A 57,671-nucleotide genomic window follows, 5' to 3' on the forward strand; every position below is an offset into this window, starting at 1 on the left:
GCGAGCCGCAGTTCGAGCTGCACGCGAGCCAGCACGACGGCCGCGGTCTCGACGTCCTCCGGGGCCCGCCCGTCGACGCGGACGGTCTCCACGAACGTGCCGGCGGCCTTGGCGAGCTTGGAGCGGATCCCGAGGGGCCCGCGCAGTTTCTCCCCCCGACCGAGCCCGTCGTGCAGGGTGGTGGCCTGGGCGAGCGCCGTGGCCGGATCGTACTGTTCCAGGCCGCTGACCAGCGCGGTTCCCAGGGTGGCGAGTGAGGCGTCGACCGCCGCGAGAGCGTCGGTGACGGCCGCCTGTCGGCTGCGGGTCTGCCAGTCCTGCCCCGTGTTCACCTCCTTCAGGAGCGCGGGCGCCCACGCGCCGGCCGCGGCGGCGAGCGCCCCGGCACGAGCACGGGTGGCGGTGAAGGCGTCGAGGGCCGTCGAGAGCCGCTGCTGTTCGGCCTCCGAGAGGCCGCGTACGGCCGTGTCGTACTCCTCGCTCAGCGGATCCTGCCGCACCGCCGCGTGCGCCTCCTCGGCGGAACGCACGACGGAGACGGCTTCCTCGAAGTCGCCGGGGCTCGGCAGTTCGGAGGGGCCGGGCACCTCGGCCGCCAGGGCCTGGTGGTGCGGGGTGAACGCGCGTGTGGTGTGCAGGAGGTTCAGCACCTCGTCGGCGCTCAGCGTGGGCCGCTCCTGCGGGACCTGGCCGAGCCAGTCGTACCTCCCGGCCTCGGCGGTGAGGCGCCCGGCGATCTCCTGGAGGCTGCCGCTGTAGTCGCCGATCTCCGCATCGAAGCGGTGCGTCTCCTGCTCACGCAGCACGGCGAGATCGCGCAGCATCGCCTGCTGGGCGGACCGGGCCGCGGCGAGCCGGGTCTGGAGGGTACGGATCTCACGCTGCGAGGCCTTCTGGTCGTAGCCGGCGTACTCGCTGAGGATCCGCTGCACGGACGCCTCCAGCTCACGCTGGGCGGCCGCGCCGTCCTCGGTACGGCTCACGCACATGTCCCGGATGGACTCCGGCAGCTTGTCCCGCAGCACGCGTAGAGCGCGCGGGGTGTGGCTGGTGATGAGGACACGCTTGCCCTGCGCGAGCAGGTCCGTCACCAGGTTGGCGATGGTGTGCGTCTTGCCGGTGCCGGGCGGGCCCTGGACGACCACGAGCCGGTTGGCGCGCAGGCGTTCGGCGATCGTGCGCTGCTCCTCGTTGGCGGGCAGCGCGAAGTACATCTCGCCGGTGTCGGTCTCCGTCCCGTCGTCCTCGGCCGCCGCGAGGTCGGCGGCGGTCAGCGCTCCGTCGCGGCCCGCGATGTAGCCGAGCAGTTCGGTGGGAGGGGTGCCGCCGTCGATCTGGCGGGCGATGGCCTTGAGGGCGTCCATCGTGGAACGGCGGTTGCGTTCACGCAGGACGAGTGCGGGCGTGAGCCCGACCTGTGGCACATCGAGGGTGCGCGGCTTGGCGCGTTCCACGGTCGGCAGGTAGTTTCCGGCGCTGTGCGCCGCGTTGACCCAACTACGCAGGGCCGTGTGCAGGGCGTCGAGGTGTTCGGGATCGGTGATGTCGGAGGCGCCTTCCAGCACCCCGACGATTTCCTCACGCACGGGACCCGGAACATGCTGGGCGCCTTCGAGCATGCCCTCTTCGAGCTCCAGGCCTACGCCGGTCGGGTCCGGGGCGGCGGTGAGCGTACCGGTGGAGGGGTCGAGCTGGATGGTGGCCCGATGGGTGACCAGGTGTCGTTCCACTCGCTGGCCGCCGGCCGTCTGCCAGGTCAGCCGACCGAACCCGAGGACGAGTTCGTAAGCTTCACCGAGGTTGGCGGCGTCCTCATGCATCTTGTGCAGCCGGTCGTACAGCTTGACGTTCGGATCGATCGCGCGCCGCCGCTCCGCCCAGGCGAGCCACTCCTGTTCCCAGGCGGCGTACAGCTTCTCGATCTTCTCCCGCTTGGGGTGTTCGTCCAGCTCGTGGTAGGCCTTCTCGAGCGGGATTCCCTGGGACCAGTCCGGAAACTCGGGCTCGATCCGCCGACGCAGGTGCGGGGCGCGGGTCTGCTTGAAGTCCCGGATGCGCGTCTCGTCCACCCAGGGCGCCAGCAGCGGCTTGGGGTGCGGGGCATCCTCGCGCTCGGGGCGGGCGACGGTCAGCCAGGCCGGATCGTCGGTGGTGAGAACCCCGTCGAGCATCACCTCGACGCCGGGGCCGTCCGGCAGCTCCTCGAACCACACGGTGCCGGCCGCGCCGTCGAGCGTGCGCACGGGCCGGGCCTTCGACTCCTCGGCCTCGGCGAGGAACCTGAAGATCTGCCGTACACGCGTGGCGTCGGTCTCGTCGGCGGACAGCTCCTGGGTCCGGGCGGGCACGGTACGTCGTTCAGGAGCAGTCGGCTGCGACGGCACCCCTCCGAGCGCTGCCCGACTCGTAACCCGGGGGCCGCCTCCATCGGCAAAGCCGTATTCGCTCACGGGATCCGGCTCCGCGTCCGCGAACAGGGACTGCTGCTGTTCACCGAACAGCGCCGTCTGGTCGGGGAGCGGCGTGGGCATGGCTCGCGCGGCAGCCACGCGTGTGACGACAGGAGCCGGCGGAGCGGCCGAGGCCGTGGTGAAGGTGACGCTCTCGCGCTCGTGGCGGCTCGCGAACCGCACCTCGATGTCCAGCTCAGCGGCGGTGCCGGCGGGGATGCTGTAGGCCCAGGTCGCCGAGATCCGGCGGCCCTTGCGCAACGTGCCTTCGAGCTCGTCGTCGAGCACGTCGGTCTGGTGGTCCTGCACCTGACGGCCCGTCTTTCCGTACGGTCCGCTGCGTACGAGCAGGCTGATTCCGTCGACGTCGATGGGCTGACCGGTGCCGTTGCTCAGGTACAACGTGCACCGAACGAGGTCGTCACCCTGGCGGTACCCGTAGGAGTCCTCGGGGTCGACAAGCTCGTACGGCTCGACGTTGTCGACGCGGACATGCAGCCCGTCTTCGTACTGATAGTTGGAGCCGACCGGCTGCACACCGTCGCTCAGGCCACTCTCACCCTGGCTCACACGCCACCCCACCACTTCCGAGGGCCACACAGTGGCCACCTTGTGAAATCCCGCCCCGGCCACCCCAAGCATGAACCCGACGCGCCCCCCGGCACGTCAACTCGAGTGTGAACTGAGCACACGGATCAAGGGTATCAGGAGGACCATCCGCGTAAACGCGTTACGAAGCCTCACGACCTCGCGAGATTCCCGAAACCCCCAGAGCCCGGCAGGTCTCGTCACCGGCGCCACCCGGGCCGCTCCGACGGAGTGTCACGCACAGAGCGCGCCAACAACATCCCAACGTGCGCATATAGCGATTGACTGAGTTCACATGCTCGATGCAGGATATCCCTGGCGCCGCCCGTCCGGGCTGTCGACCACCCCCAGGGAAAGGCACACGCGCCATGCGTATGGAAGTGCTGCACGTCTCGCCGGAGTTGGCCGCCGACTGGCTCACGCACAACACCAGCAACCGGCCGCTCAGCAAGGGCACCGTTCAGCAGCTTGCTGCCCAGATCCAGCGCGGCGAATGGCAGCTCACGCATCAGGGCATCGCTTTCGACGAGGACGATGTACTGATCGACGGCCAGCACCGCCTGGCAGCGATCGTCAAGGCAGGCATCGCGGTGCCGCTGACCGTCACACACGGCGTGCCCCGCACCGCTTTCACAGTCATGGACACAGGCCGCAAGCGCACCGGCCGTGACACGCTCGCACTCGTCGGAGAGGCCAACGCCACACACCTGGCGGCAGCCCTGCGCGGCCTCCACCTCTACCTGCATGTCCCCAACTCCGCTTGGAGCGGCGGATCGTCGACCACCAGCAACGACCAGCTGCTGGTGATGCTGGAGAAGCACCCCGGCATCCGCGACGCGCTGCAGCACGGCATCGCGCTCAACCGCGCCTGCCGCATCACCGTCACGGCAGCGACGATCGGCTGGTACGTCACCACGGAGACGCGCCCCGACATCGACCAGACCTCGTGGCGGGACGGCATCATCACGGGCGCGCTGCTTGAGTCCGGCGACCCGCGCCTGACCCTGCGCAACACGATGCTCAGCCTGGCCAGCGGCAAGGCCCACCGCCGCCGCGACGACTCCCGCGAGCACCTCCTGTACTACCTCAAGTCCTGGAACGCGTGGGTGGAGGGTCGCGGCATGAAGCTGCTGCGGCGCTCCCCCAACGAGACGATGCCCAAGATCTCGAACCACGCGGTCGTAGTGGGCACGAGCACGGAGGTGTGAGTGCGCGACCGGCTTCGCGGCAACCCTGCGCACATGAACAGTCACCCGCCACCCGCTGATCTACTACCGTGTCAGCTGTAGTCCTGGGGAGGGCACTTGAAGAGGAACACGCTGGAGTACGAGCATGCCCTGGACGCCATGGTGCGCATCCTGCAGGCGCGCGCCGCCGCCGGCGCGGAGCCCCTCACGTACGGCGAACTCAGCGCCGAGCTGGCTCAGCAGGGACACCACGTACCGGCCTACCGGGGACCGATGACATACCTCCTGGAGGACGCCTCCTTGCGGGAGAGCCCCGACGGATCTCTGCCTATGCTGTCCGCCCTCGTCGTACTGAAAGCCACGAAGTGGCCGTCCGGCGGCTTCTTCCAGCTCGCCCGCCGCGACCATTTCTCACGCCCCGGTGACGACGCCGGGCTGTGGGCCCGCGAGCTCGCGCACCTGGCGAAGCACTACCCATCGCGCTGAAGCGCTCCACACAATCGCCGGTCGCGGCATGAAAGGAAGCGCATGCGCGCCCAGGAAATCACCTTCCTCAATCTCATCCAGGGAGAGAAGCAGTTCCAGGTCCCGCTCTACCAGCGGACGTACAGCTGGGGCAGGGATCAGCTGCTGCGGCTCTGGGAGGACGTGGGCGAGCTCGTCGACCAGCACCGGGCGGGTGAGGCAGTGGCGCCGCACTTCCTCGGCTCCGTCGTTCTCGCGCCGGGACAGATCCAGGCCGGCGGAGTACAGAAGTGGCTGGTCGTGGACGGTCAGCAGCGTCTCACCACGCTGATGCTGGCGTTCACCGCACTGCGCGACCAGCTCAAGGACTCGGGCGACCCCCGGGGCGCCGAGCGGGTGCACCGACAGATCCTCGTCAACGAGTACCAGGATGCCCTGGACCACTACCGCCTGCTGCCCACCCAGGCGGACCGGCAGGCGTTCACAGCGTGCGTCGCGTCAGCCCCGCAGGCAGGTGGCGGCGGCAACATCGGCGGCGCTTACCGGTTCTTCCTCGGAGCGCTCGCCGAGGGGCAGGAGGCTGCGGCCTCGAAAGACTGGCTGGAGGCCGTGGAAAACGTCCTCAAGGGCCTGCTGTCGATCGTGGAGATCACCGCCGAACCGGGCGACAACGTCTACCGGATCTTCGAGTCGATCAACAACACCGGCGTCGGTCTCAGCCAGAGCGACCTGCTGCGCAACTACGTCTTCATGCTGCTGCCCCAGCACGGCGAGCGGGTGTACCAGGAGCTGTGGCTGCCCATGCAGCAGAGCCTCGGTCCCAAGAATCTGGAACTGCTGGTCTGGCTGGACCTGGTCGTACGCGGCCACAACAAGACCAAGCAGAGCGAGATCTACCGCGAGCAGCAGAAGCGGTTGCAGCCGCTCGCCGGTGATGAGAAGGCGCTGCAGCGCGAGATCGCCCAGTTGTCGGAGCGCGCACAGCGGTTCCTCCGCATCGTCGAACCCGCCCGCGAGCGGTCGGCGCCCCTGCGCGCGGCTCTGGAACGCCTGGCCACGTGGGGCGGACAGACGCACTACCCCCTGGCCCTGCATCTGCTGGACCTCGTCGACGCGGGCAGCACGAGCCCGGAGGAGGCGGCCGAGGCCCTGCAGTACGTCGAGTCGTATCTGGCCAGGCGCCTCATCTGCCAGACACCGACCGCCGGTATCAACCGGATCTTCATGGAGGCTCCGAAGGACCTGGAGACCGACCGTCCGGCGGCCGAGGCGGTCCGGCGCTTCCTGTCGGGGAAGCGGCGCCGGTGGCCGAGCGACGAGGAGCTGCGGACTGCGATCCGCAGCAAGCCGTTCTACTGGGGCGGACGCCCACCGCAGCGCAGTTACATCCTGCGCCGCCTGGAGGAGAGCTACTCGCCCACCGAGCCCGTCGACTTCGCCAAGGCGTCCCTCAGCGTCGAGCACATCCTCCCCCAGCGGCCGGCGCAGGCGTGGTTCGACCTCCTCGCCGACGAGGCGGAGGAGGGCCAGTCGCCCCAGGAGCTGCACGACCTGCTGGTGCACACCCTCGGCAACCTGACCCTGACCGGCGACAACTCCAAGCTCTCCAACCACCCGTTCCAGCGCAAGCAGCAGATCCTCGACTCCAGCGCGCTGCGGATGAACCTGGAGATCGCCTCGTCGAAACGCTGGGGCAAGGCGGAGATCATGGCCCGCGCGGACCGCCTCTGGGAGCGTGCCGTGGAGCTGTGGCCAGGCCCGATCGGCGGGTTCCGCCCGGCCGGTGAGGAGCTGTCGAGCTGGACGGAGCTGCGGGCAGCGCTGGTCGCGATGCCCAGCGGCACATGGACGGCGTACGGCGATGTCGCCGAGCTCATCGGCAGCCACCCGGTGCCTGTCGGCGCCTACTTGGCGGCCAACCCGACGGTGATCGGTGCCTATCGCGTACTGAACTCCGAGGGCAAGATCTCGCCCTCGTTCCGCTGGGCCGACGGCAGCGACCGGATGCCTCCCCAGGAGTTGCTGGAGAGCGAAGGCGTGCGGTTCGACCGGTACGGCCGGGCCAACCGGTCCCAGCGTCTGACGGCCGCGGAACTGGCCACCCTGCTGGGCAAGGACGTCGCCCAGCAGACCTCGAACGATCCCCTGCCGGACGGCGAGAACACCGAGGCGGCCGAGCGCTTCCGCAGCCAGTTGCAGGAACACTGGCCGGAGGCGGTGGCCGGGGTGACCACGACCCTCGACTTCTGGCGTCACCAGGGCGGCTACCTCACCTACGGTCGCCACGAGGAGACGAGCTGCTTCCCCATGCTCGACGCCGGTACCAGCCACCGCCCCCACCTGATGTGGCCACTTGCCCTCTACCCGGTCACCGGAACCGCCGAGGTCGTCTTCCAGTACCTCAAGGACCGCAGCCCGTTCGACGACACGGAGCAGCGCCGCGAGCTGCTGCAGCGACTCAACAAGATCGACGGCATCGACCTCCCCGAGGCCAAGCTGGAACTGCGCCCCTCGTTCCCGCTCCTCGTCTTCGCCGAGCACAGCGAGGCGATCTGCGAGGCACTGGACTGGTTCGTCCACACGGCGGCGTTGGACCTGGCCCGGAGGGCCTGAGACCTACGACGGCCCACGTGCATCTCACGCGGGGGCGGAGAGCTGCGCCGCCCCCGTCGCCCGGCGCACGCGGGCCGCGGGTCGGCACCGTGCTGAGGCCACCGCTGCGGCGGTGCTGGTCATGCCTGGCCGATACCCAAGGCGGTGTCCGCGTCCTCGCCGGCCCAGCCCTGCGGGGTGCGCCACAGGACGTGGACGCCGAAGACGTCGTGGACGGTGGCGGCCGACCAGTCCTCGGCCGGGGGCCCGGCCAGGACGAGGAAAAGCCGGTCGGCAGGCGTGGGCAGGGTGTGGTTGATCTCGAGGAGGCGGGCCGCTCCTGAGCGGAGGTCGGCGTACGTGGAGCGGCCGGCGCCGAGTACTTCGTAGAGCGAGTGACCGTCCTCGGTCTCGCAGTCGACGTCGGCGACCGGGGAGTCGGGCTTCGGCTGTCGGTCCGCTCGCAGCAGGGCCGCCATCAGTTCGAAGCGCACCGCCTGATGGGTCTTGCAGGTGCGGTCCGCTGCGGCCGAGGCCTCCAGGACGTGGACGAGGCTCGCGTTCGGATCTGCCTTTTCCGGTGCGGTGGGGGCGGCTGCGGTGGTGGTCATGGGTTCGGCTTCCTTCGGTTCGGACGGCGAGGGTGTCTCGGACCGGTTCGCGGGAACTGCGCGGTCCGGCTCGGCCTCCGCCATCGGGTCGGCTGCGGCGCCGATGCGACGCTCGATGGTCCGCCGCGCCTGGGCCAGGTCGTCGGCCCAGCCGCTGAGCTCCAGCTCGGCCCGGAACCGGTCCAGGTCCGGTGTGCCGGAGGCCGACGCGCGGTTGGCGTTGGCCGCCAGGTCCCGCAGCAGGTTCAGGCGGGTCCTGTCCGGGGAGCCGAGTACGCGCCAGACATCCAGCCAGTCGTGCTGGTCCAGACGCAGGCAGCGGTTGGCCATGCCCTTGAGCTCCGAGAGCCGGGCGCGGACGTCGTCCGGGACGTTCCCGTCGGCCAGTTCCTCGACGACGCCGAGCGCGTCCGCGTACCGCGGGGCCATGGTGGGCGAGATAGGCCGGCGACCACGTTCGTCGACCGTGACGAAGCTGACGCTGGAAGCGTGGCGGAGCACCCAGGCGTCCAGCTCCGCCCCTGCGGCGGGGGGTGTGGAGCCGTGGCGCACCGCCATGAGCAGCGGGCGGTCCGTGGCGGGTGAGACGGCCTCGACCTTGTAGTTGCCGCCGGTGGTGTGGCCGATCACCCGGACCCGGATGTCGGTGCCGATCTCCGGGATGTCTCCCTCCGCCACCGGTGCGGCGCCGGTGGCGATGCCAGGGTCGGCGTTGATGCCGCGGAGCGGCTGTTCCGGGGTGCCGGCGGTGTCCGTCAGTGCCTCCGGGAGCGGCGCGGTGTGAAGGACGGTCAGGCTCTGGGTGCTGCGGGTCAGCGCGATGTAGAGCTGGCGCAGGCCGGACGGACCGCGGTCGGCGATGGTGGCGGGCTCGACGACGAGGACGTGGTCGTACTCCATGCCCTTGGCCTGGCCGGCGGCCAGGACGGACACCGCCTCGCGTTCCTGTTCCGTGATGCCGTCGGCCTCGTCCAGGTGACGGCCGATCTCGTCGAGCCAGCCGGAGTCGTCGGGAACGATGACGGCCACGGACCGCAGCGTGTGCCCGTCGCTGGTGCCGACGAGACGGACGGCCTGGGCCACGGTGTCACCGAGCAGCTTCCACGGCTCGGTCGCGATCGTTCGTACGGCGTCCGCGCCGGCCTCGCGCACGGCCCGCGGGTAGGGCAGCGAGGGGGCGACCGTACGGGCCAGGGGCGCGACGAACTCCATGATCTCGGCGGGTACGCGGTAACTGGTGGTCAGCTCTTCGACGCGCCAGTCACCGTGGTCGGACAGGAGCGCGCCCAGGCGGTCCCACTCGGTGTACGGATACGGGCCGGTGGCCTGGGCGAGGTCGCCGAGGACGGTCATCGAGCCGCCCCTCGCGACGCGGCGGCGCAGGGCGCGGGCCTGCATGGGGGTCAGGTCCTGTGCCTCGTCGACGACGATGTGACCGTAACGCCGCGGCGTCTCGCCCGTGATGAGGTACCGGAGTTCTTCCAGGCAGACGCGGTCGTCGAGGGTCCAGAGCTCGTCCTCGGCCTTGTCGGCCCGAGGGCGGTGCAGAGCGGCCTGCTCCTCCTCGTCGAGGATGCTGTCGGCGCAGGTGCGCAGGAGGTCGGGCGAGTCGTAGAGGCTGCGCAGGGCCTCCCGGGCGCCCGGCGACGGCCAGGCACGGTCGAGGAGGCGCTCCACCTGGCGGTTGCGTTCCAGGCTGCGGCGGATCGTGCCGTCCGCGCCGCGACGCGGGGCCAGGGCGGCGAGTTCCCGCAGGAGCCGATCGACGAGCAGGCTGCGGAAGCGGTCGCGGCGCTCGCGGTGGGCGCCGTCACCGCCGCGCGCCTCATCAAACAGGGCGCGGACCTCCGAGCGCGGGACGCGCAGGGTCGTGCTGCCGGCGGTGACGGTGAACGCCGGTTCGTCGCCCTCGAAGGAGGGTGCGGTGAGAAGGCCGTCGAGGGCCTCGGGGCGGCACTCGTGCTCGACGCGGCGCCGCAGGACAGCCGCCATACGCTCGTCGGACTTCACCAGCCGAGCCGACGGACTGTCGGTGCCGAGGATTTCGCCGTCCCAAAGTCGGGACAGCTGGACGGCGTTGACATCGCGGGTGCCGAGGGTGGGCAGGACCTGGCCGACGTAGTCGAGGAACCGCTGGTGCGGGCCGATGACGAGGATGTCCTGGGCCTTGAAGTGGTTGTTGTTGACGAGCCAGGTCACGCGGTGCAGACCGACGGCGGACTTGCCCGTGCCCGGTCCGCCCTGCACGACGAGGATGTCGGAGGGGGAACCCGTGACCAGGTCCATCTGGTCACGGCGGATGGTCTCGACGATGTCCCGCATGCGGCCGCTGCGCGAACGCTGGAGCTCGCGGAGCAGGAAGTCGTCCGGCTGGAGGGGCTTGCGGCGCTGGACCCGGGCGACATCGGCGGGGGTATGGGCCGGTGGGCGCCCCTCGCGCCCGGCGATGCCCGGCCGCCCTGCCCCAGCCTTTCCGGGCAGGGCCCGCGTCCCTGCGTCGGCGGCGGTGGGCTCGGCGGTGGTCGCTTCGTCCGCGGCCGGCCGCGGCTTCGGGACAGCCGTGAGTACGGGAACGGCGGGGACAGGGCCGGGAACGGGGACCGCCGGGGCGATGTCGTCGAAGTAGTCCTCGACGACGCGCTGTACGCAGCGCAGCTGCCGCCGCAGAACGACGTCGCCCGGCGCGTGCGGTTGCGCCTCGAACCACTTCGTCGCCAGCGGGCTGGTCCACAGCACGACGACGGCGTCGCGGGTCCGGACATCGGAGACGGCACGCCGACCGACGTACCAGGGTCGGGGCTCACCACCTGGCTCTTCCGGCGCGTCGACACGGGCGGTGACCAGCGATTCGCCGCCGAGTCCGTCGTACGCCACGGCCTTTTCCTCGACGTCCAGCCGGTTGGCGATGCCGTCCTTGTTGCTGGCGGCGGCCGAAGCGGCCGCCAGCCCGGTCATCTCGGCGAGCCGCTCGGCGTAGCAGTCGTACGCGCGGTCCACGGCTTTCTGCTCATCGGCGATGACCTGGTCGCGTGTGGTGGTGTTCATCTGCTGTCCCTCCCTGGCGGCGCCCAGTGGAACGCCGCTACGGGCATACGCCCGCACCCCGCCGACATAACTATCAGAGCTCGTCCCGTGACCATCAGTCAGGGGGCTGGGTTCCCGGACAAGTTCCCCGACCTCCGCCTGCCAGGCACAGACCAGGTCGCGCGTGGGGCCGATCCCGTACCGGGCGGTGGCCAGCATTGCATGCATTGACTCTGTTCACAAGACTCCGGCTGCGGTTGGGAAGAGGTGCACACTCAACGCTTCGCGCCGCCGACGGCCGCGGTGAGCGAGCACCCTCGACCACGATCGCCGCCGGTCGCGTCCGCTCCGTCGGTCGAACGATCGCTCCCGGCCCCGGAGCTCGGGGCTCGGGACCCGAGCTTTGCCGCAGCTGGCATCCTGAGGTCGAAGTTGACCCTCGACCTTGTGGAGGGCTCAGAGTGCTGGGCGTGGAGAGCGAGATGCGCAGCATTGGTGAAATGGCCCGGAACAGCGGACTGGGCGTGAGCGCCCTGCGGTTCTATGACCGTGCCGGTGTGCTGGTCCCTGCTTGGGTGGATCCGGTGAGTGGCTACCGCTGGTACGGCCCCGAGCAGCTTGAAGAGGCCCGGTTGCTGGCCCGGTTGCGCCGGGCCGGTATGCCGTTGGCGGACATCCGGCTGGTGCTTGCGGGCTGGTCCAGTGCGGACACCGACCTGGTGCGGAAGCTGCTTCAGGCGCATCTGCGCCGTCTCGAACTGGGGCTGTCCGACGCCCGAACCGAGTTCTCCACGCTCCGAGCACTACTCGAACACAGGGAGAACCCCATGACATCGCTCCGCACCGCCGCTGTCCGGCTGACCGTCTCCGCGCCTGAGCTGGCCGCCGCGCTGGACGCGGTCCGATTCGCCGCCAGTACCGACCCGGAGCTACCGATGCTCGGCGGTGTCCTGTTCGACATCGAGGGCGGAGCACTCCACGTCGTGGCCACCGATCGGTACCGGATGGCGGTCGCGCAAACCGGCGCCACGGGAGACGGGGGAGACGGCGGACCACGTGTGCAGGTCATCGTGCCCGTCCCGCTCGCCGACGCAATGCGGGCGTTGCTGAGTGGCGAGGCACCTGTCCAGCTCGCTGTGGACGGTGACCGCGTGACGTTGGAGACCGGGGACCGACAGGCGGCCGGTCAGTGCCTCGATCACGACTTCCCTGATTACCGTCGCCTCGTCCGCTTGTCGGTCGGGCGACGCGTCCTCGTCGACGTGCCGGCCTTCCGGAGGGCGGTGCAGACCGGTCCCGTCCGCACGAGCGAGGCGCGCAAGCAGGACGGCGTGACCTGCGACCTCAGCGTGCTCAAGGTGGCGGACGACAGCACGGTGACCATCTGCGAGGACGGTGACGACGACCAGAACCAGATCGCCGTCAACCGCGAGTTCCTGCTGCACGCGCTCACCGCCGGAGCCCGAGACCAACTGATTATCGAGTTCGGCGTCCCCACTGCACCCATCGCGATCCGCCGACCCGACGACGAGGACACGTTCTCGATACTGATGCCGGTCCGCCTGGAGAACTAACGTGATCTTTGACCTTCGGCGTCGAACCGTACGTCGAACTTGATCACTCGGTTCGGCAGCCGACGTACGCGGAGACGGCTTGCGTCCGGCGTACCGGGTGCGCCGGACCCTCCAGCAGCACCGTACGTACGACCTCCAGAGTTTGTCGGTGAAGGCACAACTGCTGGACACGCGGGAGCGGCGCCGCCAGGGGTGGCGCATCGGTTGTGAAGGGGGGCGCTCGGGCGCCTGCGCCATCCGGGGATGGTGGCTCCCTGTGCCGGTCCGGTTGAAGAATCAGCCTCCGCGCGCTCGGGTCGGTCCTCGTCCGCGGCTGCTCGACTCAACTGCGCGGTGGGGATGAGGGCACGTCGTACCGTACGAGTGACCTCGCGAAGGGCTCGCCGCTGCGCCGGGCGTACGTCATCCGTTCGCGGACCTCCCTCAGGGTGCGGGGGCGGTAGCCGGGACCGCCGCAGCAGCTCTTGTGGAAGCGGACGCCGGCGTGCAGCAGCACGGACAGCGTCCGCCAGGCCGCGGTGTCCCGGCGGCGGGGCGCGGCGAAGGCGGAGCCCACGTGGATCAGTGGCTTCGTGCAGCGGGGGCAGATCCGCTCCCTGTCCCTGTCGTAGGGCTGCTTGTACGAGGCACGGCAGGGCAGGCAGACGTACGAGGTCTTCGCGTGGGCCATGTCGGCAGGGTAGGCGCCGCCCGGGCGGAACTCGACGGGATTTCGGCATCGCGGGTGTCAGCAGGTCAGCTCGCCCGACGAGCCGGGCTCATCGGCGCCCGTGGAGAGCGAGATCTGCTTGACCTTTCCGGTGTAGTCGCCCACGGCTCCGTCCTCGGTCGCTCCGTCGGAGTAGTACAGGGCGGACGCCCAGGGCTCGGCATCCTTGCCCAGCCCGTCCATCAGTCCTTCCATCGTCGCCGTACGAAAGTTGATGTTCAGGCAGCCGCCGCCCATGTAGGACCAGTCGGGGTTGGTGCCCTCCGTCGGCTCCGTCGCCGACGCGTCGGACGGAAGCAGGGCGAGCGCGGCCTCCTGCGCCCGGTCTTCGCCGACCGGGGACGAGAAGACAACGTCCACGCTGATGAGATGCTCCTTCAGGGATGCGTCGGGTGGGACGGTGGCGCAGACGACCTCGTCCTTCGCCAGGCGATAGGCCACGGGGTCGCCGATGGGCATTCCCGTCTGTGCCGCGCACGCCTTGGACCACGAGATGCATGGATAGCGTCCGTCCCACCAGGTCAGCGGCGAGGCGAGTCCCCGGCCGCCGAGGTCGTCCTCGGACGGTCCGCCGAGGGTCTGCTCGGGAAGAGGGGCTTCCTTCAACGGGGCGACGTGGGGACAGAACTCCGTCCGCAGGAAGTCGGCCATCGCGGCGGCCTGGTCCTCGGTCGCGCCGTCCGCCTCGTCCGAGTACCGGATGCCTTCCCATGTCCGGTATCCGACGGCCACGTTGCGGCAGGTGGTGACCTGGACGGTCGCGAGTCCACGGCGGTCCTCGATGCCGGTTTCGACTCCTTCGCCGAGACCGTAGTTGTTGGCGTCGCCGATCTCGCCGAGCTGGTTGACCAGCGCGTCGTCGACACCGGCGGCGGCGAGGTAGTCCTCGAGAGAGGTGTCGTCCCCGGTCGTCGTCTCCGCGTGCTCGGCGGCCGAGTCCGACTCGGCCGCCGCCGGTGCCGACTGAACCCCGGTCACGTCCTCCGAAGCGGCCGATGTGTGCGCGGCGGAGGGTCGGGGGTCACTCCCGCAGCCGCCCACGGCGAGCGCGGCGGCGACGATGCATGCGGTGCCGGCGGCGCGGCGGTGTCGGGACATAGGGCAACTCCGTTGGCGAAGGCTTGGTCGGTGCGTCGGTCGGCGGGCAGGCCGCAGTCAGCGGTCCCGCCGGGCTCGCCATTCCAGCAGCGCGTCCCTGGCCGTCTCGAAGTCCATCGGGCCCTTCTCGATGTGGAGTTCCGTCATATACGCGTAGGCTCTTCCGAGCTCGGCTCCGGGACGGATGCCGAGAATCTCCATGATCTGGTGGCCGTTGAGGTCCGGGCGGGCGGCCTGCCGTTCGTCCTCGATCGCCAGGCGCTCGATGCGCTCTTCCAGGGAGTCGTAAGCACGCGCGAGCGCATGTGCCTTCCGCTGGTTCTGCGTGGTGCAGTCGGCACGGGTGAGTTTGTGCAGCCGGTCGAGCAGTGGGCCGGCGTCGCGGACGTAGCGGCGCACAGCGGGGTCGGTCCACCTCTCGTCGACATAGCCGTGGAACCGGAGATGCAACTCCACCAATCGGACGACGTCCGCGATCAGTTGCTCCGGATACGCCAGGAAACGTAGTCGCTTGCGGGCCATCTTGCCGCCCACCACTTCGTGGTGGTGAAAGGAGACGTGACCGTTCCGTCCGGTCCGGCGCGTGCGTGGGGTACCGATGTCGTGGAGCAATGCGGCCCACCGCAGTGTCAGGTCGGGCCCTTCCGTTTCGAGGGCGATGGCCTGGTCGAGGACCTTCAGGGTGTGCTCGTAGATGTCCTTGTGACGGTGGTGCTCGGCGCTTTCGAACCGCAGGGCCGGCAGTTCCGGCAGAATGTGTTCGGCGAGTCGCGTGTCGACCAGCAGGCGCAGACCGGCACTGGGCCGGGCCGCGAGCATGGTGGCGGTGAGCTCTTCTCGCACGTGTTCGGCGGGGATCTCGGTGACCCGTCGCGCCATCGTGCACATCGCGTCCCTCAGCTCCGATACCGGTTCGAAGCCGAGTCGGGCGGCGGAGCGAATCACTCGCAGCACCAGCGGCGGGTCATTGGCGACCGACGCCATAGGTGCGCGCGGCGTGCGCAGTACGCGCCGCTCCAGGTCCTGAAAGCCACCGAACGGATCCGTCAGGGTCACGTGCGACAGTCCGAGGGCCATGGCGTCGATGGTGAAATCACTGCGCCGTAGGTATGCCTCCAACGCCTTTTCGTGTTCCTCGCGTCGCGGTGGTCTTCTGGAGGCACGATCGCGCGACGGTGTCGGACATGAACTGATCCGTATGGTGTAGCTGTCGGCGCCCACCACCTTGCGCAGGCGCACGACACCGGGCGGGCCGACTCGGTGGACCCGAACCTCGTCCCCCCAGCCATGAATGACCTGCCGCACCTGCTGCGTGTCGGAGTGCGTGACGAAGTCGAGTTCGCGCCCGACACTCCCCGCCAACGCCTGGCGCACTGAGGCGCCGACCAGCATGAGGCCGAACCCTGCGGCGGTGAAGCGGTGGAGGAGATCGTCGACGACCGGCGGGAGCCCTGCGCGCGCCGCCTTCGCCCGGGGATCGACAGGTGCATCGAGTGCGGCCTCGGCCGTCTCGCGCGATGGGGAGACAGTGGCCGGCGGCTGCTCCTCCCGCCCTCCCACTTTGCCCCGTTCGGTTGCCGGTCGCCGCGGCTGAGGCGCCGACGTCCCAGTCCCCTCCGCTCTCTTGAGACGCAGAAGGTCGCCCCCGGGAGCCGCTTCGAGGGACGGCGTCACGATTCCCAGGTCACTGAGGCGGCACCGTTCGAGAATCGTCCACTGAACCTTGTGATCAGGCGACTGCGTACCGATCGACACCTCACGCGTGCCATCACGCGTCTCGCACCGGAAGCGCAGTGCGTGTCCGGTAGCCCGTACCTCGTACGCGGAGAGTTCGCTCTCGGGGCCGTACGCGCGAATCGTAGGGCTCTTGCCAGGCGCGGCTTCGAGCCTCCTGCTGTCGTCCTTCCACTCGGAGAAGGAGCGGCGGACCATCTGTACGTGCAGAAGGCGACGCCGCCCTTTCGGGCCGAACCGGATCTCGATCGAGTCGCTGCGGGCATGGGCCTGCCGGACGTACGCGACCGTGACCTTCCCCTGTCCCCGCCCGCGCAGCCAGCGGACTAGGGCCTCTCCGATGTACAGGTGGTCCGCGCTGTTCTCCCCCACGGCGGTGCGGCGGCACCGTACGGGCGGGCGGTGGGCGAAGTGGGATTTCCTGTCACCGCAGGCGCGCAGGGTCAGCACCTGGCCGCAGCCTCCTAGGAGGACACCGCAAGTGAACGCGTCGGCGCCGCGAAGCTGCCGGAGACGCTGGGCATCCTCTTTCTCGAAGGGGAGAAAGACGGGCTGATGCCCCTGGGATCCGCCCAGGACGGCGGTCTGTACCTTGCGGTTGTCCTCTTCGGTCACGGCCGAGGCCATCTCCACGCACCCTCATGTCTCACGCGAACGTCACTGGTGGCCACCCGCCGTCCGGTCTGCCCCCCAGTGGACGCCGACGAGCTCCCTGTGGCCGTCGGAACCGCGCACGGGGGGGACCCTCCGGCATCCATTGCCTCCCCGGAGCGAGGACGCCTCCTGGCGGGGGAACACCGCAGGCAAATCAGTATCACCTCCATGCACTTAGTTCACAAGAGACGAATCCATGGATCTATGCCATCGACCTGGCGGGTCCGTTCATGGAGCGAGTCAACCGAAGAGCGCGCGCGGTAGGGCAGGAGGGCCCCGCACACTCTCAGGCGATCGTGTCGCGCCCTGTTCTGGAAGTGCCTGGATGACCGCGACGGGCGACACACGACCACGATGCGGCGGAACTCATCGACGCGCCCCTACGAGCTATTCGATACGCCGCAGAGGCCGGATTCGGTACTGCTGCTTTCAGCCGCTGGCACTGACCTCAGTCTGGCACTCACGGACTGCTGAGGACGTGCCGCCAACTCGACACGTTCGGCGCTCACTCAGCCTTGTTCGTCCCCTTCCGCCTCGCCCCCGCGCCGACGGCGCGCTCGCTCGGCGATCCCGCCGGCGAGTTTGCCCTTGACCGAACCGGCCCGGTCGAGGGTCACCTTGCCGCGGCTTCTGGCGGCATCGACGCCCTTCGCTCCTGTCTCGAGCGCCTTGTCCCTCACCTCGGCGGCCGCCTCCACCCATCGTCTCGCCTCCGACGACCGGCGACCGGACTCGATCCCGAGCCGCTCGTGGAAGTCATGGACACCGATCGCCATATGGTTGCTCGACTGCACCACAGCCGGGGACTTGGCCGGGTGCAGCAGCACCTTCGCGTTGGCCGTGCCGGCGACCGCATTCATCCGGGCCACCAGCCGCTCGGTGCTCCGCGATATGAGTTCCTGCCGGTCCTGCCGGGCGGCCTTCAGTCCGAGGCGGTGACCGTCCAGCTCCTCCGGGGAGGCGTCCAGCACCCGGTCGAGTTCGAGCACCGCGATCGCGTCCTGCAGTTGGAAGCAGCGAGCCAGAACGGCGAGCCACTCCCGAACCGGGGACTCGGCTTCCCTGACCGTCGCGGCGAGATCACCGATCTTGGACTGCCGCTCCATCTTTTCCGCGATCGCGTCGAGTTGACGCAAGGCGTACACCTGGGTCTCCGCGATCGCCGTCGGCGCGTCCTGCACCTTCGACCACATGGTCTCGTCGACCCTGGCCCTCTTCTCGCGGATGGTCATGGTCTCGTCGATGACGATGCCCACTCCGATCATGCGGGACAGCACGGTGTCCTTCTGGGCGCGCAACACGTCCTCGACCTTCGCGTCGATCGCGGCGAGATAGTCGGTGATCTCGTCCATGCTCTGTTGCATCGCAACCTGCGACATGAGCTTCGCGGCATTGGCGAGAGCCGCCGGGTTGGTCAGAAACGATCGGGGTCCCTTCACGAACTCCACGAATCCCCTGATCTGGCCCTTCTGACCCTTCACCACACCCGTGCTGAAACCGGTCTTCGAGCTTTCTCTCAGCCCGTACTTCTTGACGAGCTGTGCCGACTTCGGAGTCAGCTTCACCCAGCGACCGGAGTCCGCGGCGAACTCCGAACCCGCCTGCGCGACTGCGGCCCCCGCACCGAAGACGGACTTGAGCCACTGCGGTCCGAGATCCTTCGACGACGACAGTCCCTCCGAGATGAGGAAGCGGTCGACATCCGCCGCGTTCCCGATGACCATCAGTCCGTCATCGTCACTGACCAGCTGAATCTCGTTGTCCATCGCCCGCTCCTGAAGTCGCTTGTCGCAGTTGTGGGTGGTCGGGGTGCGCGCGGCGATCGCCGGGCAGGGCCGAGCTCTTCCGATGACGGGAGAGCGGGGTGCCGGCCCAGACAGGGCCAGGGCGCGTTTCCCTTGCGCCGACGTGGAGTCGACGTCCGGGCCGACACCAGTTCCTCATAGTTCGGGACGTGCTCGAGTCGGCGCGTCGTTCGGCCGGCAGCAACTCGGGCCCGAACCAGCCTTCCTGGCCTGCCATGTCGCGGCGCCCGACAACCGGTGCCATCGCTGCGGAACTGGAAGCGCACACGCTGCCTGGCCGCGCCCACCCGTTCACGCATTCCCCCCGGCCATGCGCGCCTGCCCGCCGAGAGGGCGAGCGGCAGTTGATCGCCATCAGTATGGGACCCATTCACTCAGTTCACAAGGGGACGCATGTTCACTTCGCGCATTCGAACAGCGCTCGCACCGCCAGTGGCATAGGTTCGACAGTCGTCGGAATCCGAGGTCGGGAGGGCACATGCAGAAGGGCACTCTTGAGTACGAGCAGGCTCTGGACGCCGTGATCGAGATCCTGCGTTCACGGGCACGCCAGGGCGCGGTGCCCATTCCGTACGGTGATCTCAGCAGCGAACTGGCACGGCTCGGTCATCACGTCCCCGCCCACGAGGGCCCCATGCCCTACCTCTTGGAGGACGCCTCCGTCCGGGAGAGCCCGGACGGATCGCTGCCCCTGCTGTCGGCACTCGTGGTGCTGAAGGACAGCCGCTGGCCGTCCGGCGGCTTCTTCAAGCTGGCCCGGCGCGCACCGTACAAGCGGCCAGGCGACGACGTACTGCTGTGGACCCGGGAGATCGAGAAGCTGGCGGAGCACTACGCCGGTCACTGACGGCCTCCTTCGTCGGCGTTGCGGTGGCTTTCGCCGGGCCTGTCCCGGACGAGGGATGGGCAGGCCTCACGAGACCGTGGTGCGGGTCTGCACCTCCGCCCAGACCGTCTTCGTGTACGCGTCGCGGGCCGAGCATCCCCAACGGTCGGCATAGGCCTGGACGAGGAACAGTCCGCGGCCCGAGGTCTCGTCGACGGGCTGTGGCGGCACGGACGGCGGGAGGCGTTCGGGGCGGGTGTCCGTCACCTCGACGCGGAAGCTGTGGGGCAGGAGGAGCAGCGCCAGGCGGAAGTCCCGGGCGGGGAGGCTGCCGTGGCGGATCGCGTTCGACGCCAGCTCGGCGGCCACGAGGGCGACGGTGCGGGCCGGGTCGGAGTCGTACGGGAGGCCCGTCCACTCGGTGAACTGCTGGACGGCGAGCTGGCGGGCGAGGCGAGCGCCGCGTCTCGTACTGCTGAAACGCAGGGTCAGTTGGTGGACGGGAGCGAGAGGCGGATTCGCTTCGTCGGTGAGCTGATGGTGAGTCACAGTGTCAGCGTGACTGGGCGAACGGCCCGCTGACCAGGTACGACGGCCGTACGTCGTCCTCGTCGTACGGCGTGGGCGGCCGGCTGTGGACTTGGTTGTACGGGGCTTGTACGGGCGTTGTACGGGTCCGGCGCGTGTCCCGGTTCCCGCGCGTCGCGTTGGGCATGGACCGGTGGCGAGCGCGGCCGTGGGCGGGGCGCGGAGCGGGTTGGAAGGGCGTGGGACTGTGAGGGCGGTACGGGACGTAGGGGACACGCGGACGGGGCGCGGCGCGAAGACGAAGGACGAGGTGCCCGATCTGCCGGGCGTGTGGTCGGCGTACGGGGCGCTGTTGCAGTACCTGCGCAAGCGGGCCGGGTTGAACCAGCAGCAACTCGGGGACGCGATCGGCTACTCGCTGGAGCAGGTCGCCTCGGTCGAGCAGGGGCGACGGCCGGCGAAGGCAGCGTTCACGGTGGCGGCGGAGCGGGCGCTGGAGGCGGGCGGGGTCCTGGAGGCGCTCCAGGGGGAGGTGGATCGGGCGAAGTTGCCGAGGTTCTTCAGGAATTTCGCGCTCTTTGAGGCGGAGGCGGTGAGCCGGTTCGACTATGAGCCACTGTTGGTGCCAGGGCTGTTGCAGACGGAGGTGTACGCGCGCGCCCTGTTCGCCGGGCACTGCCCGCCGCTGAACGAGGACATCATCGACCAGCACACGGAGGCGCGGCTGAGTCGGCAGAAGCTACTGACGCGGGTGCCGCTCGCGGAGTTGTCGTTCATCATCGGCGAGGAGGCACTGCGAAATCCGGTAGGCGACAGGGAGGTCATGCGCGGACAATGGCAACACCTCTTGGGTGTCGGGGCGTTGCGAAACGTGGAGGTCCAGGTCATGCCTGCTGCGTGCGGGTTCCACTCCGGTCTGAACGGGCCGTTCGTGGTGCTGGAGACCAAGGAGCACCAGCACCTCGGCTACATCGAGTCTCAGGCAGTCGGGTGCGTCGTGCATGATCCCGCAGAGGTCAGTGCCTTCGGGATGCGGTATGGCAAGCTGCGGTCGCAGGCTTTGAGCGGCGTCGAGTCTGCGCGGCTCATCGAACGGCTGGTGGGAGAGACATGAGCGTGGAGCAGGTATCCGAGAACGTGAACGGGCTGCGCTGGTTCACGAGCAGCTACAGCGGCTCGGGAGGAGGCAACTGCGTGGAGGTGGCTGCCGGCCTGGACGCCGTGTACGTACGGGACTCGAAGGTCGTGGGCGGCGGGCCGGTGCTGCGGGTAGGCCGGGGCGAGTGGGCGGCGTTCGTGGGCTCGCGGTGGAGTAGGGCCGAGCACGGCTCCTGAGCGCAACAACGGGCTCGCTCACGTCACTTTGGGTGACGTGAGCGAGCCCGTTGTCATGCCGACGGCTCAGAATAGGGCGCCCTCGGCGCCCTCACCGAAATCCGACCCACTACGCGCAGCCAGCTCCTCCTTGCGCTTCCGGATGGCTTCGGGCGACGGTGGGGGCAGGTCGGGGTGCTTCTCTCGCGCCTTCTTCTCCGTCACGCCCTTGTGAAGGCCGAGGTGAACCTCGTCGGCGTAAGCCTGGTGGTTCAACTGGCGGAGACGGTCGATAATCTCGGTCCGGGCGAGGAGGCCGATGGTATAGCGAATTCCTTGGCCTGTCTCGTGGAATCCGTGATCGAGGGGGAACGTCTCGTGGGTCGGATCGGCCGGCAGCGAATTCTCGGAGTCACCCAGAAGGTCGCGCCAGCCGTACGCCTCGACGGTGGCCTTATCGATCTCCTCGTGAATGCGGCGAAGGTCAACGATGTCCTGGTCCTCGCAGTCAGGATCGTGGACCAAATTGTAGGTATCGGTGAGTCCCATATTGCGGGCGAGCATCACCGTTCGGCGATGGCGGTCCAAGAGTGCCCCTGCCTCCCGCAAACGATCAGTGAGCGTTGGACGGACCAGCGTCTCTACTACATCCGAGAGACTGTAATTGATACGGGTCTCCAGCGTAGATGTACGGTCCAGCGTCCACCAGAAGTGCGGCGCGCTGCTCAACAACGCGAGGAGAGCGGTGTCATCCGACGCGAAGACTCCGAGCCTGTGGGATAGAACTTGCCCGGTCGGCACCATGACGGGCATGACGGCCTTACCGACAAGCGAGATCACGATGCAGCGCCTCAGTGGCTCGATGGCCGCTCGCAATCCAGGGGCCAACTTCTCATACTGCCACCACCTCTCCCGCACTGCCTTCTTATCGTCACCCAGTAGATCCCGCTGCGGCTTCACGTACTTGCGGACGTGCTCGAACGCCGCCGGAAAGCGCTGGGCTTCACTCTGGCTCATGCCACCGAAATCGATGATCTGTCGACTCGGGGCAAACCGAGGGTCATTACTCACGTCCTGGCCGGTCAGATAACCGAAGATGACATCTCTGGAACGGGCATCGGCAGCGATGAGCAATTCCGCCTGTTCGGACTGCAAGACAAATCCGATGCCATTCACATTGTTGCCCATGTAGGCAAAATGTGCGCTCTGTTGCAGCTTCTCAACCCACGACCGCATGCGCGTGACGGGATTGAGCGACGTCGTGATGCCACCCGGGGTGACCTGCCCATCAAGAACGGCGGAAACGCCCTTAGAAGGTGCCATCTTTGTCATCCAAACGGCACAGTACTCGAGGACTGCAGATTTCGAGGGCCATGGAGCACTCTTGACTGCCCTGCTGATTTTCACCCCAACATCAGCCAATTGGTCGAGCCCCACCTCGCGGGTGTCACCTTGTGCCAGGGTGTTGGTCGCAATGATGCCCGTCTGACCCAACGCGTTCAGGAGTTCATGAACCCTGAGGGCGAAATACGCGACGAGATCTGCGTTACCTCGCACTTCATTGGCGAGGAACTCGACCATATATTCACGGTAAGCCTGCCCAAGGGGCGCAGTGAGCTTCTTGCCGCCAAGGAAAGGTGGATTACCCACGACTGCATCGAACCCACCCCTCCGCGTAAACACCTCCGGAAACACCAACGGCCAATGCACCGGCCGCCGCTCCAACGCCCCCTCCGGCAGCTCAGCCCCCAGCCACTCCTCCGCCGTTTCCCGAGCCGCCCGCACCACCTCGGAGTCGTCCTCGACCCCGTCCTCCATGATCCGCTGCACGATCCACGCAGCCCGAGGGAACAGATCCCGAAGCCGCTCCCCGCCCTCATCCTCATACCAAGGCACCCGCCCCGAAGCACAAGTAGCAATCGCCGCCCCCGCGATCAGGTCGCCCACCAACCGAAGCCGCCGCGAATGCCGGTTGACCTCCTCCAGCCGCTCCCGCTTCTCCTGGAGCGCCGGCAGGTCGACCCCCTTAATGGCCGTGATCGCCAACCGCTCCCGCGTCAGCTGGTCCACCAACTGCCGGGCCTGCTCGGCCAGGATGTCGGTCTGCTGGCCCGGCTTCATGTGGACGGACTGGATCTGCTCCATGTTGTGCACGCCCAGCAGCGAGTCCCCCGCTACCAACCGGTCGTCCAGGAACGTGAACGGTCGCCCCGGGTCCATCGACACCAGCCACAGCGACAGCTTGGCCATCTCAACCGCCATCGGGTTGATGTCCACGCCGTACAGGCAGTGCTCGATGATCTGGCGGCGGGCCTCGACGACCACCGGATCCTGCTCCGCGTCCGCCGCCGTCACCGCGTCCACGGCCCGGCCCGCCCGGTACGCCATCGCGTCCGCGCGGCCCTCGGACTCCCACGCCTCGATCAGGCGGTCGCCCAGGTAGCGGCAGGCCGCCACCAGGAATGCCGCCGAGCCCATCGCGATGTCCGCGATCTTCAGATCGAGGATCTCGTCCTTCGACTTCAGGCGCCACTCCCCCGTGTCCGCCGTCTGGAGCGGGCCGGGCTCGTACACCAGCGGCTCCAGCGCGTGCAGTACGACCTCCTCCGCGAGGAAGCGGGGCGTGTAGTGCGTGCCCGTGTTCTTCCTCAGGGACGACTCCGTGACGTACAGCGCGCCGTTCGGAATCACCGTCGGCAGGCCTCGCAGGTCGTCCCGGAGGATGCCTACGAACGGCAGGAGCCGTTCCGTCAAGGCCGGGTCCTTCGTCACCGCGTTCAGCCGGCGCCGCGCCTCCGCCGCGTCCTCCGTGCCGAGCGGAGCCAGCTTCTTCTCCAACTGACCCGCCGTCGCCGGGGGCTTCGGGTCCTTCCACTTCTCGTGGACGGACTTCGCGAGCGTCTTCGCGGAACCGCCAGCCTTCGCAGCCAGCGCCTCCAACTCCCGTAGACCGACCTCGTGTTCCAAGCCTTCGGGGCCGATCAGCCCCACCATGTGCTCGGTGGCCCTGCGCCCGTCGAACGACAGCAGGCCCTCGTACACGTAACCGATCTGCTCGACGTCCAACGCGCGGAAGCTGAGCGTGCGGACCTCACGGTCCTTGCCCTTGCCGACGCGGACCTCCTGGACCGCTTGGAGCATGTGCAGGACTGTGCGGTCGTCGATGGGGAGGAGCGGGGTGGTGCGCTCCAGCCACGGGTACTTGTCGGGGTCGAAGATCGAGCCGTCGTACGCCGGGAGGTGGAAGCCCGAGCCCGGGTGGTCCACTCCCCCGTGCACCGCGTGGAAGAGGGCGATCAGGCGGTGCCACGCGGACGTCGTGTGCTCCAGCGACGTCTCGCCCTCCTCGTCCGCCCGTGCCTTCAGCTCGTCGCGGAGGAAGCGGGCGGAGTACGAGCGGGCGTACACCTCGTTGTCCGCCGGGAGCAGGCCGCGCTCCTCCGCGAACAGCAGGAAGACGACGCGCATCATGACCGCCACCGCGCCGCGGTACACCTCGCCCGCGCTGACGCCGGACGCGTGGAGGCCGGGTGCCCCGTGCTCGACCGCCCGCACATCCGCGCGCCCTATGGCGTCCACGAGGAGTTCGACGGCCTGGCGGACCTGGACGCCCAGCGCCTCGGTGACGTCCTCGCCCGCCGCGAGGCTCGCCTTCAGCAGGCCCACCAGCGTCTCGGCGTCGTCGTACTCGAAGAAGCGGCGGCGGCGCAGAAGCGACACGAATGCGCGGACGACGTTGCGCTCGGCCCGCTCGTTCCAGCCGATGGAGTCGAAGACGGCCGTGGTCGTGACGCCGCCGAGCGGGGCCCAGACCAGGCACCACCAGCGGCCGTCCGTGACCAGGCCGAGCGGTACGCCATGGTGGCGCAGGAGGCGGGCCAGGCGGTCGGCGGGGGCCGCGGACCAGTCGCCGCCACCGCCGACGCGGGCCGTGGGCGCCGTACCCGCCGGGACCGTCATGCCGAGCAGGCGTACGCGCTTGGCGGCCGACTCCACGTCCGGTTCGACCGCGAAGTCCGTACCCGGTTCGACCAGCGCGAAGTCGGGGCGCACCTCGGTGTTGTGCTCCGCCACGCGCAGGGTGAGGCGGTCGAGGCCGTGGTGCTCCGCATCGCCCTGGCGGAACGCCAACGCGTCGTCCCAGCCCAGCAGGCGGCCGAGCACGTAGGCCACCCACTCGTCGCGGCCCGCCGTCGTGTCCGTCTGCCAGTCGGCGTGGCGGGCGCGCAGGCGGGAGCGCTCGTCCTTCTCCAGGGCGTCCAGCTGGGGCCAGGCGCGCAGCAGGACGGGCATCGTCAGGAAGGGGCCGGAGACCTCGGTGAGGTCGAGCCACTCCTGGTGCTGCCTGCGGCCGTCGGCGGCCTGGGCCTTGGCGGCGGCGACTCCACGGCTCATGGGGCGGCGGGGGCTCATCGGCGGGCTTCCTTTGCGGGGACGATGAAGACGACGGCGGCGGGGAAGAGGTGGGAGCGCGGTTCGCGGTAGCGGGCGGCGATGGCGGCGAGTTCGCGTTCGCGTTCGGCGGGCAGGCCGTCGAGGCGGTCCTGCCAGCGCTTGCGGTCGTCCTCGAACTGGCGGCGCTCGTGGCCGGTCAGTTCGTGGGTGGACAGCAGGGCGAGCTGCTCGCCCTCGCCCTCGCCCTCCTCCTTGAGTTTGGCGCGCAGGGTGGCCTCGAAGCGGTCGAGGGTGGCCGTGATGCGGCGCTCCTCTTCGGCCCGGCGGTCGGCGAGCCGGCTTTCGAGCTGGCGGCCGAGTTCGCGGGCGCGGGCGGACAGGGAGTCGTACAGAGGCTGTTGAAGCCTCGGCCACGCCTCGGTCAGCTCCTGCCGCAGGTGCGGGGCGGCCTCCGTGCCGTCGGTGAGCGCGCGGGACAGGGCGCGTCCCTGCTCGCCGACCGACTCCCAGCGACGGAAGCGGCCGGTGTCGCCGAACCAACCGCCGGCGTACAGCACTTCCTCGTGCAGGCGTGTGCCGTCGTTGCCGACGAGGACGTAGCGCGCGTACGCGGAGACCAGCGTCGTCGTGACGGCCGGGTCGTCCGAGACGACGGCGGTGACGCGGTGGAGGCCGACGGTGTCCGCGTTCCAGACGGCGGCGGTGAGCAGGCGTGTGGAGAGGGCGACGAGCGGGTGCTTGAGGTGGGCGAGGACCACGTCGTCGCGGCCCTCGGCGGCGACGGCCGGGGAGAAGGTGAGGGGGCGCTGTTCGCCGTCGCGGAGCTTGTGGGCAAGGCCGCGGGTGGCACGCTCCCAGCTGCCGGACAGCGGCTGTACGTCGAACAGGTCGCCGGGTTCGAAGTCCTCGGCGCGCACCGTGGACGGCACGAGCGCGGGCTGGTGGTCGAGCGCCAGGGCCGTGTCGACGACACGCTTGACGTTGGCGGGAGTGAGGCTGAGGGAGGAGACCGTCTCCTCGTACTGGTCGGCGAGCTTCTTCGTCTGCGCCGTGACGTTCTGCTCGGGCGCGACCTCGCCGCCCGTGCGACGGCCCTTGATCGGCTTCGGCTTGGCGTTCTCGATGTCGACAGGCGCCGTGTCACCGGTCATGCGGCGCTGCACGGCGTCAGCGAGGACCGCGTTGACGGAGCCGAGGTCGTGCTCCATGCGCGCGACCTTCTTGGCGACGCGGGAGAGGAACTCCAGGTCGGCCTCGTACGAGCCGGCCTGGGCCTGCTGCCAGCCGGAGCCGATGAAGTGGGTGATTTCCGGGTCGTTCTTCTGGCCCCAGCGGTCGATACGGCCGATGCGCTGTTCGAGCTTGTTGGGGTTGAAGGGGATGTCGTAGTTGATCAGGCGGTGGCAGTAGTTCTGGAGGTCGATGCCCTCGCCGGCCGCGTCGGTGGCGAGGAGGATGCGGACCTTGCCCTCGGGGCGTGCGGGCTCGGCCTGGAAGCCAAGACGGATGCGCTCCCGCTCCTCCGTGGGCAGGCCTCCGTGGAGGCGTTCGACCCGGCCGCCGTCGGTGAGTTCCTCCTGCTGGAGGAGGTCGTAGAGCCACTCCTGGGTGTCGCGATACTCAGTGAAAATGACGACCCGCTCGTTGGTCCACTTCTTGCCGTCGGGGCGGCAGATGGCCTTGATGGCGCCGATCAGGGCGTCGGCCTTGGAGTCCGGGGCGGCCTCATGGGTGAGGGCCCAGCGCTCCATTTCCTGCAGCAGGTCGAGTTCCTGGCCGTCCTCCGCCGGGGTGAGCGAGGTGGAGCGGGTCAGGGCGTCGTCCTCGGCGTCGACGAGGCCCGCATCATCGAGGTCGGCGACGAGGTCGGCGAACTCCTCCAGCCACTCGGGGACTTCGGCGGCTGCCGCGCGTCCGCGGGCGGGGCCGGTGTCCTCCAGGTGGGAGAGGTAGACCTGGACGGTGTGGAGGAAGGCGGCCGGGGACGAGAAGAGGCGCTTCTTGAGCAGCAGCGTCACCAGGTCGGCGGCGCGGCGGCCACCGCGTGCCTTCGGCGTCAGCTTCTTGCGGCGCAGCTCGGCGAACGACCCGAGCAGCTGGTGGATCTCGCGCTCCTGCGGCGCGTAGTCGACGGAGAGCTCGTGGGTCTTGCGGGTGCGGAAGCGGGGCGTGCCGTCGGCGTTGGTGACCGTCGACTTCAGACGCCGTACGACGGTGTCTTGGAGGGCTTCCTTGTCCGGGTCGACGCCCCGGGCGAAACGCTGGTCGTCGATGAGTTCGAGGAGCGCCGTGTACGACTCGGGGTAGCCGTTGTGCGGGGTGGCGGAGAGGAAGAGGCGGTGCTCGAAATGCGGGACGAGGCGCCGGATCAGCTTGGTCTGCTGGGAGTCGACGGCGTACACCTGCTTGGGCGCGGCGGGCGCGACGTGATGCGCCTCGTCGAGGACGAGCAGGTCGAAGAAGCGCTTGTGCTCGCCGTTGCCGCTCTCCTCCGGGGCGCCGATGACCTCGTCGAGGAGACGCTGGGCCTTCTGGCCGCGCAGCCAGGGCAGCGAGACGATGGTGAGCGGGTGGACGCGGAAAGGGTTGGCGGCGGTGCCGTGGGTGCGGCGCAGCCGGGCGCAGTGCTCGGAGTCGACGATGGTGAACTCCAGGCCGAACTTCTCGGCCATCTCGTCGCGCCACTTGAGGGTGAGGCCCGCCGGGCAGACGACCATGGTGCGCCGGGCGCGGCCCCGCAGCAGCAGTTCCTGGACGACGAGACCGGCCTCGATGGTCTTGCCGAGGCCGACGTCGTCGGCGAGGAGCAGGTTGACTCGCGGGGCGCCGACGGCGCGGGAGACCGGCTCCAGCTGGTAGGGCTCGACGGCGACGCCGGAGCGGAACGGTGCCTGGAGCGTCTTGGCGTCGGCGGAGGCGACGGCGGACCAGCGGACGGCGTCGAGGAAGGCGGCGAGGCGGTTCGGGGAGTCGTACTGGCCGGTGGACGCGTCCGGCAGGGAGCCCGCGGGCAGCACACGGCGGCCGGGCTCGACTTCCCAGATGACGGAGAGGGTGTCGCCGAAGCGCCCGTCGGCGACGGACTGGAGGTGGACGAGGGTGGCGGGCCGGCGCTCCTCGTCGCCGTCGGCGGCCGGGGAAGGCTCGACGCGGGCGACGACCCAGGACTGGCCACGCACCTCGACGAGATTGCCCTCCTCGGGGAGCTCATGCGCCCCGGTCTGCTCGGTCTCCCGCTGAGCTGCTGAGGTCATGAACGCTGTTCCCCTCGGTGTCTCCTGCTGCCGTCCGTAGACAGTGTCCTGTCTCCCCACCGGAACGGTGCTGTCGCAGCGTAACACGACGCAATATCTGTGAACAGAGATTACAAAACCATGGTCGGCTCGGGCGCGCCTCAGGCCATGCGACGCAGCCGGTCCAGCAGGGCACGGGTGCGTCCGCGCCGAGCATCGTCCACGGCCAGGACCCTCTCCTCGTCGTCGGTCAAGCGTCGCAGCAGTTCCACGGCCGCATGGCGCTCTCCCGCACGGACCAGCAGGACGGCGATCTCGTACCGCGTGTCCAGTACTGCGGGATCACTCGCTCCGAGAAGGCTGCGCTGCTCGGCCAGGACCGACTTCAGCTCGTCCAGGGCCTCGCGGGTGCGGCCGAGCGCGCCCACGCACAGAGCGGCTCCGACTCGGGAGGCGAGGAAGTCGGCACGGTCGAGACCAGGAGCGGCCATGAGGTCCCCGTACTCCTCCAAGGCGCGGGCGGGGCGGCCGGAGTTGCGCAGAGCGGCGATTTCGGCGAGTCGTGGGTGCGCGAGCGGCGTCGCGGCAGCCGGAGCCCGCGGCGGGGCCCAGGCGGCGAGCAGGGCAGCCACCTCCGCCGCGGAGGCCGGCCGGTCCTCGGGTTTCTTCTCCAGCAGCCCCGCCACCAGCGTCCGCAATCCGGTCGGGACGCCGGAGCGGCGGTCTGCGAGCGAGGGCACGGGCTCGTGCGCGTGCTGGTGGTACAGCATGAAAGGGCTGCCATCGGTGAAGGGAGGCGCCCCGGTGAGCAGTTCGTAGAGGACGCAACCGAGCGAGTAGAGGTCACTGGCCGGCACGGTCTTGCCCACGGCCTGCTCGGGTGCCATGTAGACGACCGTGCCGGGGGTGGCGTTGGCGGCGGTGAAGCGGGTCTCGCCGGGCTGGGGGTCCAGGGCGGCCGCGACACCGAAGTCGAGGACTTTGATCTCGCCGTCCGGAGTGATCATGAGGTTCGACGGCTTGAGGTCGCGGTGCACGACGCCCTGGCCGTGCGCGTAAGCGAGCACGTCGGCGGTGCGCCGTGCGACGTCCGCGGCGTACTCGACGGACAGCGGGCCCTCCCCCTTGAGTACGGCGTCCAGGGCGCGGCCCGGGACGAGCTCCATGACGAGGTAGAGCTCACCTTCGTGACTTCCGTGATCATGGACGGCGGGGATGCCCGGGTGATGCAGACGACTGGTGAGACGCGCCTCGCGCAGGAACCGGCGCTCCAGCATGGTGGGCTCGGCGCCCAGAGCACGGGGGGCGAGGAGCTTTATGGCCACTTCCCGGCCGTGCTCCCGGTCGTGCGCCGCCCAGACGACCCCCATGCCGCCCCGACCCAGTTCGTGCGTGAGCTCGTACCGTCCAAGACTTCGCCGCATTGCGCCCGTCCCCAGTCCCGGCGCCCGCGGCGCCCTTCACACCCCTGCGGCCGGGAGCGGCGCGGCGCACCCGGTATGCGAGTGGTCATCTTCTCACTGTTCACGCAAGCCTCGGCCCTTGCGGGACGAGGAAGGGCCTGCGGGGATCCTCGGGCAGGCCTGGGCGCGCGGCCAGCCCGGGAGCCGATACGGGGAGGTAGGGCGCGAGGGCCGCGTAGACCTCGGTGGCGGAGGAGGGGCGGTCGTCCGCGTCTTTGGAGAGCAGGGCCGTCACCAGTTCCTGGAGGGCACCGGGGACCTCCACACCCGAGTCGCAGATGAGGGGCGGGGGCGAGCTCAGATGGCGGGAGGCCAGGAGGGCCGGCTGGTCGGTGGCGAAGGGCGTGGTGCCGGTGAGCATGTGATGCAGCAGGCAACCCACCGCATAGAGGTCGCTGCGACCGTCGAGCCGCCCCTGGCCGGAGAGCAGTTCGGGTGAGGCACAGAGAATGTTGCCGATGCCTTCGCCGGTCATGGTCAGGCGGGGGTCGGCGTCGGTGAGCAGTTTCACCAGTCCGAAGTCCAGGATCTTGACGACGCCGTCCCTCCGGACCATGACGTTCTGCGTCTTGAGGTCGCGGTGCACGAGGTCGGCGGCGTGGGCCGCGGACAGCCCGGCACACAGCTGAGCGGCCACAGCGGCGGCCGAGGGCACATCGAATCGTTCGCCCTCCTGCTGGTCGAAGAGGTACTCCAGAGTGGTGCCGTCGACCAGCTCCATCACGAGACAGCAGGTGTCGTCCGTGATCGACGCATCGAAGACCGTGGTGATGTTGGAGTGGTCGAGGCGCGCCGCGGCCTGCGCCTCCCTCTTGAAACGGGCCAGCGCCTCCTTGCGGCTCTGTGGGACGGCCAGCAGCTCCGCGGCGATCGTCTTCACCGCCACCGGCCGCTCCAGATACAGGTCACGCCCTTGCCACACCTGCCCCATCACGCCTCTGCCGAGCACCGAGTCCAGTCGGTAGCGATCGCGCAGCACCATTCCCGGCGTGAATTTCTGCATTTCTCCCGTCCTCCACACTTCCCGCACAGCGACCTCGTGGTTTGTACTGTGAACAAAGTCAATGAGCGTAGTAGCCTTCCCTGCAATACGGCCGCTGGGATGCCGACCAGCCCAGCCGGCCCAGCACCTCGGAGACTGTTCGATGAGTACACCCAACGCCGTACCCGTCAGCTTGGCCGAGATCGCCCGGATCGCCGGTGTGGGGCGCGCGGCAGTGAGCAACTGGCGCCGCCGCCATGACTCGTTCCCCACCCGCATCGGCGGCACTGACGTCAGTCCGCAGTTCTCGCTGGCGGAGGTGGAGCAATGGCTGCGTGACAACGGCAAGCTCACCGACATCGGTGGCCGCGAGTTCCTCTGGCCACGGTTCGAGGCGCTCGGCAGCAGGGACGAGTCGGGCTTGGCCGTCGCCGAGGCCGCCCGTCGGATGCGCGCTCCTCGTGCGCGCATCTCGAACGCCGAACTTTCGCCCGACGCACGGGAGTTGGTGGGCGAAGCAGCGAGGCTGGGGCGAAGCGAGGGACCGCGGGAGACCTTTGAGTTTCTGCTGCAACGGTGGCTCGAGACGCATGTGCGGCAGCTCAGCACCACGCCTCCGCAGCTTGCCGCCCTGATGACCCGGATCGCCCTCGCCGCCCGTCTCGGCGCGAGCGAAGGAGGGCTGACCGTCTTCGATCCCGCCTGCGGCACCGGGCATCTGCCCGCCGCGGTCGCCGAGGAATACGACGGTCCGGGCCTGGCAGTACTGGGGTGCGAGCGGGATCCGGCACTCGCCGCGCTTGCCACCGCCCGGCTCGGATTCATCACGGAAAACCGGGACGTCCGTACGGAGATCGCCACCGCCGACGCGCTGCGCGAGGATCCGTTCGCCGGAGTGCGGGCCGACATCGCGCTCTGCAACCCACCGTTCAACGAACGGGATTGGGGTTACGAGGAACTCGCCACCGACCAGCGCTGGACACACGGACTGCCACCACGGACCGAGCCGGAGCTGGCCTGGGTACAGCACCTGCTGTCCCACCTCAGGCCCGGCGGGGCGGGCGTCATCGTCCTCCCGCCCGCCGTGGCATCGCGCAAGGCGGGCCGTCGCATCCGGGGTTCCCTGCTGCGTACCGGGATGCTGAGAGCAGTTGTGGCACTGCCACCAGGCAGCGCACAACCGCACAGTGTGTCACTTCAGTTGTGGGTCCTGCGGGCCGCTCCGGACAGCTCTGACGCCACTCCCACCAGCCAGGACGCCCTACTCGTGGACGCCGCGCGCTTCGCACGACCGGGAGCACGCGAACCGGGTCCCGACTGGAATGCTCTCGGCTCTTTCGTCCTCTCCGCCCTGGAAGTCCTCGACTGCCCGGACGACGATCCACCGGAAGGTGCCGTTCGCGTCCCGCTGGTCGACCTTCTGGACGACGAGGTGGACGTCACTCCGGGCCGCTACACCGCATCGAGCGCAGAACCGTCCGGCATCGAACTCGCTGCATCATGGGGGGAGTTGGGGTCTTCTCTGGCCGACCTCACCGACCACGTGCAGTATCTGTCCAAACTCGGCTTCGAGGCCGAGGTGCCGCAGACCACAGCCACCGTGGGGGACCTCGTCAAGGCCGGTGTGCTGACGCTGCGCGCCGGACAGCAACCGTCGGATACCGCGGCACCGCCTCGCGGAACCGCCGTGCCGCTACTCACCGTTCCCGACCTGCTGATGGACGGCACTCCCAGCGGGACAACCTCCGCCGAAGCGGCACACGCCATCGTCGAGGCGGGGGACATCGTGGTCGCCGGAGTGGTGCGGGCCTTCAAGGCGTGGGTGCACGAAGGGCCGCCCTTGGCCCTGGGCCCCCAGCTCTACGCCCTGCGCGTGGACCCGGAGAAACTGCATGCCCACTTCCTCGCCGGCTGTCTGCGCGCACCCGCCAACGGACGCCAGGCAGGCACCCACGCCTCCAGTTCGTCCAGGGTCGACATCCGGCGCCTTCAGGTACTCCAACTCCCTCTGGAGGAGCAGGCGGCATACTCCGAAACCTTCCGTCGACTCAGGGCCTTCGAAGCGCTGTTGACCCGCGCCGACAGCCTGGGCAAGGGCTTGGTGAGCGACGTGAGCGATCGACTTGCAGCGGGTGGACTGACCACCTGACTCCGTCGGCGTGAGCGAGCTGCCCGGGTCCCGTAACAGGACTCGGGATCCTCCGGCGCTTGCCCTCGACACGGCTTGGACATCACCGCATTGAGGAAGCCTCACTCATCTCAATGGGAGCGCCGGTAGCGGATAGTCTGCGGAGCGTGACAGGTGAGAGTGATCTGCGGAAGCTCCTGAGCGGTATGCGCCCGCAGCTGAACCCGGGCCGCTACGTCTTCACGACCGTGGGCGGGGACGCTCCGCCTGGAGTCACACCCGTTGTGACGGTCGCCGAGCAGGAAGGACTCACCCTTGTCGTGCGACAGGACGAGGCCGACGCGACGGGGCTGTCGTACGACTATGTGGCGGGCTGGATCACGTTGCGCGTCCATTCCGCGCTGGAGGCGGTCGGCCTCACCGCCGCCTTCGCCCGGACACTCGCCGATGCCGGACTGAGCTGCAACGTGGTCGCCGGCCGCCACCACGACCACCTCTTCGTGCCGTACGAGAGCGCCGCCCGGGCGGTCGCCCTGCTGGAGGACCTCGCGCGACGGTCTGCCTGACACAGCGGGGATCCCAGGTTTCGCATGAGGCATACCCTCATGGAATGGTGCAGAGTGACGCGAATGATGTGGATGGCTACCTGGCCGAGGTACCCGAAGGGCGCAGGGATGCCTTGACCAGGTTGCGGCGGTTGTGCCGCGAGGAGTTGGAGGGCTTCGACGAGGTCATGGCGTACGGGATGCCCGCGTACGAACGGGATGGCGCTGCCGAGATCGCGTTCGCCAGCCAGAAGCAGTACATCTCCTTCTACCTGATGCGCAGCGACGTCCGCGAGGCGTTCGCGGAGCAATTGGCCGGACAGGACATGGGAAAGGGTTGCCTGCGCTTTCGCAGGCCGGAGTCCGTTGACTTCGATCTGCTGCGGAGCCTGCTCCGGGCGACCGCGGCAGAGCGTGGCGAGATCTGCTGAAGAACGGAAACACCATCACTGCCGGGCGGGTCCGTCGAGGGCCCGCCCGGCAGTGCATACGCCTCATCCGGGCCCACTCTGCGGGTGCGCCAGCGGAATCACACCGACGCAGTGGCCGTCCCGGTCCAGCAGCCGGCCCATGTGCTTGACCGTACGCAGAACCACAGAACGGTCCTGGATGCTCAGTCGCGGCAGCCGGCGTGACAGGTGTGCCTCAAAGGCATGCACGTCGGCCAGCGCGCGCAGCCAGACGTCGATCACCAGGTTGTTCGGTCCCGCGGTGATCGAGCACGAACGGACCTCGCGCACGTCGGCCAGCACCCGACTGGTCTCCTCGAGGTACTGGCCGGGCACGGACGCGAAGTACACCGCGGACAACGGCCACCCGGACAGCGGCCGGGCCAGATCGCAGCGCAGGCTCACCCGCGAAGCGAGCAGGGACTGGAGTCTGCGGCGCACCGTGGTCGTGCCGGTGTCGGTCTCCGCCGCCAGGTCACGCATCGACATCCTGCCGTCGGTGCTCAGCAGTTCCACGAGTCGCGCATCCAGCGCGTCCCAGCCCGCGGCGCCCGCCTCAGCGTGTGGCGCCGGCGCGGGCAGGGCGGCCTCGAGCCGCGCACACTGGACGGCATCCAGACTGCGCAGCCGCCACCGGCTGCCCTCGGTGGGCACGCCTGTGGACACGTGCGTCCGCGTCGCCCGTACCCCCGGCGTCCCCTGGAAGAGCAACGTGGTGTGGTGGGCCAGCTCGTCGAGGTCCCGGGCCTGCACCGAGGCCACCAGGTCCCTGCCGCCCGCCATGAGCTTGACGTTCGCCACCGCGGGATCCGCCGCGAGAGCCATCGCCACGCCCTCCGCGGCCCCGGGCTCGGTGTCGACCTCGACGACACCGCTCACGACGATCCGGGAGTTGGACAGCCGAGGGTATGCGGTCACCCACGCCAGACCGGCATCCGCCAGTCGCTGCCAGCGTCGTGCGGCTGTCACCGGATCGACGCCGAGCACATCGCCGATCAGCGTCCACGGGGCCCTGGGATGAATCTGCAGCGCGTGCACCATGCCACGGTCGAGTTCGTCGAGCCCCGGCGCGGCAACATCCTGCGCTCGTCGAGGCGGCGCATTCCTGCGCGTCTTTGGGGAATCGAAGCCGAAAGCTGCACCGTGACACGGAGTTTTCTTGCGCATTCCACACTCCCTTCGCCTGTTCCTAATACCGGAGGAGTGATCCAGCCCGCCATGACGGATGTCACGATGCGAGAGACCGCCAGGACCGCTCTGCGGGTCCACAACGCCCGGCTCATCGACGGCACGGGGGCAGCCCCCGTAGACGACGCCGTCGTCCTCGCCGATGCCGACGGAACCCTCACCTACGCCGGCCCCGCGGCGACAGCACCGCCCCATGAGGCCTCTTCGGTCCGGACGGTCGACGCGGGCGGCCGTACCGTCCTGCCCGGATTCTTCGACTGCCACGTCCACCTCGCCTATGCGCAGGGCTCGCCGCCCGGTCGCCGCGCCGAACTCGATCCCGTTCTGGTCACCCTGGACACCGCGACCCGGCTGCGCCAGACCCTCGACGCGGGCATCACCACGGCCCGCGACCTGGGCGGGCTGTCCGCGGGCTTCCGTACCGCCGTCGCCAGCGGACGGGTCGTGGGCCCGCGGCTGCACACGGCCGTACGGATCATCAGCCACACCGGCGGCCACGCCGACGTACGCCTGCCCGACGGCACCGACCTGAGTGCCGGGATGTCCGAGATCGCGGACACCGCCGACGCGGCCCGCCTCGCCGTGCGCCGGGTGCTGCGCGAGGGCGCCGACCTGGTGAAGGTCTGCGCCACGGGCGGCATGGGCAGCCCGTACGACCAGCCCGACGACGAGGGCCTGTTGGAGGAGGAGATCCGGGCGGTCGTGGACGAATGCCGCCGCCACGGCGGCAAGCCGGTGGCCGCGCACGCCCAGGGCAACGCCGGCATCCTGAACGCCATCCGCGGTGGTGTCACCAGCATCGAGCACGGTTATGGCCTGGACGACCGGGCCCTGGACATGGCGGGTGAGCGGGGCGTCTTCGTCGTCCCGACACTGTCCACCGTCTACGCGGGCATCAACAAGGACACCATGCCGGACTACCACTACCAGAAGAAGGTCCGCTGGTCGGGGCTCACCAAGGAGAACATCGCCCGCGCGATCGAGTACGGTGCCCGCATCGCGCTCGGCACCGATGCCGCCGTCGGTCCGCACGGTGTGAACCTCATGGAACTCAGTTATCTGGTGGACCTGGGCATGGACCCCATGGCCGCCATCGTCGCCGGCACCCGCACCTCCGCCGAACTGCTCGGCGTGGCCGACCGGCTCGGCACGCTGGCCCCCGGCCGCACCGCCGACCTCGTCGTCTGTGACGGCGACCCGCTCGCGGACATCGGCGTCCTCGGGGATCCCGCCAACATCGTCTGCGTCGTCCAGGACGGCGTGGTCCACAAGGACCTGCTGCCGCCGGCGGCCCCGACCGGAAGGCAGCCGTGATGTCCTCACTGACCGACCTCCCCGCCCCGGACAGCAAGTCTCCCGACGCCCAGCGGTCCAAAGGTCTCGACCGGGTACTCTCCCTGATCGAGCGGTTGGGCAACGCCCTGCCCCATCCCGTCGTCCTGTTCGCCGGCCTCTTCGTCCTCCTGGCCGTGGCCTCCACCGCGCTGTCCGTCGCCGACGTCTCGGTCAAGGTCCCGGGAACCGACGAGACCAAGGCCGTCGCCGGGCTGTTCACCGGCGAGGGGGTGCGCTGGCTGGTCGAGAACCTGGTCGTCAACTTCGCCACGTTCCCGCCGATCGGCGCCGTCCTGGTCCTGATCATGGTGGTCGGACTCGCGGAGAAGACGGGCCTGCTGGAGACCGTGATGCGGGCCACCCTCGCCCGGGTGCCGCGTGCCGTCCTCCCGTACGCGGTGGCTCTCGTCGCCAGTCAGGCGCACATGATGAGCGATGTCGGCGCCATCGTGCTGCCGCCGCTGGCGGCCCTGGTCTTCAAGAGCGCCGGACGGCATCCCGTCGCGGGCCTCATCGGCGGCTTCGCCTGTGTCACCGCGGGCTACGCCGCCGGATTCACCATCGGCTCGCTCGACGCCCTGTACGTCGGCATCACCCAGCAGGCGGCCTCGGTCCTTCCGGCCACCGAAGGCCTCCACATCCATCTCCTCATCAACTACTTCTTCACCGCGGCGAGCAGCATCGTGCTCGCTCTGCTCGGCGGGTTCCTCATCAGCCGCGTCCTGGAGCCGAGGCTGGGGACGTACACGCCGGCGGCGGACGAGGAAGAGACGCAGAGCCTGACGCTCACTCCGGTTCAGCGTCGCGGTCTGCTGGCCAGCGGCATCGTCGTCGTCCTCTACCTGGGCGGGGTCCTCGCCCTGTGGCTGCCGGCCGGGGCCCCGCTGCGCGGCGAGGGCGGGGCCTTCGTGCCCTCGCCGGCGCTCACCGGCATCGTCCCCGTCCTCTTCGGTGCCTTCCTGCTGGCCGGACTCACCTACGGCTTCACGGTCAAGAAGCTCACCGGCGCGGAGGACGTGGTCACCGCCGTGACCGACTCGGTGAAGAGCATGTCCGGCTATATCGTCATGATGTTCGTCGCCGCGCAGGTCATCGCGCTCTTCAACTGGTCCAACGTGGGTGTGCTGCTGGCGGTGAAGGCCGCCGCGCTGTTCAACTCCATCGGTGTGACGGGCTTCTGGGCGATCATCGCGTTCGTCCTGCTGGCCTCCTGCCTCAACCTCTTCGTCGTGTCCGGCTCCGCGCTGTGGTCCCTCGTCGGCCCGGTCTTCATCCCGGCGTTCATGCTGATGGGCATGAGCCCGGCACTCAGTCAGGCCGCCTTCCGTATCGGCGACTCGGCGACGGGCGCCATCACGCCGATGAATCCCTACCTCTTCCTCATCCTGGCGATGCTCCGCCAGTACGAGCCCGAGGCGAAGCTGGGCACGCTCATCTCCCGGCTGGCCGTGTTCGTCGTGCCGTTCCTGGTGGTGTGGCTGGTGATCCTCGGCATCTTCTACGGGCTCGACCTGCCGCTCGGGCCGGGTGCGGACATCGGCCTCAAGTGACCGCGTTACGCAGTAGGCCGGCTCCACCGGGTTGATCCGGAGGAGCCGGCCGCTGCGCCGCGTCCCGCGCGACGACAAGGAACGGTCCCTTGTGCCGCCTCGGCTCAGCCCTGTGCCACCCATTCCAGGACGACCTTCGAGAACTCCTGAGGCAGTTGCTCGGGGACGGGGACATGGCCGCCGGAGAGGACGCGGGTCTCGCAGCCGAGCGCCCCGGCGAACTTCTCCAGCGCGGGCATGGAGTAGTGGTCCCCGGCCGCGCAGACGGCGAGCGTGCGGGCCGTGATGTGCGCGAGGCGCTGGTCCAGCATGGATCGCCGTACCGCCTCGTGCCCTTCCTCCACCCGGTCAAGGACGGTCAGCGCGTCGACCATGAACCGGTTGAGAGCGGCTTCCTCCCCTTCCTCGTAGAAGCCGCGGCGCCGGTTCCACAGCTCCAGCAGGTGCGAGCCGTCGGGCTGGGGGACGACATGGTCGACGGGCTTGCGCTCGCCCGCCGTGCGCCGCTTCTCGTCGTCGACGAAAGGCGTGGCGGAGAGCAGGAGGCTTGCGACGCGGTCCTGGTGGCGGGCGGCGAGTTCCACCGCGATCACTCCGCCCGTGTGATGCCCGACGAGGTGGAAGCGTTCCAGCCCCAGCTCCTCGATCAGCGCATCGGCGGCGTCGGCGAAGCGCTCGATCGAATGCGGACCGTCGGGCTTCGCGGAGGCGCCGAAGCCCAGGGTGTCCATGGCGATGGCACGGTGTGCGGCTCCGACCAGCGGCAGCACGTCGAGGTACTCGGTCCAGGAGCGGGGAGTCTGGTGGAGCATCAGTACGGGCTCGCCCGTACCGCACTCGACATAGTGCAACTGCCCGAAGGGGCTGGGCACATAGCCCCGTCGCAGGGTGTCCTTGGTATCCGTCATCGGTGACCCGCCTTCGTGTGGGTGGGGACGGAGAGGGCCGGCAGCACCGAGGAACCGACGGCTTCGATCAGGTCGGTCGGCGGGTCGTACGAGCCGACGTGCTGGAGGAACACCCCTGTGACCCCCATGGTGCGCAGGGCGCGGAGCCGCTCGGTGATCTGGTCCGCGGTGCCGAACAGGCAGAACTCCTGAGCGAAGCGCAGGGCGGCCTCGTCGCTGATCCACTCCGAGCAGATCTCGACGGCGGCGTCCCAGTCCTCGGCGTGCACGAGATCCGGGTAGACCCCCTCGACCTTCGCGGGGACGGCGGCCTCGATGCCCGCGAGTGCGAGGAAGGGGGCTCCGCCGTTCTGCGCGATCGAGGCGCAGATCGGCTTGATCAGCCGGGCTTCGGCCTCGAGGTCGTCGGTCACCGCGCAGAACGCGGAGACGGTCAGCGGTATCTCCCCGGCCTGTCGGCCCGCGGCCTCGGCGCCCTCGCGCACCCGGGCGGTGGCGCCTTCCAGGGTCCTCGGCGAGACGCCACTGAGGAGGATCACGCCGTCGGCGATCTCACCGGCGAGCCGCAGGTTCTTCGGCCCGCTCGCAGCCAGGTGCAAGGGCACTTGGGGCTGGGGGTCGCGCAGTCGGGAGCGGACCTTGCCCCCGAAGCCCTCGGAGCAGCCGTCGAAGTCCCATTCACGGCCGTCGAGCAGTGCGCGGAGCATGGCGAGCCCCTCGCGCATCGCCGCCGAGGTGGTCTGGCGCAGGCCGATGGGGCCGACGGAGCTGTTGCCCACACCGAGCCCGAGGGTGAAGCGGCCGGGGGCGAGTTCGGCCACGCTGCGGGCCGCCGAGGCGACGACGGCCGGGTGCCGGGTCGCCAGGTTGGTGACCGCGGTGCCGAGACCGATCCGCTCGGTGCCCAGGGCGGCGGCGGTCAGCGTCGTGAACACGTCCCGCCACAGCAGTTGGGAGTCGGGGAACCACACGTCGTCGAAGCCGAGCTCCTCAGCGCGGCGTACGGTCTCGACCACGCGGTCCGCCCGGTCACAGGGCGGGACGCGGACGCCGACCCGCAGCCGTGCCCGTTCGGCGCTCATGCCCGAGCCTCCGCCAGGTCGAGGGCAATGTCGGTGATCATGTCCTCCTGCCCGCCGACCATCCCCCGGCGCCCGACCTCGACGAGGATGGCGCGAGTGTCCAGGCCGTAGCGGGCGGCGGCGGTTTCGGCGTGGCGCAGAAAGCTGGAGTAGACGCCCGCGTAGCCGAGGCTGAGTGTTTCGCGATCGACGCGCACCGGCCGGTCCTGGAGCGGTCGTACGAGGTCATCGGCGGCGTCCATGAGCGGGAACAGGTCGCAGCCGTGTTTCCAGCCCATCAGGTCGGCCACCGCGATGAACGCCTCCAGCGGGCAGTTGCCGGCGCCCGCGCCCTGCCCGGCGAGCGAGGCGTCGACACGGACGGCGCCGTTCTCCACAGCGACCACGCTGTTGGCCACCCCGAGCGCCAGGTTGTGGTGGGCGTGGATGCCCAGCTCGGTGTCTGCCGAGAGGACGTCACGGTAGGCGCGGAAGCGGTCCCGCACTCCGCCCATGGTCAGCCGTCCACCGGAGTCGGTGACGTACACGCAGTGGGCTCCGTAGGACTCCATGAGCTTGGCTTGGCGGGCGAGTTCGGCGGGTTCGGCCATGTGGGACATCATCAGGAACCCGGCGACGTCCATGCCCAGTTCGCGGGCGGCGGCGATGTGCTGGGCGGAGATGTCCGCCTCGGTGCAGTGGGTGGCGACGCGCACCGACCGGATGCCCAGCGCGTGGGCCCGCTTGAGGTCGTGGATCGTGCCGATCCCGGGCAGCAGCAGGGTCGTGGGGATCGCCTGCCGTACGGCGCCGACGACCGCCTCGATCCACTCCCAGTCGGTGTGGGCACCGACGCCGTAGTTGACGCTGGAGCCGGACAGGCCGTCGCCGTGCGCGATCTCGATGGCGCGGACCCCGGCCGCGTCGAGGGCGGCGGCGATGGTTCGGGCCTGCTCGACGGTGTAGCGGTGCCGGATGGCGTGCATGCCGTCGCGCAGGGTGACGTCCTGGATGTACAGCGTGGTGGTCACTTGGCTGCCTCCGTCAGGTGGTGCGCGGCCAGGCGCTCCGCGGTGCGCAGTGCGGCCGAGGTCATGATGTCGAGGTTGCCCGCATAGGACGGCAGGTAGTGGGCGGCGCCCTCGACCTCCAGGAACACCGACACCTTCACCGGCGCGCTGCCGGCAGGCACCAGCGTGCGCAGCGGGTCGTCGGCACCGACCCGGTCGAACTGCACCTTCTGCTTGAGGCGATATCCGGGCACGTACGCCTGGACACGGCCGACCATGCCCTCGACGGAGGCGACGACCGCCGCCTCGTCGCAGTCGGAGACCAGGCAGTGCACCGTGTCCCGCATGATCAGCGGCGGTTCGGCCGGGTTGAGGACGATGATCGCCTTGCCCCGGGCCGCCCCACCGACCTTTTCGATGGCGGACGCGGTGGTCTCGGTGAACTCGTCGATGTTGGCCCGGGTACCGGGGCCCGCAGAACGGGAGGCGATGGAGGCGACGATCTCCCCGTAGTGGACGGGTGTGACGGCCGAGACGGCGGCGATGACGGGGATGGTGGCCTGTCCGCCGCAGGTGACCATGTTGACGTTGGGGCTGTCCAGATGGGCGTCGAGGTTCACCGGCGGCACCACGTACGGGCCGAGGGCGGCCGGGGTGAGGTCCACCACCATGCGCCCGAGGGCGCGCAGCACCTCGTCGTGGCGGCGGTGAGCGCGGGCCGAGGTGGCGTCGAGGACGATCCGTACGTCGGCGAACTCGTCCATCGCGACCAGCCCGTCCACGCCCTCGTGCGTGGTGGGCACCTTCAGCCGGCGGGCGCGGGCGAGGCCGTCGGAATCCGGGTCGATGCCGGCCATCGCGGCCATCTCCAGGCTGTCGGACAGCCGGAGCACCTTGATCATGAGGTCGGTGCCGATGTTGCCGGAGCCGATGACGGCCACCTTCGTGCGGGCGCTCATCGCCTGTTCCCTTCCGCCGCGAACCCGACCTGGGCCGTGCCCAGGTCGCCGATACAGGCCTCGAACCGGTCCCCCGGAGCCGCGACGGCCATCGGGCCCAGGGCTCCGGTCAGCACGATCTCACCGGCGCGCAACGGGTCGCCCTTCGCGGCCACGGTCGAGGCGAGCCAGGCCGCCGCGTTGAGCGGGCTGCCGAGACAGTCGGCACCGGTTCCCTCGGAGACCACCTGGCCATTGCGGGTCATGGTCATGCGCAGGCCGCGCAGTTCCCACCGCGTCAGCGGTACGGGGGTGGAGCCCAGCACGAACAGACCGCTGGAGGCGTTGTCGGCGACGGTGTCGACGATGGTGATGTCCCAGTCGGCGATCCGGCTGTCCACGATCTCCAGCGCGGGCAGCGCGAAATCGGTCGCGCGGATCACGTCGGCCACCGTGCAGTCGGCATGCGGCAGATCGGCGCCGAGGACGAGGGCGACCTCCGCCTCCACCTTGGGCTGGAGCAGCCGCCCGGCCGCCACCTCGCCGCCTTCGGGAACCGCCATGTCGGCGAACAGCACCCCGAAGTCCGGCTGGTCCACGCCGAGTTGGGCCTGCACAGCGGGCGAGGTCAGTCCGATCTTGCGGCCGACGAGGCGCCGCCCGGCGGCCAGGCCGCGCTCGACGTTCACGCGCTGTACCGCGTACGCGGCTTCGGTGTCGCCGTCGGCGAGGAGCGCGCGTACTGGTGGGCACGCGCTCCCCGCGCAGATGGCTTCGTTCAATGCGTCGGCGGCCTTGACCACTGCTGGGAGCGGGCTGTCGGTGGTCATGGACACACTCCATGCACCGCGCTGCGAGACATGGACATACAGAACCTCCAGGTGTGCGGGTACGAAGGCAAACGGCGTGCGGCGTGCGGCATACCGCGCGCGGGAGCGGAGACAGGTCCGCGTCCGCGCCCAGGGCTCATCAGGCCGCCGGTGCGCCGCTGATGAGGGGTGTGTCGGCGGAGAGGGGGCCGACGCCGTCCGCTCCGCCCGGCGTGCCGAGCGGGGCCGTCCGGCCGGGCAGGACGATCTCGAAGAACTGCCGGTTGTCCTCGCGGTGCTGGGGCTCGGCGCGGCGATCGACGGTGATCGCCTGCTCGGGGCAGGCGGTCTCACAGGCGCCGCAGTCGATGCACTCCGTCGGGTTGATGTAGAGCTTGCGGGCGCCTTCGTAGATGCAGTCGACCGGGCACTCCTCGACGCAGGACCGGTCCATGATGTCGACGCAGGCGGATCCGATGACGTAGGCCATCTCAGGTCTCCTTCTCGGTGGAGTGCCCGGGGAACAGCTGGGCCTCCGGGTCGATGACGGTGGCGGCGTTGTTCACCGCGGTGGCGACCTCGCCGAAGCCGACTGAGATGAGGCGCACCTTGCCCGGGTAGTCGGTGATGTCGCCCGCGGCGAACACGCGGGGGACGTTGGTGGCCATCCGGGTGTCCACGGCGATGCGCCGTGCCTGGAGCGTGAGGCCCCAGCGCTGGAGCGGGCCGAGGTCGGCGACGAAGCCGAGGGCGGCGACCGCGGTCTGTGCCGGGAGCAGCCGGGTGGTCCTGTCGGTGCGATGCCGGATCTCCACCTGCTCCAGGCGCGAGGAGCCGTACAGCGTGCTCACTTCGGAGTCGACGATGATCTCGACGCCGAGGGCGCGGACCTTGTCCACGGTCGCGCGATGGGCTCGGAAGCGGTCGGTGCGATGGACGAGCTTGACGGACCGGGCGATCGGGGCGAGGGTCGCCGCCCAGTCGAAAGCACTGTCGCCGCCTCCGACGACCACCACGTCCTGGTCGGCGTGGTCGGCGGGCCGCGGGACGAAGTACACCTGCCCGCGGCCCAGGTAGGCGTCGCCCGCCGGGAGGGGCCTGGGAGTGAACATCCCCACTCCCCCGGTGATGACGACGGCTCCGGCCCGGACCGTGGTCCCCCGGTCGCTGCGGACGACGGGACGGCCGTCCTCGTCGTGGGAGAGGTCGACCGCGCGTTGGCCGAGGAGGTGGACCGGCCCGTACGGCTCGGCTTGGGCGACCAGGTTGTCGACGAGGTCGCGGCCGCGCACCGAGGGGAATCCCGCGATGTCGAAGATGGGCTTCTCCGGGTACATCGCGCTGATCTGGCCGCCGCACTGGGGAAGGACGTCCATGACCGCCACCCGCAGCCCGCGGAAGCCGGCGTAGTAGCTGCCGTAGAGGCCCGCGGGCCCGGCGCCGATGATCAGAACGTCGGTCTCGATCAGGTGCGATTCGTCCGTGCTCACCGGCACGTCGGGAAGAACGCTCATGGTCCGGGAGCGTATGGACGGGGCCGGTCCCGCCAAATGGTTTTGTTCCGGTGAGCAGGACGTTTCGCTTATGCGGTCGCGGGCGGGGCTGGGAAGGTCGGCGTCCGATGATTCCCAGCACTGGGGAGGACGTACATGCACACGGACGGAACATCACGACCCGGGTCCAAGAGAAGTGCCCTGACCGCCACTTGTGCGGCGCTGCTCCTCACCACGGCCTGCATGGCCGGTACGACCGACTCGGCGGGAGTGAAGTCGGCGACGCGGCCCACGGTACGGATCGCCCTCGGGGTCGACGCCTCGTACGCCCCGTTCTATCTGGCGGAGGAACGCGGGCTGTTCGAGAAGGCGGGCCTGAACGTGGAACTCGTCAAGACCGAGGGCGGCCCCGCGGCGGCCGAGGCGGTGACGGCGGGCACCGCGCAGATATCGGCCAACGCCGACTCCACCGCCCTGCCGCTGATGGCCGGCAACCCCGATCTGCGGGCTCTCGGCGTGTTCCAGTCCTCCGACCGCTATCTCAAGGTCGTCCTGCGGGACGGCGTCACCTCCCCCCGGCAGATCAAGACCATGGCGTCGATCCAAGGCCTCGGTCTGTACGCGACCCACTCGTATCTGCGGCACAACGGCATCGATCCGAAGTCCCTGAAGATCCTGCAGAGTTCAGCGCCGGAGATGCCGGGAATGCTGGAGCGGGGCTCTATCGACGCGTACATCCTGTACGAGCCGTGGGCGGCCCGGGGCGCCGCGGCGGGCGGTCATATCGCCGGGCGCATCGGTGACTTCGGTGTGACGTACGTGCAGTGGCTGCTGGCCGACCAGAGCTGGCTCAAGGACAACGAGGCGGTCGCCGGCAAGGTCTTCAAGGTCGTGGCCGCCGCGGACAAGCTCGTCACCGAGGACCCCGATGCCGCGGCGAAGGCGTCCAACCAGCAGGTGAAGCTGCCTGTGGCGGAGACGAAGAAGGTCCTGCCGGAGATCACTTTCGCCGCCCGCGGCATCGACGACACCGACGTCACCGAGTCGAAGAAGATCGTCGACTTCCTTCTCGGCCAGAAGCTGATCAAGAAGTCGCCGGACCTGAGGACCTCTCTGCTGACGGGCTGGTACGAGCAGCACGCCGAGTGAGTTCGACGTGCCCTGTGACGCAGGGAGCGCCGTCGTCCTTGAGGACCGAGACGTCGAGCGTCACCCGCACACCTTCGTCGCAGGGCTCGCTCGTCCGCACGGTCGCGGTCCAGGTGAGCGGCTCTCCGGCCACGGCGGTCGCCCGGTTGCGCCAGCTCACCGACTCCAGGCGCGCGCCGGGCCCGGCCCAGTCCAGCGCATGCCGGCCGATCATCTCGCCGTGCAGGGTGGACTGGACGACCACGTCCGGGAAGCCTTCGGAGGCGGCGAACCGGGCGTCGTAATGGATGCGGTGGGAGTTCCACGACACGGCACTGAACCGGAACAACTGCACCCTGCTGTGGGAGTACTGGCGCGGCGGGCAGATCTGCCCGGCGACGGCGGCCGTCACGTGGCGGCCCCGCTCTCCTCGTCCAGGACACCGTCCAGCACGACGATCGTCTCGTCCACGGTCATCAGCTCCTCTCCGTCCTCCGAGGTGAAACGGGTGGTGACCCCCAACAGGACGAACTCGCCCGACCTGCCTCGCCGGTGGTCCGCCGAGGTGACGGCCCGGGACGCGGTGATCCGGGTACCCGCCACAGGGGGGCGGCCCAGCCTGACCGACTGCCCACCGTGCACCTGGCGTACCGGCAGGCCCTGGGTGCAGGGCGACTCGCGGGTGGCCAGGCCGTCGGGGCGCAGTTCGTCCTCGGCCGGACCGTCCTGCCAGCTCATCGTTCCGGCGAGGAAGAGAGCGGGGGCGACGACTGCCTCGCCGGCCGCCTCCCGGGCGCGGGCGCGGCGGATGTAGGGGACGTCGTCGAGTGCGGCGGCGTACCGGCAGAAGTCCTTGACGGTGGGCGAGCCGCAGTCCTCGCCCTCCCACCGATCGATCAACTGCCGGGCCCGGGACAACACCTCGCCCAGCACCGGCGCACAGGGTGGGTTCTCGCCGTGCGCCGACGAGCCGGAGCGACCACTGTCCCGCGTCGCCGTGCGAGACCGGGCTTCCTCCGTGCCGCTCACCGCAGGGACCGGCTGATCCCCAGGGCCGCGGTACGCAGCGCGCGGGCGTGCCCGGTGAGGTCCATGCGGTAGGTCGGCGCGGTGATGGACAGCGCGCCGACGAGCGTGGCATGGCGGCCGAAGACCGGCACGGCCATGCTCGTGTAGCCGAGGCGCACCTCCTCGGTCTCGATCGCGATGCCCTCGGCCCGGGTCCGCTCCAGCTGGGCGCGCAGCCGGCCCGGTGAGGTGACGGTGTGGCGGGTGAAGGGTTTCAGCCCGTTTCTGACCACCTCCGCGAACAGGGCGTCGGGCGAATAGGCCAGGATCGCCTTTCCGGTGGCCGTGCAGTACAGCGGCAGCCGGCCGGCGACCCGGGACTCCTCGTTCAGCCCGCGGTGCGGGAAGATCTTCTCCAGGTACACGACGTCGAGGCTGTCGTGGATGGCGAAGTGGATGGTCTCCCGGGTGGCCAGCAGGAGGTCCTCCATGTACGGCTGGGCCACCTCGCGCAGGATCCGCTGCCGGTGCACCCGCTGGCCGATCTCGAACAGCCGCAGGCCGAGCCGGTAGTCGCAGCCGGCGCGCTCCAGTAGTCCCCACTCGACCAGTTCCTGGGCGAGCCGGTGCACGGTGGCCTTGGCCACCCCCGTCCGGCGTACCAAGTCGGCGAGGGAGAGGGTGTTGTCCTCGGCGGCGAAGGCCTCCAGGATCGGTCGGACCTTGCCGAGGACGGAGTTCATCGGGTCAGGACAGGCAAGCGTGGCCCGCGTCCCGGGCACGCCTGGCACAGCGGGCGCGGCGGGTGCGGTGTCGGCACGGCTGACGGACGTGACGGTCATGAGAAGAACCTCGCAATCGATCCGATACCCCCGAAGTACGTGGTCCCCGCAACGGAACCATGCATTCCCCGATCATGGCCATGCCCAGGTGTTAATTCGCCGTGACCGCGCACGCGGCGCGGCAGCCGGGCCTACGCCGACTCGGCGAGGAACGCCAGGCTGAGCGGGTTGTAGAGATCGGCCCGCTCGTGCTGCGGCCAGTGCCCGCACGCGTTGAAGACCTCGAGGCGGGCCCCCGGGATCGCGGCGGCGATGGCCTGGGCCTCCGGGACGTCCCCGAGCGGGTTCTTGTTGCCCCAGACCACCAAGGTCGGCGCCTTGATACGCGCCATACGGTCCGGCCGGAGCAGATTGCGCTCGCGCGTCTCGAGCTCCTGCAGGGCCAGCAGGTTGTGCAGGTTCCGCTGGAATTCGGGGTGGTGGTAGATGTCGTAGCGGACCTGCGTCAGCTCCTCGCCCAGGTCCTCGTCCCACTCGGCCCACAGCAGGCGCAGCCGCTCCCGGGTGAAGGACACGTCGTCCTCCAGAGCGGCGGCCCGGGTCGAGGTCTTCAGCCGTTCCATCACCGGTGGGTTGACCTTCGTACCGCCCATGCACAGCAGTTGCAGCGAGGCGACCCGGTCCGGGTACTCGCTTGCCGCCCAGGAGGAGACCCAGCCGCCCAGCGACTCGCCGACCAGGTGGGCGCGTTCCGCCCCGACGGCGTCGAGGTACGACATCAGGTGCTCGACATAGGCGGGGATCTCGCCAGGACGGTCCGGCTTCCCGGTGTATCCGTGGCCCAGCATGTCGATGGCGTGGCAGCGGTAGCGCTCGGCATGCGCCGGGATGTTCCGTACGAACGCCTCCAGGTGGCCGGTCGTTCCGTGCAGGAACACCACGTGCTCGCCGTCCTCGGGGCCCGCCTGCAACGCCCGGGTCCGGAACCCGCCGGTCTCCACGTACGCGTGGCGGTAGTCGAGGGTGGTCAGTTCGGTCCAGATGCTCATGGCTGCCTTTCCACTGAGGGGTTCGTGTGTACGGGGTCCAGGACGGCGACGGCCATGCCGGTGAGCCATTCGGGCATCGGCTCGCAGGCCAGCCGCCGTCCGGGGGCATGGTCGAGGAGGGCCGCCATGAGTAGCCAGGTGCGCACTTCCTGGGCACCGTTGCCCGCCGTCTTCTCCAGTTCCTCGGTGGAGTACGCGGTCATGCGGTGCGTCTGGCCGCGCTCCACCAGGGAGAGGAACTCGTCGTCGAACTGGGGGTTGAGGGCCGCCTCGGCGGCCCGGATGATCTCGCGGCGCCTGACGTCGTAGTCCTGCCAGTTCTCCCGGCCGTTGAGCCAGGCGCCGACCATGAACTCCTCGTCGGCGCCGTGCGGATCGCGCCAGTCCGGCCAGGGCAGCCGGTGCGACAGTCCGCCGGAGCCGATCACCGCGACACGGCGTTCGCCGGGGAATGCCAGCACGGCGTCCCGGATCGCCCGGCCCAGCTCTTCGCAGCGCGCGAGCGTGGGCAGCGGAGGGGCGAAGACGTTGACGACGAGCGGCACGATCTCCACGTCCAGTCCGTCCAGGAGGTACTGGATGGCGTGCGACTGGCCGTGGTCGATCTGCAGCCGGGCCGAGTAGGCTGGGTCGAAACGTCCGCCCTCCACCAGGGAGTTGGCGATGTGTCGGGCCAGCTCCACGTCCATCGGCTGCGGGCCCTTGGGGGTGCCGGACTCCCCGCTGGCCACGCACTCGCCGACACCGAGGGTGAAGGCGGGGATGAGGTCGAGCCAGAAGCCCCGGAAGTGGTTGGAGCCCACCAGGATCACGGTGTCGGGCCGGGCCGCGGCGATCTCGTCGCGCGCCGCCTTCAGCGCGTCGCGGAACCGCTCCGCGCGGTCCTTGTGGAGCGTCTCCTCCCAATGGGTGTTCATCAGCGTGCTGTGCGAGGCGCCCACGCCCAGGACGATCTCGGTCATGCCGGCTCTCCTTCCACTTCCATCTCTGCGCGGGAGCGCGTGACGGTGTCGACGGCCGTACGGATCAGCTGGCGGGTCAGCTTCTCCATGGCCCGTACGGAGACGGTGTTCATACCCCGCGCGAAGTCGATCTCGAAGGGGGCTTCGCTGACCTTGGGCATGCCGACGCGGACGGTGGGGATGCCACGACCGCGCAGGATGTTGGCGTCGGTGGCGCCGCTGTTGCCGCGGATGACCTCGTGCTCACGCCCCTCGACGGCCTCCCAGCCCGCGATCGCGCTCCGGCAGATCCAGCTGTCCGGGTCGGTGCGCGTGCCGGGGATGGCCAGCACCATCTCCGCGCTCACGTCGAGGCCGGGCAGTTTGCCGCGGATCGCGTCGAGTGCCGCGGTGAACTCCCGTTTGGCTCGCATCGGGGTCGTGTCGGGGCCGATGCGCAGGTCCACCATGAGCGTGCAGGCGGCCGGGGTGACCGCCGCCATGCGCGGCCAGCCGCCCTGTACGGAGGAGACGATGCCCTGCGGGGCGACCGTCCCGCCGGTGTGGCGGTCGGCGTACTCGACGAACCACTCCTCCAGGTGCCGGGCGACCTCGCCGGCGCGGGCGATGGCGTTGTCGTACGGAAGCCGGTGCCGCGAACCGACGTAGGTGTGCGTCCCGCGTACGGTGACCTCGAACCACACCAGGCCGACCTCGTCCCAGGAGACGGTCCAACCGGGCTTGGCAATCACGGCGTAGTCGGTCCATACGCCCTGCTCCAGCAGGAACGAACAGCCCACGCCCTGGCCGGTGTTGCGCCGGGTGCCGCCGGGCCTGGCGTTGGTGGGCATGCCACCCGCGCCGAACGCGGCGACCAGATCGCCGGTGAGCGGGATCCCGGCGCGGGCGATCGCCTCGGCGGCCATCATCACGCAGGCGGCGTGTCCCTTGGGGTTGGAGGCACCGAGCCCGATCACCAGGTCTCCGTCGACGACGGCCCGGGGACGCATGTCGTCACGCAACTCGGGTCCGATCCAGGGGAGATCCTCGCTCTCCTCGCCCACGGTCAGCGTGTCGATCGGCGCGTAGAGCATGAGGTCGGGTCCGGTTCCGTCGCCGGACAGCCGGGCCCAGGCACTGGCCTGCCGGTCGTCGACCGGCTGCACCGCGGCGCGGCAGCCGGCGGCCGAGAGAGTGGCGGCGATGTGCCGGGCGAGCGGGGCCTCGTCACCGGTGGGGCTCGGGATGTCGACGAGGCCAACGATCAGTTCGCGCAGCCGGTCGGGAGTGACGTGCCGCCAGGCTTCGGCGATCCAGGCTCCACGCCGCGGGTCCAGGCCCTGCAGTGCGTCGCCGGTCACTGGCCGATCCTGTGGACCTGGGTCATCGTGGTGCGCTCGAAGCGCTTCCTGGCCAGCGGGAGCCCCACGGCGATCGCGGCTCCGACCAGCAGAGTGAACAGTGTGCGGCCCATGGTCATCCCTTCTTTCCGTCGACGGGTCCGACACCGGCCGCGGCCAGCTTCTTGCCGTACTCCTCCTCGCTGAGGTTCCGCCAGGCGGTCAGCGAGATGTCGGGGCGGTAGAGCTTCTCCGGGGGCGCGTCGGTGATGTCGACCATCCAGGCGTCCTGGCCGGAGAACTGTCCGTGGAACAGCCAGCGGATGGCTCCCAGGTACTTGGCGTAGAACCCGACGGTTTTCCAGCCCTCGGTGAAGTTGACCATCACACCGACGTAGCGGTGGTTGTCGGCGTCGACGGGGACGTAGAACTCGTAGTGGATGAAGTTGGGGTAGGCGATGCGCAGTACACCGGGCATCGACAGGGACGCGAACCCTGGGAACTCCTGGGCCTCGATCGTCGGGTCGGTCTTGGCCGGCGCGCCGGTGTTGCCGAGGTTGAAGGTCCCCTTGGGCGGCTGCTTCTTCCACCAGCGCTTGTTGGACCAGCGGCCCACACCGGGGAAGTCCGCCTCCCAGTGGACCTCGTCCTGCACCCGGAAGATCCAGCGGCCCTGCGGGACGATCCGGGTCACGTTCCAAGTGGGCATCGCCTTGAACAGCCGCCACAGTGCGGTGCGGTGGAGATACTTGGCATGGCCCTCGTCGAAGCCGTTCTCGCAGGCGAATCGCCAGTTGCCGCCGCGAGGATCGATGCGGCCGCCCATGACGAAGGCGTTGGAGACGAGTTCCTCGGGAAGCTGCTCGTCGATCGAGTGCGGCTCCTCGTCGGCGACGGGTATGTACACCCACACCATGCCGAGGCGCTCCTCGACCTGATAGGTCCGCACCTCGACCTTGCCGGTCAGACGGCAGTCGGGGCCGTCGGTGATGACCGCGCACAACTTGCCGGTGGGCAAGTCGAACGTCCAACCGTGGTACGGGCAGCTGAGCGTTCCCGGGAACTGCTGGTTGCCCTCGGACAGCGGCACGCCGCGGTGCGGGCAGCGGTTGTGCAGCGCGTAGGCACTGCCGCCGTCCCGGACCAGCGTGATCTTCTCGCCGCAGATCGTGAACGGGAGCGGCTTGCCGGTGATGTGGCTGGACCACGTGACCGGATACCAGTACCCGCGGAATCCCTCGGCCGCTGCGTCGTAATGGGGCCATGACGACCAGTCCTGCCGACCGGGTTGGCCTGTTGCTCTGCGGCCGGTTCGACCGGCGCTCCTGGAGTCGAGCGCGCTTTCACCCGTCGCCATCGTGCGTGACCTCCTGCTGCCGTCGGAACAGACCTTGAGCATCGGGGGACGCAGCGGACCTGCCTACGGAACCGTCCCGCTGAGCAGACCGCTCCGGATCTTGGGGGCTTCCCTTCGGGCGGTGGGGCGAGACCCATGAACTCCGCGGCAGGCGCACGTCCCGCTCAGCGGACCCCTATCCATGCGTGCCCGCCGCCCCGCGTTCTACGGTTCGCCAATTCAGGTCCCCACCCCGATGAACGTCCGAAATCAGCGGCTCCCCTTGCCACGACACCGCCCAGTTCTACGGGGGACACCGGCAAGGTCAAAGCCGGGCCCGATGTCACCAAGGCCGTGTCGCAGGGGTGGTTCACCCAGTCACCCAGCAGACGAAGGGATCGTGATGACGAAGGCCATCAGGGCGGACCGGCCGCCGTCCGGCCCCGCCCTCCGAGAGGGCGCCCGCGGCGCGGCCGTGTCCGCCGACAAAGTGGGCATCCGGTTCGGCTCCTTCCACGCCGTGCAGGACATCTCGCTGCATGTCGCCGCCGGTGAGTTTCTCTGCCTGCTCGGCCCGAGCGGCTGCGGCAAGTCCACTCTGCTCTCCTCCCTCGCCGGGTTCGTCCCGGTGCACGAGGGCAGCCTCACCGTCGGCGGTGCCCCGATCATCGGCCCTGCCCCCGAGCTCGGCATGGTCTTCCAGAGCAGCGAGGCCCTCTTCGACTGGATGACAGTGCGTCAGAACGTCGCGTTCGGCCCCCGTATGCGCGGGCTGTCCCGGGCGCGGCAGTCGAAACTGGCCGACGAATACCTCGGCCTGGTGGGGCTGCGGCACTGCGCCGACCGGTTCCCAGGACAGCTGTCCGGGGGCATGCGCCAGCGTGTGCAGATAGCCCGGGTGCTGGCCAATGAACCGCGGGTCGTGCTGATGGACGAGCCGTTCGGCGCGCTCGACGCACAGACCCGGCAGGTGATGCAGGAGGAGATGGACCGTATCTGGCAGGCGTCCGGCTGCACGGTCGTGTTCGTCACCCATGACATCGACGAGGCGATCCTGCTGGCCGACCGGGTCGCCGTCATGACCGCGGGACCGGCGGCCTCGATCAAGTCCGTCTACCCGGTGGACCTGCCCAGGCCCCGGGACGAGTCGGACCCCGCGGTGGCCGAGCTGCGCCGCGCCCTGCGCAGCGACATCGGCGAAGAAGTCCGCAAGGCCCTGCGGGACCAGGGGCTCGACCCGGAGGAGGAACGATGACGGTCATACCGGCGGACGCCCCTGCCACACCACCCATCGAGCGGCGCCGGGTGCGGACGACGGTCACGGAACAACTCCGCAAGGCCGGCCTGTACACGGTGTCCGTCGTCGTCGGCATCGTCATCTGGCAGTTGGTGGCGATGAAATACGGTTCCAGTCTGGTCGCCTCCCCGCGGCAGACTCTGGCCGCGGCCCGGGAACTCGCGGGCGACGGCACCCTGTTCAACTCGATCGTCGCCTCCAGTCGCCGGATACTGATCGGCTGGGGACTCGGCCTGGTCGTGGGCGTTCCGGTCGGCCTGCTCGTGGGGCAGGTGCCGGTCATGCGGCAACTTCTGGAGCCCTATATCGAGTTCTTCCGGTTCATCCCGCCGGTCGCGTTCGTGACCCTGGCGGTGGTGTGGCTGGGCATCGGCGAGTCGTCCAAGGTCGTGCTGATCTTCTACACGGCGGTCTTCCTCGTCGCCGTGAACACCATCGCCGGGGTGGTGGCGGTCAACGAGTCGAAGCTGCGGGCCGCGGCCAGCCTGGGCGCCGGCCGCCGACAGATCGTAAGGAACATCGTGCTGCCCTCGACCGTGCCGCACATCGTCACCGGAGCGCGGCTGGCGCTGGGCAACAGCTTCCTGACCATCGTGTCGGCCGAGATCGTTGCCGCGCAGGTCGGTCTGGGATCGCTGATCTGGACCTCCCGCAACTACGGCCGCATCGACTGGGTCTTCGTCGGGATCATTACATTGGGCATTCTCGGGTTCGTGTTCGACCGCGTCCTGCGCGTCGTCGCCACCCGCGGCCTGAGGCGATACGGGGTGAAGATGTGAGCGGCAAAACGTCACGGGCTCTGGTTCTGGAGCGGTTCGGCTCGCTGCCCCGTCTGCTGGAGCGGCCGGTACCCGAACGGCAGCCCGGCCAGACACTCGTACGAGTGCGGGCGGCGCAGGTGTCCCACCTCGATCTCAACATCCTGGACGGCAGGTTCGGCATCCTCCCGGATCTGCCGACGGTGCCGGGCACCACGGCCGCCGGAGTCGTCGATTCCTCGGACACCCATGCCGAGGGCAGCCTGGTGTGGCTCCGCGGCAAGGGGCTGGGGATGAGTCGGGACGGCTGCTGGGCCGACCACGTCACGGTGCCCGACTCGGCCGCGGCCCCGGTCCCCAAGGGCACGGATCCCGCCATGGCGTGCAGTTTCTTCTCACCGGCCGGCAGCGCCTGGGCCGCGGTGCACTCGGTCGCGGCGATCCGGCCGGGAGAGCGGGTCCTGGTGACCGGGGCGGCGGGTGCGGTCGGCGCCCTGACCGTGCAGGTGGCCGCGCGCGCCGGGGCCGAGGTGATCGGCGTGGTCGGCCGTCCGGCCAAGCTCGCTCACGTCCCGTCTCCCGGCAAGCCCCTTCTGGCGAGCGAGTTGTCGGTCGAGTCGGTGGGAGGGCCTGTCGACGCGCTCATCGACACCGTCGGCGGCACGGTGCTGCGGAACGCCCTCGGACTGGTCCGCCCGCGTGGACGGGCAGCACTGGTCGGCTACACCGCCGGCCGTGACTTCGGCGTGGATCTGGCGGACTGGCTCCTGGCCGACGTGGCGCTGCTGCCCGTCAACCTGATGTCGCGGACCAAGGAGGTCATGGCGGACGCGGACCGGCTGCTCGCGGACCTGACGGCAGGTGAGCTGACCTTGCCCGTCGAGCGGTACGGCCCCGACCGGCTGGCCGAAGCCGTGGAACGGCTGCGCACCGGCGACGCGATCGGCAAGGTGGCACTCGATCTCATCTGAAACCGGATGTCGACCTACCCGTGAACCGGATGCGCGACCTGTCCGAGCGGCGTCCCGGACCCGCACGACGCCGAGGTGGCGTTGCTCGCGGTGCTGCCGGGAGGCTGGGCGTGGAGGATTCCGGCGGTTACGGAATCGGCTCGCTCAGCGGACCGGACCGCTTGGGCGGGAATGCGCTGTCGGACAGCATCGGGGCATGGATCTCATGGACATTCAGGCGCCCCCGCAGGGGGCCTATGCGGAAGCCGACGGCGTCAAGTACCACTACGTCGAGCTGGGCGAAGGCACCCCGACCGTCTTCTTGCACGGAGGCGGCCCGGGGTGCACCGGCTGGTCGGACTTCGGCCAGGTGGCGCCGCTGTTCGCCGCCGACCGCCGGTGCTTCCTCGTCGACATTCTGCAGTACGGCAAGTCCGCGAAGCCCGTCATCGAAGGCCCCATGTGGGACTTCCACGCGGCCAAGACCGTGGCGCTGATGGACTCGCTGGGCCTGGAGCGTGCCGACTTCGTCTGCAACTCATGGGGTGGAACCATCGCGCTCAACCTGGCCGCCACCTACCCCGAGCGCGTGCGATCCCTTGTCGTCACCGGCAGCATGCCCGTCTTCTACGGCCCTCTCGCTCCCCTGCCGGAAGGCAGTCGTCGAGGACGCAACGCCCGCGACGCGTATTACGGCGGAACCGGCCCGTCATGGCAGAAGATGCGGGAACTGATGGCCCGCATGGAGTGGTACGACCCGGATGCCATCCCCGACGGCACCGTGACGCTGCGCCACGAGCAGAGCCTCGACCCCGAGGAGACCGCGCTCGCCGGCGCGTCGGACAACCCGCGCGGGGACTGGCAGGACCTCACTGCCGAACTCGGCCGCATCGAAGCGCCGGCACTTTTCATGTGGGGCATGTACGACGCGTTCCTGACTCCGGACTACCCGCTGATGCTGGCCCGCATGGTGCCGAGGGGCAACCTCCACGTGATGAGCAAGGTCTCCCACCATCCCCAGGAGGAACGACCGTACGACTACTACACAGCGGTGACGGGGTTTCTGAATCAGCACCATGACTGATGATTCACCAGACCACGGAACAGGCAGGCGCGGGATCGGAGGAGATGTGAGCGAACCAGTGGGGCGAGTCGTCGAGTTGTCCAGCCCTCTCACGCGTTTCGCGGGCAGGCTGCTGGTCGGACTGGGTTACGAGGTGGTGCTGGTCGAGCCTCCGGAGGGCGACGGCAGCCGACGTGAGCTCAACGGCGATTCGTTCGCCCACTGGCACGCCGGGAAGCGCTCGGTGATCCTCGATGTGGCCACGCCCGAAGGCACCGTCGACCTGCGGCGCCTGTTGGAGGGAGCCGACGCCCTGCTCGACGGATCCCCGCACGGCACGGAGTCGCGTGCCGATGGACTCGACCACCTCGTGCGGGTGCGCGTCACTCCGTTCGGCCTCGTCGGCCCTCGCAGCGACTGGCAGGGCAGCGATCTCGTGGTGGCCGCGCTGGGCGGGATGCTCGCGCAGGTGGGCGACCCCGACAGTCCGCCCCTGCGACTGCCGGAGAACCAGGCGGAGCAACTCGCGGGCGTGAACGCCGCGATCGCCGTCCTGCTGGGCCTTCGGGCGCGCCGCCACGGCCCGGGGCAGCTCATAGACGTCTCCGCCCAGGCCTGTGTCGCCGCCGCCCTGGAGGCGGGGACACTGGCCTATCTGCACGAGGACCGGGTCCCGCCCCGCCCGGGACGGGTGCATCCGCTCGTACCGCACGGCCTGTTCCGGGCCGCGGACGGCTATCTCGGTGGCGGGCTCGGCGGCAGTCCTCGTATGTGGGACGCGCTGCTCGCGTGGCTGCGCGAGGAGGGGGCGGAGGCCGATCTGGCGGAGCCCCGGTGGCAGGACCCCGTCGAGCGCAAGAAGCACCAGGAGCATGTGTTCAAGGTCGTCCAGGATTTCGTGGGCGCCTGGCCCAAGGCCGAGTTCGCCGAGCTGGCTCAGGCCCGGAAGCTGCCCTGGGCGGCGGTCGACCTGCCTCAGGAGCTTCCGGACAACCCGCAGCTCACGGCCCGCGCGTTCTTCACGCAGGTACGGACTTCGCAAGGACAGCGGACAGACCTGGGCTTCCCCTTCGCCTTTCCCGAAGGCCGCCGCGTCAAGGCGCTCGACGTCCGGGAGCCGGGCGACGACCAGGGTCTGCTCGATGGTCTTCGGGCGGTGCGGCCCACATGCGCTGCGCAAACGGCACCGTCGAGGCCCGCGCTGGACGGTGTCCGCGTCCTCGACCTGACCTGGGTGCTCGCCGGCCCGTACTGCACCAAGGTCCTGGCCGACCACGGCGCCGAAGTGGTCAAGGTCGAGTCGGCGGGGCGACCCGACCCCACCCGGTTCGCGCCCTTCATGCACCTCTCGCGAGGCCCTCACAACGATCCCA

45 protein-coding genes (2 of these 45 only partly in view) are annotated in these 57,671 nt (G+C 69.6%); 18 read left to right on the plus strand and 27 right to left on the minus strand.

Features of this window, described 5'->3' with window-relative positions; all coding sequences use genetic code 11:
* Positions 1–3,020 carry the 5' portion of an AAA domain-containing protein gene (locus tag ACX28W_RS00780; protein ID WP_458996781.1) on the minus strand. The gene continues 2,923 nt to the left of window position 1, outside the view, so the window shows 3,020 of its 5,943 coding nt (coding positions 1–3,020); the start codon lies at positions 3,018–3,020; its stop codon lies off the left edge, out of view.
* Between the two features lie 386 nt (positions 3,021–3,406).
* Between ACX28W_RS00780 and ACX28W_RS00785 the strand changes: the two genes are divergently transcribed.
* The 3 genes from ACX28W_RS00785 to ACX28W_RS00795 all read left to right on the plus strand — a co-directional run bounded on the left by ACX28W_RS00785 (position 3,407) and on the right by ACX28W_RS00795 (position 7,303).
* Positions 3,407–4,246 (plus strand): hypothetical protein, encoded by an 840-nt coding sequence (locus tag ACX28W_RS00785; RefSeq protein WP_458996782.1) that lies wholly within the window; start codon positions 3,407–3,409, stop codon positions 4,244–4,246.
* 96 nt (positions 4,247–4,342) lie between these two features.
* Positions 4,343–4,711: a hypothetical protein gene (locus tag ACX28W_RS00790; RefSeq protein WP_389136562.1), complete on the plus strand. Its 369-nt coding sequence runs from the start codon at positions 4,343–4,345 to the stop codon at positions 4,709–4,711.
* A gap of 42 nt (positions 4,712–4,753) precedes the next feature.
* Positions 4,754–7,303 (plus strand): GmrSD restriction endonuclease domain-containing protein, encoded by a 2,550-nt coding sequence (locus ACX28W_RS00795; protein ID WP_458996783.1) that lies wholly within the window; start codon positions 4,754–4,756, stop codon positions 7,301–7,303.
* A gap of 119 nt (positions 7,304–7,422) precedes the next feature.
* Here ACX28W_RS00795 and ACX28W_RS00800 read toward each other — a convergent pair whose 3' ends face one another.
* The gene (locus ACX28W_RS00800) at positions 7,423–10,938 is read right to left on the minus strand and encodes a HelD family protein (protein WP_458996784.1); all 3,516 of its coding nucleotides are present in this window, start codon (positions 10,936–10,938) and stop codon (positions 7,423–7,425) included.
* Between the two features lie 461 nt (positions 10,939–11,399).
* On the opposite strand from ACX28W_RS00800, the gene ACX28W_RS00805 reads away from it, so the two are divergent.
* On the plus strand, positions 11,400–12,491 hold the full coding sequence (locus ACX28W_RS00805; RefSeq protein WP_458996785.1) for a DNA polymerase III subunit beta family protein: 1,092 nt from the start codon (positions 11,400–11,402) through the stop codon (positions 12,489–12,491).
* 322 nt (positions 12,492–12,813) lie between these two features.
* Here ACX28W_RS00805 and ACX28W_RS00810 read toward each other — a convergent pair whose 3' ends face one another.
* The 4 genes from ACX28W_RS00810 to ACX28W_RS00825 all read right to left on the minus strand — a co-directional run bounded on the left by ACX28W_RS00810 (position 12,814) and on the right by ACX28W_RS00825 (position 18,452).
* Positions 12,814–13,161: a deoxyxylulose-5-phosphate synthase gene (locus ACX28W_RS00810; protein ID WP_381191892.1), complete on the minus strand. Its 348-nt coding sequence runs from the start codon at positions 13,159–13,161 to the stop codon at positions 12,814–12,816.
* A 57-nt stretch (positions 13,162–13,218) separates the two neighbouring features.
* Complete coding sequence (locus ACX28W_RS00815) at positions 13,219–14,298, minus strand: hypothetical protein (protein WP_458996786.1); 1,080 nt, start codon at positions 14,296–14,298, stop codon at positions 13,219–13,221.
* 57 nt (positions 14,299–14,355) lie between these two features.
* Positions 14,356–16,659 (minus strand): CCA tRNA nucleotidyltransferase, encoded by a 2,304-nt coding sequence (locus ACX28W_RS00820; protein WP_458996787.1) that lies wholly within the window; start codon positions 16,657–16,659, stop codon positions 14,356–14,358.
* A 536-nt stretch (positions 16,660–17,195) separates the two neighbouring features.
* Entirely contained in the window at positions 17,196–18,452 is a 1,257-nt protein-coding gene (locus tag ACX28W_RS00825) for a hypothetical protein (RefSeq protein ID WP_458996788.1), read from the minus strand.
* Between the two features lie 517 nt (positions 18,453–18,969).
* On the opposite strand from ACX28W_RS00825, the gene ACX28W_RS00830 reads away from it, so the two are divergent.
* The gene (locus ACX28W_RS00830; RefSeq protein ID WP_458996789.1) at positions 18,970–19,338 is read left to right on the plus strand and encodes a hypothetical protein; all 369 of its coding nucleotides are present in this window, start codon (positions 18,970–18,972) and stop codon (positions 19,336–19,338) included.
* A gap of 66 nt (positions 19,339–19,404) precedes the next feature.
* Here the strand turns inward: ACX28W_RS00830 and ACX28W_RS00835 are convergent, their stop codons facing one another.
* Together ACX28W_RS00835 and ACX28W_RS00840 are read right to left on the minus strand one after the other, a co-directional pair.
* The gene (locus tag ACX28W_RS00835) at positions 19,405–19,866 is read right to left on the minus strand and encodes an ATP-binding protein (protein ID WP_458996790.1); all 462 of its coding nucleotides are present in this window, start codon (positions 19,864–19,866) and stop codon (positions 19,405–19,407) included.
* Positions 19,867–19,870: 4 nt separating this feature from the next.
* Positions 19,871–20,032, minus strand: coding sequence for a hypothetical protein (locus ACX28W_RS00840; protein WP_458996791.1), 162 nt, complete (start codon positions 20,030–20,032; stop codon positions 19,871–19,873).
* Between the two features lie 60 nt (positions 20,033–20,092).
* On the opposite strand from ACX28W_RS00840, the gene ACX28W_RS00845 reads away from it, so the two are divergent.
* Entirely contained in the window at positions 20,093–20,959 is an 867-nt protein-coding gene (locus ACX28W_RS00845; protein ID WP_458996792.1) for a helix-turn-helix domain-containing protein, read from the plus strand.
* Positions 20,956–21,180 carry a DUF397 domain-containing protein gene (locus ACX28W_RS00850; RefSeq protein ID WP_458996793.1) on the plus strand — a complete coding sequence of 75 codons (225 nt, stop codon included), beginning with the start codon at positions 20,956–20,958 and terminating at the stop codon, positions 21,178–21,180. The genes ACX28W_RS00845 and ACX28W_RS00850 overlap by 4 nt, the downstream gene beginning before the upstream one ends.
* 66 nt (positions 21,181–21,246) lie before the next feature.
* On the opposite strand, the gene ACX28W_RS00855 is transcribed toward ACX28W_RS00850, so the two are convergent.
* The 4 genes from ACX28W_RS00855 to ACX28W_RS00870 all read right to left on the minus strand — a co-directional run bounded on the left by ACX28W_RS00855 (position 21,247) and on the right by ACX28W_RS00870 (position 31,253).
* Complete coding sequence (locus tag ACX28W_RS00855; RefSeq protein WP_458996794.1) at positions 21,247–25,572, minus strand: Eco57I restriction-modification methylase domain-containing protein; 4,326 nt, start codon at positions 25,570–25,572, stop codon at positions 21,247–21,249.
* A complete protein-coding gene (gene drmD / locus ACX28W_RS00860; RefSeq protein WP_458996795.1) occupies positions 25,569–28,808 on the minus strand; it encodes a DISARM system SNF2-like helicase DrmD in 3,240 nt (1,079 codons plus the stop codon). Before drmD ends, ACX28W_RS00855 begins: the two co-directional genes overlap by 4 nt.
* Positions 28,809–28,948: 140 nt before the next feature.
* The gene (locus tag ACX28W_RS00865) at positions 28,949–30,211 is read right to left on the minus strand and encodes a serine/threonine-protein kinase (protein WP_458996796.1); all 1,263 of its coding nucleotides are present in this window, start codon (positions 30,209–30,211) and stop codon (positions 28,949–28,951) included.
* A gap of 100 nt (positions 30,212–30,311) precedes the next feature.
* Complete coding sequence (locus tag ACX28W_RS00870; RefSeq protein WP_458996797.1) at positions 30,312–31,253, minus strand: serine/threonine-protein kinase; 942 nt, start codon at positions 31,251–31,253, stop codon at positions 30,312–30,314.
* 142 nt (positions 31,254–31,395) lie between these two features.
* Here ACX28W_RS00870 and ACX28W_RS00875 point away from each other — a divergent pair, with 142 nt between their 5' ends.
* From ACX28W_RS00875 to ACX28W_RS00885, 3 genes are all read left to right on the plus strand, one after another.
* On the plus strand, positions 31,396–33,381 hold the full coding sequence (locus ACX28W_RS00875) for an N-6 DNA methylase (protein WP_458996798.1): 1,986 nt from the start codon (positions 31,396–31,398) through the stop codon (positions 33,379–33,381).
* A gap of 146 nt (positions 33,382–33,527) precedes the next feature.
* Positions 33,528–33,926 (plus strand): ACT domain-containing protein, encoded by a 399-nt coding sequence (locus tag ACX28W_RS00880; protein WP_458996799.1) that lies wholly within the window; start codon positions 33,528–33,530, stop codon positions 33,924–33,926.
* Between the two features lie 44 nt (positions 33,927–33,970).
* Complete coding sequence (locus ACX28W_RS00885) at positions 33,971–34,336, plus strand: iron chaperone (RefSeq protein ID WP_458996800.1); 366 nt, start codon at positions 33,971–33,973, stop codon at positions 34,334–34,336.
* A 63-nt stretch (positions 34,337–34,399) separates the two neighbouring features.
* Here ACX28W_RS00885 and ACX28W_RS00890 read toward each other — a convergent pair whose 3' ends face one another.
* A complete protein-coding gene (locus ACX28W_RS00890) occupies positions 34,400–35,521 on the minus strand; it encodes an Lrp/AsnC family transcriptional regulator (protein ID WP_458996801.1) in 1,122 nt (373 codons plus the stop codon).
* A gap of 51 nt (positions 35,522–35,572) precedes the next feature.
* Here ACX28W_RS00890 and ACX28W_RS00895 point away from each other — a divergent pair, with 51 nt between their 5' ends.
* Together ACX28W_RS00895 and ACX28W_RS00900 are read left to right on the plus strand one after the other, a co-directional pair.
* A complete protein-coding gene (locus tag ACX28W_RS00895; RefSeq protein ID WP_458996802.1) occupies positions 35,573–36,856 on the plus strand; it encodes a metal-dependent hydrolase family protein in 1,284 nt (427 codons plus the stop codon).
* A complete protein-coding gene (locus ACX28W_RS00900; RefSeq protein WP_458996803.1) occupies positions 36,856–38,427 on the plus strand; it encodes an AbgT family transporter in 1,572 nt (523 codons plus the stop codon). Before ACX28W_RS00895 ends, ACX28W_RS00900 begins: the two co-directional genes overlap by 1 nt.
* A gap of 104 nt (positions 38,428–38,531) precedes the next feature.
* Here ACX28W_RS00900 and ACX28W_RS00905 read toward each other — a convergent pair whose 3' ends face one another.
* The 7 genes from ACX28W_RS00905 to ACX28W_RS00935 all read right to left on the minus strand — a co-directional run bounded on the left by ACX28W_RS00905 (position 38,532) and on the right by ACX28W_RS00935 (position 44,667).
* A complete protein-coding gene (locus ACX28W_RS00905; RefSeq protein ID WP_458996804.1) occupies positions 38,532–39,335 on the minus strand; it encodes an alpha/beta fold hydrolase in 804 nt (267 codons plus the stop codon).
* A complete protein-coding gene (locus ACX28W_RS00910) occupies positions 39,332–40,417 on the minus strand; it encodes an LLM class flavin-dependent oxidoreductase (protein ID WP_458996805.1) in 1,086 nt (361 codons plus the stop codon). The genes ACX28W_RS00905 and ACX28W_RS00910 overlap by 4 nt, the downstream gene beginning before the upstream one ends.
* Positions 40,414–41,427 carry a 4-hydroxy-2-oxovalerate aldolase gene (gene dmpG / locus ACX28W_RS00915; RefSeq protein WP_458996806.1) on the minus strand — a complete coding sequence of 338 codons (1,014 nt, stop codon included), beginning with the start codon at positions 41,425–41,427 and terminating at the stop codon, positions 40,414–40,416. The genes ACX28W_RS00910 and dmpG overlap by 4 nt, the downstream gene beginning before the upstream one ends.
* A complete protein-coding gene (locus ACX28W_RS00920) occupies positions 41,424–42,365 on the minus strand; it encodes an acetaldehyde dehydrogenase (acetylating) (protein WP_458996807.1) in 942 nt (313 codons plus the stop codon). The genes dmpG and ACX28W_RS00920 overlap by 4 nt, the downstream gene beginning before the upstream one ends.
* A complete protein-coding gene (locus tag ACX28W_RS00925; protein WP_458996808.1) occupies positions 42,362–43,174 on the minus strand; it encodes a 2-keto-4-pentenoate hydratase in 813 nt (270 codons plus the stop codon). The genes ACX28W_RS00920 and ACX28W_RS00925 overlap by 4 nt, the downstream gene beginning before the upstream one ends.
* A gap of 139 nt (positions 43,175–43,313) precedes the next feature.
* Positions 43,314–43,643 (minus strand): ferredoxin, encoded by a 330-nt coding sequence (gene fdxA, locus ACX28W_RS00930; RefSeq protein ID WP_458996809.1) that lies wholly within the window; start codon positions 43,641–43,643, stop codon positions 43,314–43,316.
* Between the two features lies 1 nt (position 43,644).
* The gene (locus tag ACX28W_RS00935; RefSeq protein WP_458996810.1) at positions 43,645–44,667 is read right to left on the minus strand and encodes an NAD(P)/FAD-dependent oxidoreductase; all 1,023 of its coding nucleotides are present in this window, start codon (positions 44,665–44,667) and stop codon (positions 43,645–43,647) included.
* A 222-nt stretch (positions 44,668–44,889) separates the two neighbouring features.
* Between ACX28W_RS00935 and ACX28W_RS00940 the strand changes: the two genes are divergently transcribed.
* Positions 44,890–45,795: an ABC transporter substrate-binding protein gene (locus tag ACX28W_RS00940; protein ID WP_458996811.1), complete on the plus strand. Its 906-nt coding sequence runs from the start codon at positions 44,890–44,892 to the stop codon at positions 45,793–45,795.
* Here ACX28W_RS00940 and ACX28W_RS00945 read toward each other — a convergent pair.
* The 7 genes from ACX28W_RS00945 to ACX28W_RS00975 form a co-directional block, all read right to left on the minus strand.
* Positions 45,731–46,186 carry a hotdog family protein gene (locus tag ACX28W_RS00945; protein WP_458996812.1) on the minus strand — a complete coding sequence of 152 codons (456 nt, stop codon included), beginning with the start codon at positions 46,184–46,186 and terminating at the stop codon, positions 45,731–45,733. The genes ACX28W_RS00940 and ACX28W_RS00945 overlap by 65 nt on opposite strands.
* Positions 46,183–46,803 (minus strand): FAS1-like dehydratase domain-containing protein, encoded by a 621-nt coding sequence (locus ACX28W_RS00950; protein WP_458996813.1) that lies wholly within the window; start codon positions 46,801–46,803, stop codon positions 46,183–46,185. Before ACX28W_RS00950 ends, ACX28W_RS00945 begins: the two co-directional genes overlap by 4 nt.
* Positions 46,800–47,624 (minus strand): IclR family transcriptional regulator, encoded by an 825-nt coding sequence (locus tag ACX28W_RS00955; RefSeq protein ID WP_458996814.1) that lies wholly within the window; start codon positions 47,622–47,624, stop codon positions 46,800–46,802. The genes ACX28W_RS00950 and ACX28W_RS00955 overlap by 4 nt, the downstream gene beginning before the upstream one ends.
* A 131-nt stretch (positions 47,625–47,755) precedes the next feature.
* Positions 47,756–48,613 carry an alpha/beta fold hydrolase gene (locus ACX28W_RS00960; protein WP_458996815.1) on the minus strand — a complete coding sequence of 286 codons (858 nt, stop codon included), beginning with the start codon at positions 48,611–48,613 and terminating at the stop codon, positions 47,756–47,758.
* The gene (locus ACX28W_RS00965; protein ID WP_458996816.1) at positions 48,610–49,575 is read right to left on the minus strand and encodes a DODA-type extradiol aromatic ring-opening family dioxygenase; all 966 of its coding nucleotides are present in this window, start codon (positions 49,573–49,575) and stop codon (positions 48,610–48,612) included. Before ACX28W_RS00965 ends, ACX28W_RS00960 begins: the two co-directional genes overlap by 4 nt.
* Entirely contained in the window at positions 49,572–50,915 is a 1,344-nt protein-coding gene (locus tag ACX28W_RS00970) for a M20 family metallopeptidase (protein WP_458996817.1), read from the minus strand. The genes ACX28W_RS00965 and ACX28W_RS00970 overlap by 4 nt, the downstream gene beginning before the upstream one ends.
* Before the next feature lie 115 nt (positions 50,916–51,030).
* Positions 51,031–52,251: a Rieske 2Fe-2S domain-containing protein gene (locus ACX28W_RS00975; RefSeq protein WP_458996818.1), complete on the minus strand. Its 1,221-nt coding sequence runs from the start codon at positions 52,249–52,251 to the stop codon at positions 51,031–51,033.
* A 382-nt stretch (positions 52,252–52,633) separates the two neighbouring features.
* Here ACX28W_RS00975 and ACX28W_RS00980 point away from each other — a divergent pair, with 382 nt between their 5' ends.
* The 5 genes from ACX28W_RS00980 to ACX28W_RS01000 form a co-directional block, all read left to right on the plus strand.
* On the plus strand, positions 52,634–53,485 hold the full coding sequence (locus tag ACX28W_RS00980) for an ABC transporter ATP-binding protein (protein WP_458996819.1): 852 nt from the start codon (positions 52,634–52,636) through the stop codon (positions 53,483–53,485).
* Positions 53,482–54,306 (plus strand): ABC transporter permease, encoded by an 825-nt coding sequence (locus ACX28W_RS00985; RefSeq protein ID WP_458996820.1) that lies wholly within the window; start codon positions 53,482–53,484, stop codon positions 54,304–54,306. Before ACX28W_RS00980 ends, ACX28W_RS00985 begins: the two co-directional genes overlap by 4 nt.
* Positions 54,303–55,256: a quinone oxidoreductase family protein gene (locus ACX28W_RS00990; protein ID WP_458996821.1), complete on the plus strand. Its 954-nt coding sequence runs from the start codon at positions 54,303–54,305 to the stop codon at positions 55,254–55,256. The genes ACX28W_RS00985 and ACX28W_RS00990 overlap by 4 nt, the downstream gene beginning before the upstream one ends.
* Positions 55,257–55,452: 196 nt before the next feature.
* Positions 55,453–56,319, plus strand: coding sequence for an alpha/beta fold hydrolase (locus ACX28W_RS00995; RefSeq protein WP_458996822.1), 867 nt, complete (start codon positions 55,453–55,455; stop codon positions 56,317–56,319).
* A gap of 46 nt (positions 56,320–56,365) precedes the next feature.
* Positions 56,366–57,671 carry the 5' portion of a CaiB/BaiF CoA-transferase family protein gene (locus ACX28W_RS01000; RefSeq protein WP_458996823.1) on the plus strand. The gene runs 1,028 nt beyond the window's last position, so the window shows 1,306 of its 2,334 coding nt (coding positions 1–1,306); its start codon is at positions 56,366–56,368; the stop codon falls past the right edge of the window.

The organism is Streptomyces sp. SD15 (assembly GCF_054462255.1).

Bases quoted from the DNA above. Each gene is read 5' to 3' on its own strand.
- ACX28W_RS00785 (WP_458996782.1), top strand. From the start codon at position 3,407: ATGCGTATGGAAGTGCTGCACGTCTCGCCGGAGTTGGCCGCCGACTGG.
- ACX28W_RS00795 (WP_458996783.1), top strand. From the start codon at position 4,754: ATGCGCGCCCAGGAAATCACCTTCCTCAATCTCATCCAGGGAGAGAAG.
- ACX28W_RS00800 (WP_458996784.1), bottom strand. From the start codon at position 10,938: ATGAACACCACCACACGCGACCAGGTCATCGCCGATGAGCAGAAAGCC.
- ACX28W_RS00805 (WP_458996785.1), top strand. From the start codon at position 11,400: ATGCGCAGCATTGGTGAAATGGCCCGGAACAGCGGACTGGGCGTGAGC.
- ACX28W_RS00810 (WP_381191892.1), bottom strand. From the start codon at position 13,161: ATGGCCCACGCGAAGACCTCGTACGTCTGCCTGCCCTGCCGTGCCTCG.
- ACX28W_RS00815 (WP_458996786.1), bottom strand. From the start codon at position 14,298: ATGTCCCGACACCGCCGCGCCGCCGGCACCGCATGCATCGTCGCCGCC.
- ACX28W_RS00820 (WP_458996787.1), bottom strand. From the start codon at position 16,659: ATGGCCTCGGCCGTGACCGAAGAGGACAACCGCAAGGTACAGACCGCC.
- ACX28W_RS00825 (WP_458996788.1), bottom strand. From the start codon at position 18,452: ATGGACAACGAGATTCAGCTGGTCAGTGACGATGACGGACTGATGGTC.
- ACX28W_RS00830 (WP_458996789.1), top strand. From the start codon at position 18,970: ATGCAGAAGGGCACTCTTGAGTACGAGCAGGCTCTGGACGCCGTGATC.
- ACX28W_RS00840 (WP_458996791.1), bottom strand. From the start codon at position 20,032: ATGCCCAACGCGACGCGCGGGAACCGGGACACGCGCCGGACCCGTACA.
- ACX28W_RS00850 (WP_458996793.1), top strand. From the start codon at position 20,956: ATGAGCGTGGAGCAGGTATCCGAGAACGTGAACGGGCTGCGCTGGTTC.
- ACX28W_RS00855 (WP_458996794.1), bottom strand. From the start codon at position 25,572: ATGAGCCCCCGCCGCCCCATGAGCCGTGGAGTCGCCGCCGCCAAGGCC.
- drmD (WP_458996795.1), bottom strand. From the start codon at position 28,808: ATGACCTCAGCAGCTCAGCGGGAGACCGAGCAGACCGGGGCGCATGAG.
- ACX28W_RS00865 (WP_458996796.1), bottom strand. From the start codon at position 30,211: ATGCGGCGAAGTCTTGGACGGTACGAGCTCACGCACGAACTGGGTCGG.
- ACX28W_RS00870 (WP_458996797.1), bottom strand. From the start codon at position 31,253: ATGCAGAAATTCACGCCGGGAATGGTGCTGCGCGATCGCTACCGACTG.
- ACX28W_RS00875 (WP_458996798.1), top strand. From the start codon at position 31,396: ATGAGTACACCCAACGCCGTACCCGTCAGCTTGGCCGAGATCGCCCGG.
- ACX28W_RS00885 (WP_458996800.1), top strand. From the start codon at position 33,971: ATGGTGCAGAGTGACGCGAATGATGTGGATGGCTACCTGGCCGAGGTA.
- ACX28W_RS00890 (WP_458996801.1), bottom strand. From the start codon at position 35,521: ATGCGCAAGAAAACTCCGTGTCACGGTGCAGCTTTCGGCTTCGATTCC.
- ACX28W_RS00895 (WP_458996802.1), top strand. From the start codon at position 35,573: ATGACGGATGTCACGATGCGAGAGACCGCCAGGACCGCTCTGCGGGTC.
- ACX28W_RS00900 (WP_458996803.1), top strand. From the start codon at position 36,856: ATGTCCTCACTGACCGACCTCCCCGCCCCGGACAGCAAGTCTCCCGAC.
- ACX28W_RS00905 (WP_458996804.1), bottom strand. From the start codon at position 39,335: ATGACGGATACCAAGGACACCCTGCGACGGGGCTATGTGCCCAGCCCC.
- ACX28W_RS00910 (WP_458996805.1), bottom strand. From the start codon at position 40,417: ATGAGCGCCGAACGGGCACGGCTGCGGGTCGGCGTCCGCGTCCCGCCC.
- ACX28W_RS00920 (WP_458996807.1), bottom strand. From the start codon at position 42,365: ATGAGCGCCCGCACGAAGGTGGCCGTCATCGGCTCCGGCAACATCGGC.
- ACX28W_RS00925 (WP_458996808.1), bottom strand. From the start codon at position 43,174: ATGACCACCGACAGCCCGCTCCCAGCAGTGGTCAAGGCCGCCGACGCA.
- fdxA (WP_458996809.1), bottom strand. From the start codon at position 43,643: ATGGCCTACGTCATCGGATCCGCCTGCGTCGACATCATGGACCGGTCC.
- ACX28W_RS00935 (WP_458996810.1), bottom strand. From the start codon at position 44,667: ATGAGCGTTCTTCCCGACGTGCCGGTGAGCACGGACGAATCGCACCTG.
- ACX28W_RS00940 (WP_458996811.1), top strand. From the start codon at position 44,890: ATGGCCGGTACGACCGACTCGGCGGGAGTGAAGTCGGCGACGCGGCCC.
- ACX28W_RS00955 (WP_458996814.1), bottom strand. From the start codon at position 47,624: ATGACCGTCACGTCCGTCAGCCGTGCCGACACCGCACCCGCCGCGCCC.
- ACX28W_RS00960 (WP_458996815.1), bottom strand. From the start codon at position 48,613: ATGAGCATCTGGACCGAACTGACCACCCTCGACTACCGCCACGCGTAC.
- ACX28W_RS00965 (WP_458996816.1), bottom strand. From the start codon at position 49,575: ATGACCGAGATCGTCCTGGGCGTGGGCGCCTCGCACAGCACGCTGATG.
- ACX28W_RS00975 (WP_458996818.1), bottom strand. From the start codon at position 52,251: ATGGCGACGGGTGAAAGCGCGCTCGACTCCAGGAGCGCCGGTCGAACC.
- ACX28W_RS00980 (WP_458996819.1), top strand. From the start codon at position 52,634: ATGACGAAGGCCATCAGGGCGGACCGGCCGCCGTCCGGCCCCGCCCTC.
- ACX28W_RS00985 (WP_458996820.1), top strand. From the start codon at position 53,482: ATGACGGTCATACCGGCGGACGCCCCTGCCACACCACCCATCGAGCGG.
- ACX28W_RS00995 (WP_458996822.1), top strand. From the start codon at position 55,453: ATGGATCTCATGGACATTCAGGCGCCCCCGCAGGGGGCCTATGCGGAA.